This is a genomic window from Nonomuraea sp. NPDC023979 (assembly GCF_040639085.1).
Taxonomy (GTDB): Bacteria; Actinomycetota; Actinomycetes; order Streptosporangiales; family Streptosporangiaceae; genus Nonomuraea; species Nonomuraea ceibae.
On the sequence record NZ_JBEZZG010000006.1, the window covers coordinates 1 to 54,660 of the forward strand.

Sequence of the window (54,660 nt, forward strand, 5' to 3'; positions counted from 1 at the left end):
GCGGAACTGGGCGGCATCTGCGTCATCACCGGCGAACCGGGCCGGGGGACGCGGGTGGAGGTGATGCTGCCCCTGCCGACGACGGTCTCGGCGGGGGTGCCGGCCGGGGCGGCGGTGCGTGCAGAAAGTAGGAAAAGTAGGTAAAGTCATACCCATGACCGGAAAAATGATCGAAGGGCCGGACGGCCGGTACATCGTGGGCACCGTGAAGATCAGCGAGAAGGGTCAGATCGTCATCCCCAAGGACGCCCGTGACCTGCTCGGCATCGAGCCCGGCGACACGCTGCTCGTCCTCGTCGACCCCAAGCAGGGCATCGCGCTCGTCGACAACGAGAGGTTCCGGCAGTTCGCCACCGGAGTCCTCGCCGCGCAGAGCGAGCCGGAGCAGTGACCCCACCGGTGAACCCCTACCACGGCCTGCGCGAGCCGCTGCCCGCCGCGCTGTCCGGCTTCCGCCAGGAGTCCGCCGAGCTCGACGGCGTGCTGATCAACTACGTCCGCGGCCCCGAGTCGGGCCCCCCGCTCCTGCTGATCCCCGGCCAGATGAGCCTGTGGAGCAGCTACCGCAGCGTCATGCCCGAGCTCGCCCGCCGCTTCACCGTCTACGCCGTCGACGTCCGGGGCCACGGAGCCTCCTCGTGGACCCCGGGCGACTACTCGTGGGACTCCGCCGGCGGCGACCTGGCGCGATTCCTGCGCGACGTCATCGGCAGGCCCGCGATCGTCAGCGGCAACTCCTCAGGCGGCGTCCTCGCCCTGTGGTGCGCCGCCAACGTCCCCGACCTGGTCGCCGCCACCGTCCTGGAGGACCCGCCGATCTTCTCGGTCGAGATGCCGCGCTTCCGCGACCGCGACCGCTGGGTCTACGCCAGCCTCGTCCACACCGCCGAGGTCGCCGAGAACGGCCGCCCGGCCGACATCTTCCGCCAGGACATCCCGATCGCCGAGGACAAGAGCATCCGGATGCCCGACCGGTTCGTCGACCTGCTCGACCGCCTGGTCACCCGGCACGCCCGCCGTCACCCCGGCCGCCCCGCGAGCCTCGGCGTCCGCTGGCTGCCGCGCTCCCTGGACGAGACGATCCGGGCGGTCTCGATGTTCGACCCCGACTTCGCCAGGGCGTTCGTCGACGGCCGCTTCTACGGCGACTTCTCCCACGAGGCCGCCCTCCGGGCGGTGAGCGGCCCCGTCCTCCTCATGCACGCCAACTGGAACCGCTTCGTCAAGCACGGCCTCGTCGGCGCGATGGACGACGACGACGCCCGCCGCGTCCGCGACCTCGCCCCCCAGACCGTCTACCGCCGCATCGACGCCAGGCACGTCATCCACGACGACAAACCCCGCGCCTTTCTCGCGGCCCTGACGGACTTCGCCTCACACGCGCGGGTCTAGCACTCCCCGCGCCACGTCACCTTGGTCACCGTACGGATCGAGGCCGGCGGCGCCGAGATGTTCCCCTTGCCGTCCGGGTCACCGAAGTGCACGCACCGCGTCCCGACGAACGCGACCGTGAGGTTGACGTGGTCGTAGCCCTCCTGCGCGTAGGCGTTGTTGAAGTAGGACCGGGCGGACACGCTGCCGCTCCAGTTCTGGTTCGTCTTGTACGACATGCCCTCGCTCTGGTTGTAGCCGTAGTAGAAGCAGATGTAGCCCTTCGGGCAGCTCTCGGCGGCCTGCGCCGCCGACGGCACCACCGCCAGCCCCCCGAACGCGACGGCGGCGGCCAGTGCGGTGAAGACTCGATTACGCATGTGTCACCCTTCTCGGTAAGAACCCCGTGAGGTGATCTTCACGCGCCCCGCTTCCCCTGTGAACCTGTGTCCTTACAGGGGGATCACCCTGGGCAGGATCGGGGCGTCGAACCAGGTGGGCTTGTGCTTGCGCAGCAGGGCTTCGCCGTCGCGCTGCCAGGAGAAGCCGGGCTTGTTCAGCAGCTTGCGGAAGACCTGGTCGGCCTTGGCCGGGTCCGGGGCGGCCAGGCGGCGCAGGATGCCGGGGCCGGTGTCGGCGCCGCGCAGGTAGCCGCTGATCACGTCGCGGTACGGGCGGCGGACCAGGAGCGACGGGTCGGCGAACGCCGCCTGGGCGAGGTCGAAGCCCGGGAAGAAGCTGAGCCCCTCCTCCTCGTCGAAGACGACAGCGAGGCTGGGCACGCCGGACAGGCCGAGGTCGGGCAGCTCGGGCTCACGCCATGCGCCGGGCTCGCCGCCGTTGCGTTCGTGGTCGTGGCGATAGAAGGCCAGGATCGTCTCCTGGACCGCGTCGCCGGCGACGATCACCAGGTCGCTGCCGTACAGGTCGATGAAGGAGGCGCGCTGCCGCGCCTGGAGGGCGCGGGCCTGGGCGAGCTTGTCCGGGTTGCGGAAGACCATGCGGGGGTTCTGCAGCTGGAGGGTGCGCACGCCGGCGAGGACGGCGGCGACGTCGTCGGCGGAGTAGGCCGTCGCGGCGCCGCTGATCATCCAGTCGTCGCCGACGGGCACGAGGCCGCCGACCATGACGACGCCGGGCGTGAGCTGTTCGACGCCCTCGGCGCCCATGTTGGACCTGATCCGGTAGGTCAGCTCGTCGACGTGGTTGACGGCGATGACGCCGTCGTCGCCGTACGGCTCCTTGATCTCGAACACGCCCTGGACGTAGTCGGCCCACGACAGCAGCAGCGCCCGGTCCGCGCCGGTGAAGCGCTCGGCGAACGAGCCGAGGACGGTCTGGCCGCCTTCGAGGCGTTCGGTGAGGACGAAGGCGTCGAGAGCGGTCGAGAAGACCATCTCGTCACTGACCCCGTCGGGGAACGCGCGCTGGATCATGTTCCTGGTGGCCCGCTGGAACCTCGGCGACCTCGCGTACTCCGACAGCTCGCCCTTGAGCTCCCCGGCCCGCTGCATCAGATCCATGCGCCCAACCTAGCGCCGGGCCGTCGCCGAAGTCCGGGAAAAGATGACAGACGCTGTCGGGTATCGCGGTTACGTTCGGCTCATGCACAACACGTTGAAGGGCAAGGTCGCGCTGGTCGCCGGGGGGACGCGGGGCGCCGGTCGGGGCATCGCGACAGAACTCGGGGCGGCGGGGGCGACGGTGTACGTGACCGGCAGGACCACCGGCGAGAGCCGCTCGGAGTACGGCAGGCCGGAGACCATCGAGGAGACCGCCGCCCTGGTGACCGAGGCAGGCGGGGAGGGCATCCCCGTCCGGGTGGACCATCTCGAACGCGACGAGGTGCGCGCCCTCGTCGAGCGGATCGAACGCGAGCAGGGGAGGCTGGACATCCTGGTCAACGACATCTGGGGCGGCGAACTGCTGGCCGAATGGGACACGCCGCTGTGGGAGCACGACCTGGACAAGGGGCTGCGGCTGCTCCGCCTGGCCATCGACACGCACATCATCACCAGCCACTACGCGCTTCCGCTGCTGATCCGGCGGCCGGGCGGCCTCGTGGTCGAGATGACCGACGGGACGAAGGCGTACAACGACGACAACTACCGGGTGTCCTTCTTCTACGACCACGCCAAGAGCGCGGTGATCAGGCTCGGCTTCGCGCAGGCGCACGAGCTGCGGCAGCACGGCTGCGCGGCGGTGACGCTGACGCCGGGCTGGCTCAGGTCGGAGATGATGCTGGACCTGTTCGAGGTGACGGAGGACAACTGGCGCGACGCCACCGCCCGCGAACCGCACTTCGTGATCTCCGAGACGCCCCGCTACGTTGGCCGGGCCGTCGCCGCACTGGCGACGGACCCGGACGTGATGCGCTGGAGCGGCCAATCGCTGTCCAGTGGGCAGCTCGCCCGCGAGTACGGGTTCACCGACGTGGACGGCTCCCAGCCGGACTGCTGGCGCTACCTCGTCGAGGTGCAGGACCCGGGCCGCCCCGCCGACGCCACCGGCTACCGCTGAGCGGGCAGGGTCAGGATCACCAGCACGAGCGCCAGGGCGGTGATGCCCAGGCCGACCGTAAAGGCGGCTCCCATGCCGTCGGCGACGGCGACGGCGCTCCCCGTGCTTCCGGCGCTTCCCGTGTTCCCGGCGACCGAGGCGTACACGCTGGACAGGATCGCGATGCCGAGTGACGCGCCGGTGAGCATCGCGGTCTGGAGCACCCCGGCGGCCGCGCCCGTGTCGGCGGGGGCGACGGTGGACATGATCGCCAGGTTGAACGGCACGACGACGAGCCCGAGCCCGGCCCCCACCAGCAGCAGGGGGCCGGCGATGCCGGGGACGTACCCGGTCGTCGCGGAGATCGGGACCAGCCAGGCGACGCCCGCTCCGATCAGGGCCACGCCGGTGATCGCGACGGCCCTGGCGGTGAGCCGGGTGATCACCCTGGGCGCGCTCTGCGCGGTCAGCAGCATGCCGAGCGCCATGGGCAGGAACGCCAGGCCCGCTTGCAGCGCGTTGTGGCCGAGGACTTCCTGAAGGAACTGCACGATGAGGAACTGCGTGCTCATCGTCACCATGGGGAGCAGCAGGAGCCCGGCGAAGGCGCCGGCGCGGGCGCGGTCGGCGAACAGCCGCAGCGGCAGGATCGGCTGCCGCGCCCGCGCCTCGACCCGGACGAAGGCGGCCAGCAGCCCGGCGCCGCACGCCAGCGCGACGAGCGCGGCGGCGTCCCGCCAGCCGTGCTCGGCGGCGCGGGCCAGCGCGAAGGCCACCGCGCCGAGCCCGGCGACCGAGGTCAGCGCCCCTGCCACGTCGAAGCGCCCGGGCCGGCGCGGCGCCTCGGCGAGGACGCGCGGCGCCAGCGCGATCACGACCAGCCCGATCGGCACGTTGACGAACAGCACCCAGCGCCAGGACAGCGCCGTGGTGATGATCCCGCCCAGGACCAGCCCGAGCGTCATGGCCGACGCGGTGACCGACGAGTAGACGCCGAGCGCCTTCGCCCGGCCCTCACCCTGGAAGTTCGTGGTCAGCAGCGCGAGCGTGCTCGGCGCGGCCAGCGCGGCGCCGAGTCCTTGCAGGGCGCGGGCGGCGACGAGCCATCCGGGAGCGGTCGCCAGCCCGCCGGCCAGGGAGGCGACGGTGAACACCGACATGCCCGCGAGGAACATCCGGCGGTGGCCGAGGATGTCGCCCGCACGGCCACCCAGCAGCAGCAGACCGGCGTAGACGAGCAGGAAGGCGTTGCTGACCCACGACAGCCCGGCCGGGGTGAACCCGAGCCCGCCCCGGATCTCGGGCAGCGCGACGTTGACGATCGTCGCGTCGAGCATCAGCACCAGTTCGCAGGACACGATGACGGCCAGCGTCACCGCGCCGGCGCTGCGGACGGCGGTTCTTTCGCGCAGGCGGGACACATTCACTCCTCAATAGGGAACCAGGTGGTTCACTATAGGCCGAGGGTAGGGTGGGATCGCAAGGAGGAGGTGCTGATGGCCACCACGGCCGAACGGTCCGCCCGGCCCGAGCCCGCCGAGCCGCCCGAGCCGCCCGCGTCAAGGCGGCGCGGCGAGGAGCTCCGGCGAGTGATCTTCGATGCGGTCATCGAGCAGCTCGGGACCGTCGGCTACGCCAAGCTGAGCACCAACCGGATCGCCGCGGCGGCGGGCACCGGCAAGGCGGCCCTCTACCGGCGCTGGCGCAACAAGGACGAGCTCATCCGCGACGCGCTGCGCGAGCTGATCCCCGGCCCGCCCGAGGTCACCCCGGCCACGCCGCTGCGCGACGGCCTGGTGATGCTGCTCTCCTACCTGAACCGGGTGCTGTACGACTCCAACGGCGCGGCCTTCCAGGCGGTCGCCGCCGCGGGCGTGGCGCAGACCACGCAGCTACGCGCCCTCTTCCGCGAATCGGCCACGGAGCCGTGCGAGAGGCGCATCGCCGAGCTGATCGGCATGCACGGCGGCGCCGCCCCGGGCCGCAACGAGACGGCGATCGCCACGGCGGGGCCCGCGATGCTCCTCTACCACTGCCTCAGCGGTCAGCCCAGGAGCACCGACGAGCAGATCGAAGCGATCGTCGACGACCTGCTGCTGCCCCTCATCGGCGCCTGACGCCGCCGCCTCCGCTCAGTCGAAGTCGAAAATGGAGTGCTTGTCGTAGAAGTGGAGGATGTAGCGGCAGCGCATGCAGATCATCAGCGTCATCCGGTGGGAGGTCATCCCCCACCGGCTGTCGAGGCGGCCCTGCTCCTGCTGGAACTCGGTGCCCTGGCAGAGGGGACAGGCGAGCTGAGGTCTCGTCATGTCCGGTGAACGCGCGGCCTGGGCGCCCGGGTTCCGGGCCGCTTGGTGGCCCAGGCGATCCGCTCCTTGGCCGTCCCGCGCAACCCCGGCTTGGCCCGGCGCGCCACGTACTCGAGCTGGGCCAGCGCCGTGGCCGTGCCGATGTCGCCGAGCACGCCGGTGACGTCCTTGGAGATGTTCGCCGGGCCGTTCAGCGCCAGGCAGCCGAGCCGGCCGGTGACCTCGTCGTCGGCCAGCCAGATGAGCTGATCGACCACCCAGCGGTTGCCGGACGGCGCCCCGGCGGCCTCCCACGCCTCGTACACCGCCCAGCCGAACGCCGCCAGCGACGTGCGTTCGCACAGGTCGAGCACGTCCTGCAGGCCGGGATAGATCTCGGCCGGGGCGTTCCACTGGACGCCGGGCGACAGCGTGAGCGCGCCGACCAGGTTGCGCACCGCGTCGGCGGGCAGCGGCCGGCCGTCGCGCAGCCTGACCTCGGGCAGCGTGTCCACGTCGAGCCAGGAGAGGGCGCGCGGCCTGCTGGTCGGCGCGCCCCCGTCCAGGATCAGCGTGACAGCGTCCGCGACCTCGTCGCCGTAGGTCCTGGCGGCCGCCACCACGGCCGCCCTGCCGTGCCCGGAGACGATGTGGAACAGCGCCGCCCCCGCCTTGTCGCGTGCGGCCCGCCTGGTGCCGAGCGCGTCCGGCACCAGGTACGGCACCGCCGCCGTCCCGTGCCGGGCGAACCACTCCCGGGCATGGTGGCGCGTCGCCGCCCTGCCGAGCCAGGCGGCCATCAACCGGGCCACCTCGACGTCGCGGAACGGCATCAGCGCCCAGCCGGACCGGTGCGTCTTCGCGTTGGGGAACACCACGGGAAGGGCGTCGGCCTCGAACCGCACGGTGACGGTCCGCAGGATCGAGAAGTCGGACGAACGCCTGAGCTTCAGCTTCCAGCTCCCCAGCAGCGGCCGGACCAGCTCCTCCGGAGCCAGCTCGAACAGCGAGAACTGCGCCGATTCGCGGACGATCCGCCCGTTCACGAACTCCCGTACGACACCCTCCCACCCCTCCCGCTGGAGGACCTCCTTGAGCTCGGCCGTCAGATGGGAACGGCCGGGAAGTCCTTGCCTGAGCTCCTCGCGTTCCCCCGGTAACCAGTCGACCACCCGTCCCGCGGGAGGCAGCAGCCCCGGGATCACCGGGGGCTTCCGCTCCCACGGGGGAGTGACCAGAAGGGGAGGAAGCGCGTCGCGCATATGTCAGCCTTTCGAGCACAGGACTTCGGCGACGGCATTCCTACCGAAGCCCGGTATGTCGCGAGCATGTCGTCTCCGGGGCACGGCTCCACCGGTGGGGACGACCGCCTACAGAGGACAGGTGCCGCCGGCGTAGACACGAATACCGGAGATCTTGCGCGGCTGCGAGTAGGTTTCCGTCTCGCCCGGTTGCAGACAGCCGATGTTCACGCCCTCGGCGGGGACCAGACGCGCCGCGTACGGGCTGCTGTTACGCGCGGACGTGATCTCGCGCGCCAGCGGGATGTAGCCGGGCGACGGGGTGACGCAGACGGACTGGATGCCGGAGTAGAGGCAGATGGAACCGCTGGTGGCGGCGGCGGGTGCAGCCATCCCGATCGCGGCCAGGAGCGCGGCGGCGGCGATGCCCGCCGGCAGGTGTTTCCGTGCTCGCATTCTCGGACCCTCCTCATCGGATTCGTGGTCGTGAGAAACGATAGATCGGGCCGCTTTACTTTTGATTTCACCGCACTTTCGGCACCGGGTCGGCTCCCGCCTGCCGCCCGGGACCACTGGCTGAGGCGCTGGGAAGGCGCCTGCCCGCCACCGGGCTTCGGTGGCGGGCAGGCGGTCTCAGGTCACGTCGGGGACAAGGGGCCGATGACGCGGTCCGGGGTGTCGAGCCAGATCTTCTGCCCTTCGGCGGTGACCGTGACGCCGTAGCGGTCGCGGGCCGGCCGGCCCCATTCCACCCAGGTCAGGTACGCGTCGGCGACCTCGTCCCACAGCCGTCTAGTCCCATGGCTCGCCACGGCGAACCCGCGGCGGCCCTGTTGGTATCCGGTCGTCGCCCATGATCCGTCGCCGTCCCATACCCGTACCTCCATCGTGTCGTCACCTTCACTGGTCGTCGCGCTCACCACGCCGGGCACCAGGGCGGCTATGGCCACGTCGGCTCCGTAGTCGTCCCAGGCGACGTCTCGGGGGTCGATCGGCGTGGTGCGGTGTTCGGGGCGGGTGCCGAGGCGGCCGGGGACCGGGTGGCGCTGGGCGCGCATCATCATGTAGCCGGCCGATCCCACGAGCCGTCCGACCGCGCGGTCGCGGCCCACGGTGAGCCGCAGCAGGTGGCCGTACGCCCAGCCGGGTGACCACGGCGTCACGATGACGCCGCCGGGGCGGGTCTGCTCGACCCACGCCCACGGGACGCGCTGGACGCCGCAGGTCGCGTGCACGCGATCGTACGGAGCTCCGGCGGCGTGGCCGAGCGCGCCGTCGCCGACCACCAGGTGCGGGCTCCGGCCGCTGACGGCGAGGTTCTTGGCGGCCTGGTCGGCGACCGCCGGGTCCACCTCCACGGTGGTGACGTGGTCGTCCCCCAGCCGGGCCGACAGCAGGGCCGCCGTCCAGCCGGTGCCGGTGCCGACGTCCAGCACCCGCTGCCCGTCGTGGACGTACAGGTGGGCGAGCGAGGCGAACACGGCGCCTGGGGCCGAGAGCGACGACGTCCACGAGCCCTCGCCCGTCGCCGGGTCGCCCGCGCCGTCGTCGGCCTGGGTGATCAGGGAGGCGTCGGAGTAGACGCTCTCCCACCAGGCGTCGGGGTCGGTGTCGCGGTCGATCGCGTGGCCGGCGCCGCCGCCGTCGGGGACGGCCCAGCCGCGCGCCGGGGCGAACACGTGCCGGGGCGCGGCATCGTACGCCTTCCGCCACTCGGGCGGCAGGTCACCGGCCGCCTCGAGCCGCTCGGCCAGGAGCCCACGGAGCCCACGGAGCCCGGCCTCGATCATGTCGATCTCCCTCGCCTGGACGGACGCCCAGCGTGACCGTATGACTACCGCGGTGGTTGGGCAAGGCGTCCGTCAGGCTAGACATGCGTGGCCCTGCGGGAGGTTGTGCGGTCGAGGAGGATGAGCGGGATGAGGGCGGCGGCCAGGGCGGCGCCGATCCAGGGGACGGCGGTGAGGTCGGCGCCGGTGTTGAGCGCGGCGCCGGCGAGCACCGGGACGAGGCTGATGCCGAGCTGGAACGCGGACACCGTGGTCGCTCCGGCGAGCGTCGGCGCGGCCGAGGCGATGGCGAAGACGCGGGCGTAGATGGCCGGGTTCAGGATGAACCCGGCGATCCCGAGCAGCAGGACGAGGGGGACGACGGCGAGCGCGTACCGGGCGAGAAGGGCGAGCAGGACGGACACGACGAGGATCCCGATCGCCCCGGTCAGCAGCGCGTGGAAGGGGCGCCGGTCGGCGATCCTGCCGCCGGCGGACAGCCCGGCGAACGCGCCGATGCCGAACAGCGCGAGGACCGCGGGCACCCAGACGCCGGGCAGGCCGGTGACGCCGGTCAGCAGCGCCGCCAGGTAGTTGAACGAGATCATGTACGCGGCGGTGCTGAGGATGGTGGCGGCGAAGACCGTCCACAGCTGTGGGCGGCGCAGGGTGCGCAGCTCGCGGCGTACGCTCGGCTCCACGCCCGCGCTGGTGGCGGGCATCGCGACCAGGGCGGTGACCGCTCCGGCGACGGTCAGGGCGACGACGAGCCAGAAGCCGCCGCGCCAGCCCGCGAGGTGGCTGACCAGCGCGCCGGCCGGGCCGCCGGCGATCATCGCGAGGCTGAGCCCGCTGACGACGACGCCGGACGCGCGCGCGGTGCGGTCGGGTGTGACCAGGCCGACGGCGGTGACGGCGGCGACGGCCCAGTAGCCCGCGTAGGCGAGGCCGCTGGCGAAGCGGCTGGCCAGCAGCACCGGGTAGTCGTCGGTCACCAGCCCGATCGCCACCGAGGCGGCGAAGACGGCCTGGGTGGTCACCAGCGTGGTGCGTCGCGGCCAGCGCAGGCTCAGGATGGCGAAGGGCGGCCCGCCGACGACGACGCCGATGGCGAAGGCGGAGATCAGCGCGCCGGCGGCGGGCAGCGTGATGCGCAGGTCGTCGGCGACCGCGGGCAGCACCCCGGCCAGCAGGAACTCCGCGCTGCCCATCGCGAACAGGCTGAAGGCCAGCAGGTAGACGCCGAACGGCAGCCTTCCCCGCGGGGCCGGTGGGGGACCGTCGGCCTGCCGTGTGCTGTCGCCGCCCGGTTCCTCGGTTGTCTTGATCACGGTGATCACCTCCGCGCCGATGGTGCTGGGGACGCGGATCGGGCAGCAACTTACGTTGCCATTTCTGGGACGTCGGCGGTGGAATAGGTCTATGGACGAGCAATCCCCGGACCGGCCGCCGATCGCCGCGACGCTGGCCGAGGTCGGCCCCCGGCTCCGGCGCATCCGCGAGCGGCGCGAGGTCAGCCTGTCGGCGCTGGCCGAGGCCACCGGCATCTCCAGGAGCACGCTGTCCAGGCTGGAGACGGGCCAGCGCCGCCCCAGCCTGGAGCTCCTGCTGCCGATCGCGCTGGCCCACCAGGTGCCGCTGGACGAGCTGGTCGGCGCGCCGGCGGTCGGCGACCCGCGCGTCCACGTCAGGCCGCGGGTGCACAACGGCCGTACGGTGATCCCGCTGACCACCCAGCCGGGGCCGCTGCAGGCGTGGAAGTCGATCATTCCGGCCGACCAGAACCGGCCCGAGCTGGTCACGCACGAGGGTTACGAGTGGCTGTACGTGCTGTCCGGGCGCATGCGGCTCGTCGTGGGCGATCGCGACCTGGTCATGAAGGCGGGGGAGGCGGCCGAGTTCGACACCCGGCTGCCGCACTGGTTCGGGCCCGCGGGGGAGTCGCCGGTGGAGGTGATCAACCTGTTCGGCCGCCAGGGGGAGCGCATGCACGTCCGCGCGAGGCCGCGTTCACGGTGAGGGGTCCAGGGCGGCGGTGATCTGGCGGGCGGTCTGCGCGGCGACGCGCGGGCTGGTGGCGGCGTACGCGGTGTAGGCGTTGAGGCCCGTAGCCAGCGCCCAGCCGCGCCCGCGCAGCCAGGTGGCGTCGTCCACGCCGAGCGCCGCGCGGAAGACGGCCCGGCTGCCGGGCGACATCAGCGTGAAGGCGATCATCAGGTCGCAGGCCGGGTCGCCCACGGCGAGCCCGCCGAAGTCGATCACCGCGCTCAGCCGCCCGCCGTCGACCAGCAGGTTGCCGGTGTGGAAGTCGCCGTGCACCCACACCGGCGGACGGTCCCAGGCGGGTGCGGCCAGCGCCGCGTCCCACAGCGCGGTCATCGCGGCGGCGTCGAACACGCCGCCGGTCGCGGCGATCGCCGCCCGCGTGTCGCGGTCGCGGCCGGACAGCGGCTCGGTGCGCAGCCCGGCCCGCGGCGGCACGGGGGTGAGCCGTTGCAGCGCGGTCAGGAACGCCGCCAGCTCGACGGCGGCCTCGGCGGAGTCGCCCAGCGTCTCGACGGTCGCCACCTCGCCGGTCAGCCAGCGCGACACCGCCCACGGCCACGGGTAGCCGAAGGCGGGCTCGCCGACCGCGACCGGCGCCGGGACCGCGAGCGGCAGGTGCGGGGCCAGCCGGGGCAGCCACGCGGCCTCCTTCGCGGCCTGCCCGATGGCGCCGTCGTGGCGGGGCAGCCGTACGGACAGCTTCTCGCCCAGCCGGTAGATCACGTGGTCGGAGCCGGCCGGGTCGAGCAGCTCCAGCGGCAGCCCAGCCCACTGCGGGAACTGCGTGTCGACCAGGCGTCTGGCCAGCTTGTCGTCGATCAAGGGCACGTACGGCTCCTGCGGTCGGGACGGGTCCGGACCATCTCAGCCCGTACGCGGGCCCCTTGTCGACCGGATTTCGCCGCCGAAGAAGTCGGTCTCCGGGTTCTGCATGTACTCCATGGCCGCCGCGAACCCGGGGTCGCTCCAGCGGCGCTCCAGCTCCTCGGCCGTCACGTCCTCGATGCGGGTCTGGATCCACCACAGATTGCCGTACGGGTCGCGCACCCGGCCCACGAGGTCGCCGAAGGCCAGGTGGGTGACCTCGCTGACCACCACGCCGCCGGCCTTGACCGCCTGCCGCAGCACGGCCCGCGCGTCCTCGACGTACAGGCGCAGGAACGCGGGCGTCGGCGGCCAGCCGGGGGGCGAGTCGAACAGCATCACGATCGCGTCGCCGATCCGCACCTCGGCGTGGCCGATGACGCCGCTGTCGTCGACGACACGGCCCAGCTCCTCGGCGCCGAACGCCTCCGTCAGGTAGTCGATGAGGGCGGCGGTGTCGGGGGAGATGATCCACGGCGTCACCGTCGTGTAGCCCTCGGGCTTGAAGTTCGTCATGCCCTCGACCGTAGGAGCCGTATAGGTCAGTTTCTGTCCTGAGTGGCACGCAGGGTTCTGGCGGCCAGGGCGCGCAGGTGTTCGACCAGCTCGGGCGGCTCGTGCACGTCGAACTCGCAGCCGATCGCCAGCAGCCGGAACGCCAGCCAGTCCAGCGTGTCGCCGCGGCTGCGGATCAGGCAGCGGCGCTCGTCCAGGGGCTCCAGCTCGGTCGCGTCGCCGAGCCGCACCGCGACCTGCTCGATCGGCGCGTGCAGCGTGGCGACCGCCTGGTAGGTGGGCGCGAGCGCGTTCAGCCGGGAGGTGACGAAGTCGGCGGCGTCGTCGGCGGGGAGCTGCCGGGGCGTGGCGCGGGCGCCGGTCGGCCGGGGCTCCTCGACGCGGTCGACGCGGAACGTGCGCCAGTCGTCCCTGTCCAGGTCGTACGCCACCAGGTACCAGCGGCGGCCCACCGTGACCAGGCGGTGCGGCTCCACGTGACGCCTGCTCTCCCGCTCCGCCCGGTACAGGAAGCGCAGGCGCTCGCCGTGCGCGGCGGCCGTGGCGAGCACGGTCAGGAGCTCCGGGTCGATGCCCGGCCCGGAGAGCTGCGGCGCGGGCGCGGTGGCGGTGTTCAGCGCGCCGACGCGGTGGCGCAGCCGCGACGGCAGCACCTGTTGCAGCTTGGCCATAGCGCGGACCGACGCCTCGTCGATGCCGTCGACGGCGTGCCGGGTCACGGTGCGCAGGCCGACCGTGATGGCCACCGCCTCCTCGTCGTCGAGCAGCAGCGGCGGCATCGCGGTGCCCGCGACCAGGCGGTAGCCGCCGTCGCCGCCCCGGGTGGCCTCGACGGGGTAGCCGAGCCCGCGCAGCCGTTCGATGTCGCGGCGAATGGTGCGCCCGCTGACCCCCAGACGTTCGGCCAGCTCGCTGCCGGGCCATTCGCGCGGGGACTGCAGCAGGGACAGGAGCTTCAGCAGTCGTGCGGAAGTGCCGGACATGCTCCCCAGGATGCCACCGGGGTCAGGCGGCGCACATGCAGACGACGCCCTTCTCGATCCACTCGCGGCCCTCCCAGTCCGGACGCCGTTCGATCATCAGGGCCGTGATCTCGGCGACCATCGTCTCCTCGCTCATCGCGGAGTCGCGGCGCGCCCAGGTCTCGTCGCGCAGCAGCCGCAGGTAGTCGCGCACGTCGGCCAGCAGCTCCGGCCCGCCGCAGTCGCCGTGACCGGGCACCACCACCCGCGGGCGCGCGGCGATCAGCCGTTCCATCACGCCGATCCAGCCGAGACCGGACACGTCCGTGTCGTGCGGCGGGAACCACGGGAAGATCGCGAACTGCCCCGCCTCGACCAGGTCGCCGGTGAACATCACCCCGGCGTCCGGCACCGTCACCACCTGGTCGCCGCGGCTGTGCGCCCGCCCGGTGGCCTCCAGCCGCACCGTCCGCCCGCCCAGGTCGAGCTCGTACGAGCTGTCGTAGACCAGGTCGGGCACGGGCAGCTCGACGCCCTCCAGCTGCCGGGCCACCGGCTCGCCGAGCCCCCGGAACATCTCCAGGTAGCCCGCGCCCTTGGCGGCCAGGTCCTCAGCCTGGGCCCGGTTGATCAGGTACGTGGCCTCGCCCGCGAACGTCTGGGCGCCGAAGGCGTGCTCGGGGTGGAAGTGGGTGCTGGTCAGGTAGAGCCTGCGGCCCCTGGCGTACTCGGCGGCGAAGCCGAGCACGGTCTCGGCGTTGCGCGGGCCCATTCCGGTCTCGATCACCAGCACGGAGTGCGTACCGCCGACGAGGCCGACGTTGGGCACGAGCTGGACGCGCCGGTCCGGGATCACCACCAGGTCGCGGGCGAGTTCCCGCACGTCGGTGAGCTGCACGACGGGTTCGGTCATGGGGCCGGTCATGGAGTCGGTCATGGGTCCAGTGCAGCGCGCGGCGTGCGGCGGCGTCCAACACCGGTCGCGCAGCGCCGATACCGTCCGGGTATGGTCGCCGGTGATGGACCTGCGTTCGCTGCGCTACTTCGTGGCGGTGGCCGAAGAACGACACTTCGGGCGCGCCGCCGCGCGGCTGCACATGACCCAGCCGCCGCTGAGCCGGGCCGTCAAACGGCTGGAGGCCGATCTCGGCGCCGTCCTGCTGCACCGCACGCCCACCGGGGTCACGCTCACCGACGCCGGAGCCATCCTGTACGACGAGGCGCGGGCGCTGCTGGAACAGGCCGAGCGGCTGCGCGCCAGGGTCTCCACCGCCACGCTCACCATCGGCACGCTGGCCGACAGCGTCGAACAGGCGGGCGACCGGCTCGTCGCCGGGTTCCGGGCGCGGCACCCGGCGATCCGCATCCACATCCGCGAGGCCGACTTCACCGACCCGACCGCCGGGCTGCGGGCCGGGCTGGTCGACGTCGCGCTCACCCGGACCCCGTTCGACGAGACCGGCATCGCGGTGCGCGTGCTCCGGACCGACCCCGTCGGAGTGGTCCTGCGCGCCGACGACCCGCTCGCCGGGCGCGACAGCCTGCGCCTGCGCGATCTCGACGGGCGGCGCTGGTTCCGGCTGCCCGAGGGGACCGACCCCGTGTGGCGCACCTACTGGGTCCGCGGCGACGGCCCCGTGGTGCGCACCGCCCAGGAGTGCATGCAGGCCGTGCTGTGGAACGGCACGGTCGGGCTCACGCCGCTGGCCCACGAGCTGCCCGACGGGCTCACCTCCGTCCCGCTCACCGACCTGCCGCCCAGCCGCCTCGTCCTCGCCTGGCGGCGCGGCGACGCCAACCCGCTCGTCAGGTCCCTCGTCGCCTTGCCGGATTTTCTTCAGAGAAAAGCTCCCGGCCGTGTCAAGGACGCGCAAGCGGCTACGACCTCCTCATGAGAACGAGCCTCACGAGCTGAAGGAAAGACCATGAGCAAGGTGACCTGCGACCTGGCGATCTCCCTCGACGGCTACGCCGCCGGGCCGAACCAGACCCTGGAGAACCCGTTCGGCGACGGCGTCGGCGACAGCCTGCACGAGTGGATGTTCGCCGACCCCGAGGCCGAGGAGGTCAAGGCCATCACCACGGCCGGCGCGTACATCATGGGACGCAACATGTTCAGCCCCGGCCGCGGCGACTGGGACCTCGACTGGAAGGGCTGGTGGGGCGACGAGCCGCCCTACCACGCGCCGGTCTTCGTCCTCACCCACCACGGGCGCGAGCCGCTGGAGATGCTCGGCGGCACCACCTTCCACTTCGTCACCGACGGCATCGAATCTGCCCTCGACCAGGCACGCAAGGTCGCGGGCGCGGCCGACGTCGCCATCGCGGGCGGCGCCCGCACGGTGAACCAGTATCTGGCCGCCGGGCTGATCGACGAGCTGCGGCTGCACATCGCGCCCGTGGTCATCGGGGCGGGGGAGCGGCTGTTCGACGGGGTGGGGCCGATGACGCTCGAACCCGTCAAGGTCTCCGGCAACAGCATGGTCACCCACGTGACCTACCAGCGACCTGGGTCTACGGCCTGACATACCCAGGTCTACTTTCCGGTCGGCAGCGCTCGACCCGGGACTGATGAGGTACGCGCCCGAATTCGATGAACTTGGGCGCATGATCGAGCTCAGCAACCTCACCAAGGCCTACCGGGATGTGAAGGCGCTCGACGACGTGTCGTTCACCGTCGAGGCGGGCAGCGTGACCGGGTTCCTCGGGCCCAACGGCGCGGGCAAGTCGACCGCGCTGCGCATCCTGGCCGGTCTCGCGCGGCCCACCTCGGGCTCCGCCACCGTGCTCGGGCAGCCCTACGCCGCGCTGCCCAACCCGGCCGCCCAGGTCGGCATGCTGCTCGACGCCGGAGCCCAGCATCCTGGCCGCACCGGGCGGGAGGTGCTCACGCTCGGCGCGATGACGCTCGGGCTGCCCGGAAGGCGCGTCGAGGAGGTGCTCGACCTCGTCGGCCTGTCACGCAAGGAGAGCCGCCGCACCGTGGGCGGCTACTCTCTCGGCATGCGCCAGCGGCTCGGCATCGGCCACGCGCTGCTCGGCAGCCCCCGCGCGCTCATCCTCGACGAGCCCGCCAACGGCCTCGATCCGCAGGGCATCCAGTGGATGCGCGGGCTGCTGCGCGGCCTCGCCGACGCGGGCTGCGCCGTGCTGCTCAGCTCCCACCTGCTGCACGAGGTGGAGCAGGTCGCCGACGACCTCGTGCTGATCGGCCGGGGCCGCGTCCTCGCCCACGGCAGCCCCGCCCAGCTCAGCCAGGGCCGCACCCTCGAAGAGACCTTCCTCGACCTGACCTCCCACGCCGACCGGAGCCACGCATGACCGCCACCGCCGCGCCGATCCCGTTCCCCAGACTGCTGGCCGTCGAGACGCGCAAGCTCTTCGACACCCGCAGCGGCAAGGTCATGACCGCGATCCTGGCCGCCCTGACCGTCGCCGCCATCGCCGCCCGCGGCCTGGTCGCGGGCCCCGACTACCAGTTGCTCCTCGGCACCGCCGGGATCGGCTACGGCACGCTGCTGCCGGTGCTCGGGATCCTCACCGTCACCGGCGAGTGGAGCCACCGCACCGCGCTGACGACGTTCGCGCTCGAACCCCGGCGGTGGCGGGTGATGGCGGCCAAGTGCGTTCCGCCGCTGGTCACGGCCGTGGTCGCCGTCGCGTTCGCGATGCTGGTCGCGGTCCCGGTCACCGCCATGATCGCCGGGGTCGAGGGCGTGGCGGCCTCCTGGGAGATCGACGTGGCCGCCCTGCTCGGCTGGACCGTCAGCTGCGTGCTCGGCGTCGCCATGGGGCTGGCGCTCGGGCTGCTGCTGCTCAACGCGCCCGCCGCGATCGTCATCACCCTGACCTCGACCCTCGTGTGGAGCACTGTCCGCCTGCTCGGCGACGTCGGCGCGACGCTCGCCGAATGGCTCGACCTCAACACCGCCGCCACGCCTCTCATGGACGGTGAGCTGACCGGTGGTGACGCCCTGCGGCTCGCCGTGGCGGCGACGTTCTGGATCGTGCTGCCGGGGGTGGCCGGGATGATCCGGGTGGCTCGCAAGGAAGTGACCTGACATGGGGTGGCTTGAGGTGGTTACGATCACCGGATGTCCAAGAAGGCGCCGATCTCCCGCCGGGTGCTGCGGGTGATCGCTGCGGGGGTCAGCGTGTGCGCCCTGGTCGGGGTGGTCCGCCTCACCGTCCCGGCCACCGCAGGCACGTCGCCGGGCCCGGGGGTGGGGTCGGCGGCCGGTTCGGGGATGGGTTCGCCGGTGGGGGCCGGGGAGCCTGGTGGGGTGCGGCGGCAGCTCGCGTTCCTGCGGTCGGCGCTCGACGCCGGGGCGGGGGACGAGGCGCAACAGCTGTTCCCCGAGGGGTTCTTCTTCCTGCACGCGCTCTACGGCCTGGCCTGGGTCGAGCTGGGGATGCGCGAGCCGGCCGGCGCACGGTCGGACGCGCTGCGGGAGGCGCGGTGGGCGCTGGCCCGGCTCGACTCCCCCGCCGGGCGGGAGCCGTTCAGCCCCGACCTCGTCCCGTCCTACGGGGTCTTCTACCGGGGCTGGACCAACTGGCTGCGCGGCGGCGTGCTGGCGCTGCAGCCCGCCGCCGTGCGCGACGCGGGCGAGGTACGGCGCTTCGCCGACGACTCGGCCGCGCTCGGCGCCGCCTTCGACGCCTCCCTTGCCGCCTCCCGTGACGCCTCCGGCTCGCCTTATCTGGCCGCCTATCCGGGGCAGGCGTGGCCCGTCGACTCCACGGTGGCCGTGGCGTCGCTGCGGCTGCACGACGCCCTGCTGCCGCCCCGCTACGGCGGGACGGCGGAGCGGTGGCTGCGGGCGGTCCGGCAACGACTCGACCCGCGCACGGGCCTCCTCCCGCACCGGGCCGCCGTGGCGGAGGGTTCGGCGGGACTGCCCGGGGCCGGGGAGCCGGTGGAGGGGGCTCGGGGGAGCTCGCAGAGTGTGATCCAGCGGTTCCTGGTCGAGGTGGAGCCGGGATTCGCCCGGGAGCAGTACGTGCGCTTCCGGGAGCAGTTCGTCGTGTCGCCGCTCGGGCTGGGGCCGGCGACCCGCGAATACCCGGTCGGTCTGGACGGGCCGGGCGACGTCGACTCCGGGCCGCTGCCGCTCGGGGTGAGCCTGTCGGCGAGCGTCGTCACGCTCGGCGCCGCCCAGGTCCAGGGTGACGCCGCGCTCGCCGGGGCACTGGCCGACTACGGCGAGCTGGTCGGGTTGCCGGTCGGCACGCCGTGGACCAAGCGCTACGCGTTCGGGCTGATGCCCATCGGTGACGCCTTCCTGGCGTGGTCGAAGACGGCTCTGCCGTGGGTGACGCCGCCGCCGTCCCCGCCGGAGGCGACCGTCTCGCCCTGGTGGCGGGCGCCGTTGCTGGCGCTGCTGCTGGCGATCGGGGCCGCCCCCTGGCTCCCGGCCGTGATCCGCCGCCGCCGGGCGGCACGGGCGGTGCGCGCAGCCCGACGGTGAGCCCGCCGGCGGGGCTTCCGGAGCGGTGCGGATTCCCTGACCCGGGCCCGCCGGGGATGGGCGCTGGGCCTAGGGAAATGCGGCGTACCAGGCATTTCTGGGTGGAAAAGCGTTGGGATTCTGTCGGTGCCGAGTGGTAGAAAACAGGGTCGTTGTCCGCCATACCGCGGCCGGGGGGCTTGCACGTGACCACCAGCAGTTCGGAGTTCTCCGTCGACGGTCCCCGCTACAACCGGCGCGGCCCGGTGCGCTGGCTGTGGTCACACCTGCGCCGCCACCCGCTCCAGCTGCTCGGCTTCCTCGGCGGGTCGCTGGTCATGGTGGTGCTCAACGCCATGGTGCCTCAGTTCACCGGCGGGGCGTTCGACGCCGTGCTGGGGGAGCGGGCCGAGGCGATCCACGCGCTCGGGATGATCGCGCTCACACTGCTGGCCGTGGTGACCGTGCGGGGGCTGTTCGACCTGGTGGCGCGGCTGTCGAGCGAGGTGCTGGCCAAACGGCTGGAGCGCGACGCGCGTGACGAGCTCTACGTGAGCCTGCTGGGCAAGAGCCAGACCTACCACAACCGGCAGCGCGTCGGCGATCTCATGGCCCGGGCGGCCAACGACATCCGGCAGCTGTCCATCATGATCACGCCGGGGGTCGACCTGATCGTCGACTCCGGGCTCACCGGGCTGGTGCCGCTGTTCTTCATCGGCGCGATCGATCCGCGGCTGCTGCTGGTGCCGGGGGTGTTCGCGGTGCTGTTCGCGGGCGCGCTGTGGCACTACATGCGGCAGCTCAACCCGGTGGCCACGCGGATGCGGGAGGAGTTCGGCGACCTCAACGCCGGGCTCAACCAGGCCGTGCGCGGCATCGAGGTCATCAAGGTGACCGCGCAGGAGGGGCAGGAACGGCGCAGGTTCCAGGTGAACGCCCGCCGCTACCGCGACTCGTTCGTACGCAATGGGCTGGTGCAGGCCCGCTACCTGCCGACCCTGCTGTTCGCGTTCGCGATGGCCGGAGGGCTGTGGCACGGCCTCCACCTCCAGGGCACCGGCGTGATCACGCTGGGCGAGCTGGTGTCGTTCATGGGGCTGCTGGCCATGCTGGGATTCCCGACGCAGATGTCGATCTTCACGTTCTCGCTGGTGCAGCTCGGCATCGTGTCGTCCCGGCGCATCCTGAACGTCATCACCTCCGAGACCGAGCTGGAGCAGCGGGCCGACGCCCACAGCGCGCCGATCACCGGCGAGATCGCCTTCGAGAACGTGACCTTCGGGCACGACGAAGGCGACCCGGTGCTGCGCGGCGTGACGTTCACCGTGAAACCGGGCGAGACGGTGGCCATCGTCGGCGAGACCGGGTCCGGCAAGAGCACGCTGACGAAGCTGGTGCCCCGCATCTACGACGTCACCGAGGGGCGCATCCTCGTCGACGGGGTCGACGTGCGCGACTGGGACCTCGACTCGCTGCGTTCGCAGATCTCCACGATCGAGCAGGACATCGTGCTGTTCTCCCGCTCGGTCGCCGAGAACATCGCCTTCAGCCTCGGGCAGCGGGCCGACCGCGAGGCCGTCGTCCGGGCGGCCGAGGACGCGCAGGCGGCCGAGTTCATCGCCGAGCTCGACGACGGCTACGACACCGTCATCGGCGAGCGGGGCGTCACGCTGTCAGGCGGGCAACGGCAGCGGCTGGCGATCGCGCGGGCGCTGCTGACCGACCCGGCGATCCTCGTGCTCGACGACTCGACCAGCGCCATCGACTCCGCCACCGAGGACAAGATCCAGCAGGCGATCGGGCGCATCCTCGACGGGCGCACCACGCTGCTCATCACCCACCGGCTCTCGCAGATCCGATGGGCCGACAAGGTCCTGCTGCTCAGGCGCGGCGAGCTGGTCGACTACGGCACCCACGACGAGCTCATCGAGCGCAGCCGCCTCTACCGGCGGATCTTCTCCCACTACGACGAAGCCGGCGTGAACGACGCCCCCGTCCACGAGACGACGGAAGCGACCAATACGGCCTCCCCAACGGGAACGGCGGAAGCGGCCGGGACGGCCTCTTCGCCCGGAGCGGCCGGCACGGCCCGCTCAACCGGAGCGACCGAGACAGCCCGCTCGACCGGACCGGCCGAGGCGGCAGCAGCCGACGCGACCGGAGCGGCAGAAGCGGACGACGCGGCGGAAGCGGCTGATACGGGCTCCTCAACCGGAGCGGTCGGTGCCGCGCACTCGCCCGGAGCAGCCGGTACGGCCCGCTCGCCCGGAGCGGCCGGGATGGCGGAAGGCTCCGAGGCGGTCGGGGCCACCGAGGCGGTCGGCGCTGCCGAATCGGCCCATGCCGCTGGGATGACTGAGAACGTCCAGGGTGGGGCGTGGGGAGGGCAGCGCTGATGGGGTTCCTGATGGACGGCCTTGAGGCCGAGGACTACGACCGCACCTACAACGACCGCGATCTGCTTCGCCGCATCCTGTCCTACTTCCGCCCCAAGCTGGGCGCGATGTTCGTGGTCGCGACGATGATCGTGCTGACGTCGATGACGCAGGCGGCGATGCCACTGGTGGCGAGCTGGGCCGTCGACGCGATCAGCGACGGGACGATCGGCGAGGTGGGCTGGCAGCTCACGCTGGCCCTGCTGCTGGCGGGCGCGCTGGGCTGGGCGTTCAACTACGTACGGCAGCGCAACAGCTCCAGGGTCACCGGGGACGTGGTGCTGCGCCTGCGTGAGGACGCGTTCGATGCGGTGCTGGAGCGTGACCTGTCGTTCTATGACGAGACGCCGTCCGGCAAGATCGTCAGCCGGGTGACGTCCGACACCGACGATTTCGCGACGGTGTCGACGTTGACGATGGACCTGATCAGCCAGGTGCTGATGGTGGGGTTCGTCACGGTGCTGCTGTTCGTCCGGAGTGTGGAGCTGGCGCTGCTGACGCTGCTGGTGGTGCCGGTCGTGATGGGGCTGGCGCTGCTGTTCAGGCGGTTGGCGCGGGCCAGCACCCGTAAGGCGCAGCGGTCGCTGAGCCGGGTCAACGCCAATCTCCAGGAGACCATGGGCGGCATCGCCGTGGCCAAGAACTTCCGCCAGGAGCAGCAGGTCTACGACGAGTTCCGGCCGATCAACCGGCAGAGCTACCAGGTGACGCTGCGGCAGGGGTTCGTGTTCTCGGCGATCTTCCCGGTGCTGTTCCTGGTGGCGGGGCTGGCCTCGGTCGCGCTGGTGAAGTTCGGCGGTGACGCGGTGCTCGGCGGCGGGCTGACGGCCGGTGACTGGTACCTGTTCCTGCAGGGGGTGTCGCTCTTCTGGTTCCCGCTGACGTCGATCGCGGCGTTCTGGTCGCAGTTCCAGCAGGGGCTGTCGGCGTCGGAGCGGGTGTTCGCGCTGATCGACGCGCCGCCCCGGGTGGTGCAGACGGCGGCGGACGACCCGGGCAGGCTGGCGGGCCGGATCGAGTTCCGGAAGGTGACGTTCGGCTACGACGCCGCCCACCCGGTGCTGCGTGACTTCGACCTGGTGATCGAGGCCGGCGAGACGGTGGCGCTGGTGGGCCACACGGGCGCGGGCAAGTCGACGCTGAGCAAGCTGATCACCCGGTTCTACGAGTTCCAGGCGGGTGAGCTGCTGATCGACGGGCGGGACATCCGCAGCCTCGACCTGCCCGCCTACCGCAGGCAGATCGGTGCGGTCCCGCAGGCTCCGTTCCTGTTCAGCGGCACGGTGGCCGACAACATCCGCTATCCGAGGCCGGCGGCGACCGACGAGGAGGTGCTGGCCGCGGCGACGGCGGTGGGCGGCGGCGACTGGGTGGACGCGCTGCCGCACGGGCTGCGGACCGACGTGGGCGAGCACGGCAGCGCCCTGTCGATGGGCCAGCGCCAGCTCGTCGCCCTGGCCAGGCTGCTCGTGCAGGACCCGGCGATCGTGGTGCTCGACGAGGCCACGGCCAGCGTCGACCCGTTGACGGAGGCCCAGATCCAGGAGGGTCTCGATCTGGTGCTGGCGGGCCGTACGTCGATCGTGATCGCGCACAGGCTGTCGACGATCGAGCACGTGGACCGCATCATCGTGCTCGACCACGGCCGGATCGTCGAGGAGGGCGACCACGCGACGCTGCTGGCGCGGGGTGGCCGCTACTGCCAGGTGTACAACACGTACTTCCGTCACCAGTCGCCCAACTATCGGGCGGGCACCGGCTTCGTCCCCGTGGGAGCCCCAGTCGATTGAATGATTCATGTTTCCGTTCCGGTGTTTTCCCCCGGTCAGCGGAATTTCCGAAACATTCTGTAGTGGGATGATTACGGGGAATTTCAGGCTTGACAGGCGCTTTGTTGGGGCCGAAGCTTCATGAAGACGGCGCTGATCGAGCGTTTGTCAGCCGCCATTCGCAGCGTTCGCGGAATTTCCTGTGGCGTTCTGTTGGACGCTCGGTGGCTGGGGGGTGGAAGGGTGTTGCGGCGGCCTCTTCGGGGGTCGCCGCAACGCCTATAAATCGGAATAAATTCCCCCGATATAATCGCCGGGCGCCCTCTTTTACCCGGGGCATGCGTTTGCCGGGCGGACCCGTGGCAGAGAACAACGGGCATGAGAAGAATCGCAGCCGCGCTGCTCGCTGCCGCCTGCGCGGGGCCGGTATTCCTTCCCCCGCCCGCCGCCACCGCGCACACCGCGCACACCGTGAAACCGGAGCGCGCCGCATTCACCCAGCCGCCGGAGCCGAAACTCCGCGCCGACCGCGCGGGCCGCACCGGCCGCCACGACCACGCTGACCGCGCCGGTCGCCACGGCCGCTCCGATCGGCTGGATCGGTTGCGGCGGGCGATGGCCAAGTTCCGCGATCCCCCGGTCGCCGAGCGGTACGGCTATCGGCCCACGGACAACTGCGCGGAGCATCCGTACAAGGACGCGAGCGGCAGGCGGCTCGGCGGGATGGGCTATCACTACGTCAACCCCGCGCTGGCCGGGGACCAGGACATCGACCTGTACCGGCCGGAGGTGCTGGTCTACGTCCCGGACGGGCGCGGCGGGCGCAGGCTGGGGGCGGTCGAGTATTTCAAGAACGACCGTGACCAGCTCATCGCGACGGCCGACGACCGCCCCCGGCTGCTCGGCCGCCCGTTCCAGGGGCCGATGGAGCCGCACGAGGACGGCATGGCGATCCACTACGACCTGCACGTCTGGCTGTTCAAGCGCAATCCCAAGGGCCCGTTCGAGCCGTGGAACACGCGCGTGACCTGCCCGGCGCAGGACGTCCGGAGCTGACGAAGGCGGCCCGGTCAGCAGGCCGGGCTGTCGCCGGTGACCCTGCCGTCCAGGGCCTCCCGCAGCATGTCAGCCGACGACAGGAACGTGTCGCGTACCACCTGCTGCTCCCACACGCCGCGCGCGCACCGCCGGAACGACTCGCTGAACTGGGCGTAGTAGGGCGACTTGGGTCTCGGCTCGGCCCGCTCGACCGACTGCCTGGTTGCGGCGGCGAGCTGGGCGAGCTCCTGCGCGGTCGGTGCGATGATCTCCGCGCCGCCCTCGTACCGGCACGGCGCGCCGCGGCCCGCCTGGAAGCCGTCGTAGACCGAGGCCAGCACCGGCCCGTAGCCGCCGCAGGCGAACAGGTGGGACTGCACCTCGTCACCGGTGAGGTGCTCGATGAGGTGTTTGGCCGGTTGCAGCTTGTCCGGGGGGATGTGCGCGGAGATGGCCAGCACCGAGCCGCCGAGGACGCCGCCGCGCCCCGGCGGGGCGTGCACCTGGAAGCGCAGCTTGCCGTGCTCGTCGCGCATGCGCGGGTCGGCCGCGAGCTGGTGGTAGGCGATCGGCCAGTTGCGCATGTAGGAGACGGGCCGGACGCCGACCCAGCCGTCCTTGAACGCGGTGGTGCTCGCGTCCTCTTCCAGGTGGAGGGATTCGCGCAGCACGGGCACGTCGGCGCCGGTGCCGAACGCCTTGCGGGTGGGCGACTTCAGCGCTCCCCAGCTCGCCTCGTCGAGGACGACGCCGGTGCGCTCGGAGCCGTCGAGCACCCGCCCGCCGCCGAACTCGATCGCCTCCAGGAAGTTGATCGTGCCGGCCTCCTTGTCGTCGAGCTGCAGCAGGTAGCCGCCGGAGGTCACGTCGGTCCGGCGGTACTCCAGCGGCGCGTCGGCGGCGAACGGCACGCCGTACTGCTTCCCGTCGATCTGGGCCGCCCGCAGCGGGCCGGGCAGGAACGTGCCGGGGTCGTCCAGGTCGATCGGCCGGATGTAGCCGTGCCTGGCGAACTCGGCCACCCACGCCAGGTCGAGCACGAGCACGTGATACTGGCAGCTGCCGGCCTGGGCCAGCGCGGCCATCTGGGCGCGCCGCACGTCGGTGCTGCCGGACAGCTCCAGGAGCTTGGCGGGCGGATGGCCGGGCGGCTTCCTGACGCGGTTCCACTCGTCGAACTTCTCCCGCCGGACGCTGCCGGTGCTGATGTCGTCGCCGGTGGCCACGAGCAGGGCGCCCTCGTCGCCGCAGTCGGCGGGGGCCGTCGTCGGCACCGGGACCGGCGTGACGGGCGGCGTCGGCTTGGCGGCCGGCGGCGCGGCGCCCGAGGGCCAGAACACCCGCATCGTGAACGCCACCACGAGCGCGCACGCGAACAGCACCGCGAAGGGGCGCAGGTCCTCGCTTCTCATCGCCAGCTCCGAACCGTGATGATCGCCCGGGTGATCGTCTCCGTCACCCGGTCGCCCGCCAGCACGCAGTGGTACGGCTTGCCGGTGCCGATCAGCTCCGGCACCGCGCACCGGTTCTGTCCGAAGACGACCACGTACAGGCCGGAGACCGAGGAGGCGTCCTGGAGCGCCCTGCCGATGGCCAGGGCCGCGCCGTCGCCGTTCTCGTTGTCGAACAGGCGGCCGTCGGTGAGCAGCACGACGGGCGAGGCCGCCGACGTGCCCCGGTCACCGAGCCTGCGGAGCGCGGCGGAGACGGGCGCGTCCCAGCGGTCGAACGGGGTGTCCTCGATCATGGCGGACACGGCGCCGAGCTGTTTGCGCGTGCTCTGGGCGGCGATCGCGGTCACGTCCGCCCGGCCGCCGGCCTCCGGGCTGCCCAGCGCGAGCACCTCGACGTGGTCGCGCGGGCCGAGGATGCGGCTCTGGCCGCGCAGCGCCTCGGCGGCCTGGACCCGTACGGGCCGGTCCGCCGAGCCGGAGGTGTCGACGAGCAGCCGCAGGTCGAGCTCGGGCCGCAGGTGGTCGAGCAGCCGGGTCTCCAGCTGGGCGAGCCTGCCCTTGTCGGCCTTGACCGTGCCCGCCACCTGGGTGCCGGGGAAGAGCTGCCGCGCCTTGAGCCATTCGCCGAACTTCCTGACGAGCTCCTGCCGCCCCTTGGACGCCTGGCCGCGCAGGCTCACGCCGACGTAGTGGTATTCGAGCTTGCTGAACGCCGGGTGGTGGACCGCGATGAGCCGTTCGCCGCCGCCGGTGCCCGCGCAGCCGGGCACCCGGCCCGCGTTGTAGTCGTCGACGCTGTGGCTGGGGACGAGCAGGGCGATCTTCGGCCCGCCGGGCAGCTCCCGCGCGGCGGCGTTGGGCGCCGACAGCCGGCTGAACTCGCACAGCAGCGCGGTGACGGTGTCGGCGCCGAGCCCTTCGGCGACGAGCTCGTTCTCCAGCTTCTCGTACGCGCCGGGCGACAGCTTCAGCCCGCGGACCAGGTCGTCGGTGCCGATCAGCGCGCTCATCGAGGTCTCGGGGAACGGCCGGGCGATCGTCATGCCCATCTTGTCGCGCAGCGTCGCCCACACCTCGGACAGGGGATAGCGGTCGGGGTACTTCTGGTGGTCGAGCAGCTCCTCGCGGCGGCTCTCGGTCATCGCCAGGACCAGCTCGTCCTGGCCGACGACGAGGTCGGAGCCGCCGTCGCCGAGCCAGGGGACGCCGTCACCGCGCAGCTCGTCGGGGCCGGTCGAGGAGGTGGCCACCCAGGCGTCCGGCTGGAGGTCGTACAGGCGGGCGTACGGGCGGCCGCGCCGGTCCTCGACGCGCTCCCAGTTGTTGGCGAACGCGTCACGCAGGTGGATCGGGGGAGGCGCGGCGGCCACCGTCATGTGGACGGCCGGGCACCCCTCGGCGTCGCGGTTGTCGTGCACGTACTGCCTGGTGAGCCGGTCGAGCCCGGCCAGGTTCTCGGGGGCGGTGATCAGCCGCAGCTCGGTCGGGGCGGGGCAGGCGCGCTCGGGCTCCGGGCTGATCAGGAAGCCCGCCCACAGGCCGGTGAGCGCCACCAGCACGCCCGACGCGATGCGTGAATGCCGCCTGACGAATATCGGAATGACTCTAATGAGAGATATGGCAAGAAAAAAGAGCGCGACGCCGCCGATCGTCAACAGGGACACATAGGGCGGCAGCGTGTCGTAGAAATTGATGAGCGGCTGAAGAAGGAAGCCCAGGACGGTGCCCACGACGGCCGCGATCATCGGCTCTCCGATGCGCTCCCACCGTCTTCGGTTATCTGGCTGATTATCGCCAAAACGTGCCATATGAGGGGATGCCTTCATGTGATCCGGGATACAGCCGAGCCTAATCCCAAACGAGCACTCGCACGCCCCGGTTCGCCGACGGCTGTTTTCCCGATTTCCGGCGGGTGACCTTCGAAGCCTTTACAGTCCTCACCACCTGCACATGTCGAGGGCTCCACGGGGGCGGCGGTGGAACTGCAAGAGGTGCTGGCGGAGCTCGCGATCAGGGACCGCCTCCGGCGCGGCAGGATCCGGTACGGCAGGCGTACCGGCCCCCTGGTGCTCCAGATCGAGGGCGGCGAGGCCGAGACCCGGGCGTGGCTGGAGGAGTTCCACCGGTCCTACTCGGGCGTCGCGCCCGTCAACGAGCCGGCCGACGTGCCCGCCGCGCCCAAGCAGGTCGCCGACGAGCTGCTCGACATCGCCCAGGGCTGCGGCTACGACGGGCGGCCCGCCTACCACCTGCCGATCGTGTTCCCCCGGTTCGCCGTCGCCTACACGGTGCTCGTCGCCTGGGAGCCGGACGAGTCGCGGCGCACCAGGGCCGACCTCAACGCCGAGCTGGAGGAACGGGTCAAGCAGGCGATCGGCGAGGCCCGGCGTGACGTGCTGCGCCGGGTGCGCCAGCGCTTCGGCGGGCTGACCCGCGACCCGTACGTGGAACAGCAGCTCGGCGGGCTGGTGGGGTTCGTGCTGCGGGTGGCGGGGGCGTTCCGGTTCCCGCACTTCCGCACCGTGCGCTGGTATCGCACCAAGGGATTCGGCACCCGGCCGCTGCGCACCACCCGGGTGCTCATCCGCGAGCTGGCCACCTGGCGGAAGAAGGAGGCGCACGAGCAGGAGCTCCTGCTGGTCGACGCGATGCTGGCCGACATCGACGCCCACTACGGGCTCTTCCGCCGGCTCAACCGGGCGCGCCGGCCCGTCGTGCTGCTGCCGGCCGTGGACCGGGTGCCCGCCCGGCGCGTGATCAGGGACACGCTGCTCGCCGCCTACGACGGCAAGTCACGCGGCCTGCGCGTGCATCCCGTCGTCATCGCCACCTCCGCGCCCGGCGGGGCGCCGCCGCCGCGCGGCGACAACGAGCCCGTCGCGGCCGGCGCGCTGGCCGAGGCCGTTCCCGCGCTGTTCGCGCGGCGGTGCGAGGTCGCCGAGGAACGCAGCCGCGACCGCGACGTACCGCTGCCCAGCAGGCTGCTGCGGGTGACGCTCGGCGCCGGCGCCCCCGCCAGGAAGCAGCGCGTCGGACGCGTAGGCCCGGTCACCGCCGCGACCGTCGCGCTGGCCGGGGCGGGCCTGCTCGGCTACGCCGCGTTCGTCGTGTCCGGGCCCGAGAGCTGCGGCGAAGGGCTGGAGCTGATCGGCGCCGAGTGCGTGGGCGTCTCCGACGGCACCGACGTGTTCATGCCCGCCGTCAAGGGCATGCGCGAGGTGTTCGGCAGGATCGAGGCGGAGAACGAGCGGATCGCGACCGCCGAGCACGCGACCGTCGCGCTGATGATCCCGATGGAGTCCGGCATCCCGGCCGTACGGGAGCAGATCCTCAGCGAGGTGCAAGGCGCCTACCTGGCCCAGCTCCGCGTCAACGGCCCCGAATCCGCCAAGCCGCCCATCCGCCTCGTCCTGGCCAACCCGGGGAACGGCTACGCCCACTGGCGCGCCGCCGTGGACAAGCTCGTCACCCGCGAACCCCGGCTGCGCGTCGTCGCCGGGTTCAACCTGAGCCTCGGCGACACCCGTGCGGCGATGGCCCACCTCGCGCAGCAGGGCATCCCCGTCGTCGCCGGCCTCGTCACCTCCGGCGACTTCGCCAACCCCGAATCCCAGAACCGGGCGGCGGACCCGTTCCCCGGGCTGACCCGCGTCGTCTCGACCGCCCGGCAGCAGGCCGACGCCCTGCTCCGCGCCGACCCCGCCCCCGCCGGCGCCGGGACCGCGCTCGTCGCCGACACCCGGCCCGGCGACAACTACAACGCCTCCCTGCGCCAGGCGTTCACCGAAGCCAGGAAGGGCAGGACCGGCTCCGGGGTGCAGGACATGACCTTCGCCTCACCGGGGCTGGAGGAAGCCGGCATCACCCCGAACAAGTTCGCCGACTTCGCGCTCAACCTCTGCCAGTCCAACGCCCGATTCGTCTACTTCGCCGGCCGGGCCTTCCACCTGAAGCTCTTCATCAAGACCCTCGCCGGCACGTACTGCGCCGGCAAGAAGTCCTACACCGTGATCACCGGCTCCGACGCGACCACGCTCGCCAGCCGCCTCAGCGACGCCGAACGCGCCCTGCTCCGCGGCGACCCCGGCGTCGGCAGGCCCGCCGTCTCCGTCGAGTACGCCGCCCCCGCCCACCCCGACGCCTGGACCGCCCAGGGCCCCGGCCTGCCCCGCTACCTCGCCGAACCCCGCCAGGCCATGCTGGAGCTCCGCGAGTCCGCCGCCGCGCTCGGCAACGTGGACCTGACCGACGGCCGCGCCATCGTCACCCACGACGTCATCCTCACCGCCGCCCGCGAACTGGCCAAGGCCGTCGCCCTCTACGGCACCGAGCTCCCCACCACCGACCAGATCAAGGACGGCCTCCCCAGCCTGCACGCCGCCTACCGCATCCAGGGAGCCAGCGGCTGGATCTGCCTCACCAACGCCGGCAACCCGTACAACAAGGCGCTCCCGGTCGTCCGCCTCGACGCCGCCACCGGCCGCCCCCACCTCAAGACCGTGGCCTGGCCCCTGGGCACACCCCCCGAGAACAACTGCGTCGTCCCCCAGACCACCCCCTGACAGGCCGGCATCCGGTGGCGGAGATCGCACAGCTGGACCAGGAGTTCGCGGCTCAGACTCGATCGGCTGCTCGATCAGGGCGGGCAGCCGCCGCCGGAGCCCGGTAGGCCAGGCGGCGCAGCAGGATCTCGGCGGGGCCGCGGTGCCCGGCCCGGCGCATGAGCTCGGCGGCGGCGATCGACGCCACCCAGGTGGCGACCGCCACGCCCGAGGCGCCCGCGAGGCCGAGGTCGTCCTGGAGGCCGAGCCCGTACGGGAAGAAGACGGCGACGAACACGATCGACTGGAAGAGGTAGAAGCTCATCGACCGCTGGCCGAGCGCCTGGACGGCGGTGGACACGGCGTTGCCGGGCCGCAGGGCGACGAGGGCGATGATCGCGGCCATGCCGATGCCGCCCGCGTAGCCGGTGAGCGGCTGGGCGATCGCGGCGGCCCACAGGGCGGCGGCCGAGGGGCCGGCCCAGAGCCCGGTCTGCATGAGCGCGGCCGGGAGGGCTCCGGCGACGGACACGACCGTCGTCACCCAGGCGGCGCGGACGAGGAACGGCCGGTCGGGCTCCTCCAGCAGCCGCCGCCGGGCGGCCCAGACGCCGGCGAGCACCCCGGGCACCACCATGAAGACGCCCGCGACCAGCGCGAACGGCCAGGCCGTCAGCCGTTCCGCGAACAGCTCGGCGAACCCCTTGGTGCCGGCGGCGATGCTTCCGGCCTCGTACGTGGACCGGCCCTGCGACATGGGGAACCACATGGCGAGCGCGACCAGGGCGGTGCTGGGCACCAGGACGATCCCGGCGGTCACCAGGAGCGTCGAGTCCTTGGCCCGCACCAGGCCGGCGAGGAGCACGGACGTGATCCCGTACACGGCCAGGATGTCGAGCGGCACGAGCACCGCCACGTGCGCGAACCCGATCGCGACCAGCCACCACCCGCGCCGGCGCAGCAGCTTGCGCACGGCCGCCGGCTCGCCGCCCCGCGCCGCCTGCCGCTGCGACAACTGCACCAGCGCGTAGCCGAACAGGAACGCGAACAGCGGCCGGGCGTGGTTGTTGACGAAGAACTGGTGGAAGACGCCGACGACGTCGTTGAGCATGCCGGGCCCCCGGCCGACCGTCTCGACGTAGAGCGGGGCGTGCGCGAGCGCGATGGCCAGCAGCATGATCCCGCGAGCCAGGTCGGGCGCGGGCGCCCGTTCCGCCGATGATGTGGGAATGCCCTGCATGCCTTCGTCCTCCTCAGCCGGATACCCCTGGACGGTAACCGGCCAGGTCAGGAGGCCGGAATGCTGCTGGGCTCAGAATGGGGGTGCAGCTAGGTGCACTCCCGCTCTCGCCCGGGCACGCCCGGTGGTGCGACGATCGGCGCATGAGAGCACTGGTGGTCAGGGGCGGCTGGACAGGGCACGTGCCGGTCGAGGCGACGGAGCTGTTCATCCCCTTCCTGGAGAAGAACGGGTACGAGGTGCACCGGGCCGAGTCGCCGGCCGTTTATGCGGATTCGTCGTTCATGTCCGGCGTGGATCTCGTCGTGCAGTGCTACACGATGGGCACGATCGAGCCGGACGAACTGCGCGGGCTGGAAACCGCCGTCCGCGCCGGGACCGGGCTGGCGGGCTGGCACGGCGGCATCGCCGACTCCTTCCGCGCCTCCTCCGACTACCTGCACCTGATCGGCGGCCAGTTCGCCTGCCATCCCGGCAGGCACCCCGACGAGGAAGGCGCGGGCACCGAGGAGCACAACTTCGTCCCGTACACCGTGAACATGCTCCCCGAGGCCGCCGACCACCCCATCACGGCCGGGATCGCGGACTTCGACCTGGTCACCGAGCAGTACTGGGTGCTGACGGACGACTACGTCGACGTGCTCGCCACCACCACGCAGCGGGTCCGGCCGTGGGACCCGTGGCACCGGGAGGTCACCTCGCCGGCGATCTGGACGCGGCGGTGGGGCGACGGCCGCATCTTCGTGGCGACCCCCGGGCACAGCCTCGACGTGCTGCGGCACGACAGCGTCCGCACCGTCATCGAACGCGGCATGCTGTGGGCCGCCCGCTGATCACAGGTTGACCAGGCCGACGCCGACCAGGACGAGGCTCGCGAAGCACGCCACGGCCCGCACGGTGTTCCAGAGCACCCAGCGCGGCGAGTAGTCCTTCCACGGCAGCGTGCCCGCGTCGACGGCGTTGTTCATCGGCACGTTGATGCCCGCCGTGACCAGGAACGAGCCGACGAAGTTCACCCCGGCGGCGACGAAGAACCACATCGCCGCCGGGCCGTCCGCCAGCAGCCCCGCCACCAGCGTCACCAGCGGCGCCCCGATGAACGCGACATAGAGCCAGGGGTTGAGGATCTTGCGGTTGATGCTGCGCATCACCGTTTCGGCCTGCGCGGGCTCGACGGCGTTGAGCGCCGGCATGACGGACATGGAGAAGGCGTAGAAGAGGCCCGCGAGGGCGCCGTGCAGCACGAGAGCGAGGAGAGGCAGAACGAGCATGCTGGAATCATGACGCACCCGGGATGAGACGGTCCATGCACACCCCGCTCAATCCCATACGCGAGAGTCCACGGGATGACAGTTGTCATTCGCAGCCGGTGACAGCGTGATCTATTTCCAGGACTGCGCGCCGGGCGAGGATATGGGCATGACGAACAAGCAGACCACCTCCCCCAACTGGAAGCTCGGCATGGCGGCCGGCACGGCGATCGGCCTCGGCTTCGGCACCACCATCGGTGACCTCCTGCTCGGCGTGTCGCTGGCGCTCTGCTTCGGCGTCGCGCTCTCGTACGCCTTCGGAGCCAAGGACGCGCAGCGGGCCGAGCAGGCCGAACAGGGCTGACGGAGCCGGTGCCGCGCTCGCGGCGGGCTCTTGAACGGGTGCCCGAAGTGGTGGACTCTGGCGGCCTGATGGTCATTCCTGATCGGAGGCCGCATGAGTTCCGTCTACGAGGGCGATCCGCACGGCCGGCAGGCGCCGACGTCGGGACTCGCCACCGCCAGCCTCGTGTTCGGGATCATCGGGCTGATCGGCTGCGGGTGCCTGTTCGGCATCCCGTCGATCGTGGCCATCGTGCTGGGGCACGCGGCCACCGGCAAGACGAGGCCGGGGCTCAGGGGCGGGCACGGCCTGGCGGTGGCCGGGCTGATCCTCGGCTACGTGATGCTCGTGCCGGCGATCGTGGTGTCGGGCATCGTGGTGTACGCCTTGATCACCGAGCCGGCGATGGTCGCCAGCTGGGTCAACGACCTCTTCTCGGCACTGGGCGGATGATGGCTCCATGCTGATTGATCATTTCCCGCTTGTCGGGCTGCGGCTGACGACGCCGCGACTGGAGCTCCGGCTGCCCTCGCCGGAGGAGCTGGCCGAGCTGGCCGACGTGGCCGCCGAGGGCATCCATGACGCGGGCGACTCGCCGTTCCTCGTGCGCTGGACCGACGCGCCGCCGGCCGAGGCCGCCCGCAGCGTGATCCAGCGCCACTGGCGGCTGCTGGGCGCCTGGACGCCACGCGACTGGACGCTCAACCTGGTCGTGTTCCGTTCCGGCACGGTGGTCGGGCTGCAGGTGCTCGCGGCCCGCGAGCTGAGCGTGACGCGGCAGGTGCGGACCACGTCCTGGCTCGGCCGCCGCCACCAGGGGCAGGGGATCGGCACCGAGATGCGCGCGGCGGTGCTCCACCTGGCGTTCGCCGGCCTGGACGCAGAGGAGGCCCTGTCGGGCGCGCTCGCGCACAACGCCGCCTCGCTGGCCGTCTCCCGCAAGCTCGGCTACCGGCACGACGGCCACCAGCGGCACGCGCTCGACGGGCGGCTGGTCATGGAGGAACGGCTGCGCCTGACCCGGGACGACTGGGACCGCCACCGTACCGTCCCCGTCGGGGTGCACGGGCTGGCTCCCTGCCTGCCGCTTCTGGGCGGGCAAATGTAGATCATGTATGGTGAGCGCGGCATATCCACCAACGGCCTGGAGCCCGCCGTGCCGCACATGTCCCGCCGCCAGGTTCTCTCCCTGCTCCCCGCCGCCGGCCTCCTCTCCCTGACCTCTCCCGCGCGTGCCTCCGCCGTGTCCGCCCTCGCCGGTACGGATCACGCGCGGCTGCTGGCCAACACCGTGTCGATCTTCGCCGGCACCCCGGACGTCAACGCCCGCCCCGAGGTCGTAGGCAAGGTCGCCGCGATCGTCAGGACCGCCGCGCAGCGGCTGACCGCGATGGACCAGGCGGGCGACGGCGAGCTGTTCGCCGGTCTCGCGCTCGGCTCGAACGACGTCAACCTGCGGCAGGCGTACCAGTATCTGTACGAGATCGCGCTCGCGGCCCGCACCCCGGGCGGCGAGCTCGACGGGGACGCCACGGCGCAGCGCCGCGTCGCCGACGGCCTGCGCTGGTTGCACGAGCGCCACTTCGGCGACCAGGCGGCCGGCTACTACGGCAACTGGCACAACTGGGAGATCGGCATCCCCACCCACGTCACCCGGACGCTGGTGCTGCTGCCCGAAGCCGTGCGCGGCGACCTGACCGCCACCTACCTCCCGACGATGGACGCCTACCTGCGCAACGGCAAGAACGGCGACGTCGACCTCGACTCGCGCTTCCACACCGGCGCGAACCTGGCCGACATCACCGCCAACCGCATCCTCCAGGGCGCGCTCACCGGCGACGACGCCCGCGTCGGCAAGGCCGTCGCCGACCAGGCCACGGTCTTCGCCACGATCGACCCGTACGACCTCAAGCACGGCGTCACCGACGGCTACTACCGTGACGGCTCGTTCATCCAGCACCATTCGGTCGCGTACACCGGCTCCTACGGCCGCATCCTGCTCACCCGCGTGGTGCAGACGCTCAAGATGCTGGAGGGCGCGACCGGCGACGGCGGGGCCGGGCTGGCCCAGGTGGTGTACCGGTGGGTGGCCGACGGGTTCGCCCCGCTGATCTTCGAGGGCTGGATGATGGAGATCGTCAAGGGGCGGGCGGTGTCGCGCACCACCACCGGCTACACTGACGTCGGCGTGATCGTGGAGGCCATCGCCGACCTGACCGGCCACGTCGGGGCCGCCGAGGCGCTCGCGCTGAAGAAGTACGTCCGCCACCTCCCGGCCGCCGACACCGCCGCGTTCGTCTCGCCGGTCAGCCTGGCCCGTTACGCCGACATCCGCGCCGACACCGCCGTCCCGGCCGCCGACCTGAACGCGCCGGAGCGCTCGGTGGCGTTCAACGCCATGGACCGCGCCGTCCACCGCCGCCCCGGCTACGCGTTCGCGCTGGCGCGCAGCTCGGAGCGGATCAGCAAGTACGAGTACATGAACGGCGAGAACCTGATGCCCTGGTTCCAGGGCGACGGCGCCTACTACCTCTACCTCGCGGGCGAGGACCAGCGCGAGGTGTTCGGCGTCGACTACTACACGGCCGTCTCCCCGTACCGGCTGGCCGGCGTCACCGCGCCGGTGGAGGAGCGGCGGACGGTGCCCGACCTGTACGGGCGGTTCTGGTACGAGAACCCGGGGCACCCGCTCGGCTTCACCTCGTCGTCGGAGTCGCAGAACACCTACGTGTACTTCCCGCGCGGCGGCAACGCGTTCTCCGGCGGGGCCACGCTGGGGGCGTACGGCGTGGCGGGCATGGTGCAGTCGGACGACGTGGCCTACACCGCCAAGCAGGAGGGCGTGCTGCCCGGCGACTTCGTCGCCTACCGCAACGCGCGGGCGACCAAGTCGTGGTTCATGCTGGACGACGAGGTCGTGGTGCTGGTGGCGGGCGTCTCGGGCCAGGGCAGGCGCGACGCGGTGACCACGGTCGACAGCCGCATCGCCGCCCCGGGCGACACCGTCGCGCTCACCGGCGAGGGCTGGGACGGCGGCGCCTGGCAGCCGGGCGCCGCGACGCCGCCGCGCTGGCTGCGTTACGCCAACGCCGCCCGGGGCACCGCGATCGGCTACGCCTTCCTCACCAGGCAGCCGGTCGCCGCCGGGCTGGAGACGGTGACGCGCAGCCGCCGGGTCGTCCGCGCGTCCAACCCGGACACGGCGGTGACCAAGAACGTGTTCACCGCCTCGATCACCCATCCCGCCGACGGCGGCGTCCCGGCCGTCGCGTACGCGCTGGTGCCGAACGTGACCGAGGCCCGCATGCGCGGTTACGCGCCTCCGGAGGTGCTGGCCAACGACCGGCACGTGCAGGCGGTCAAGCACGAAGGGCTCGGCCTCGTCGCGGCCAACGTGTTCGCCGACGGCCCTCGCCACGTCGAACGGCTGGTCGTGGACGGCCCCGCGTCCGTGATCGTCCGGCGTGGCAGCCGTACGACGGTCGCCCTGTCGGACCCGACGATGAAGCGCGACAGCGTCTCCGTCGTCATCCACGGCCGGCCGCTGCGGCTGGTCACCGCCGACGAGGGCGTCACGGTGCGGCGGGTGCCCGGCGGCACGCTCGTGCGGGCGGCCACCCGCCACGCGTACGGCCGCACGTTCACCGCCACCCTCCGCTGACCTCCGGACCTGTCCGCGGCGCCCGCTACGGTGGACGCCATGACCGACGCCACGACCGATGCCACCGCCGGCCCGCCGTGGGAGCCGCCCCTCGCCGGCACCGAGGCCGAGCACCTCGTCGGCGCGCTCGACCGGCTGCGCACCACCTTCCGCTGGAAGGCCGACGGCCTCGACGCCGCCGGCCTGCGGGCCCGCGTCGGCGCGTCCTCGCTGACGATCGGCGGCCTGCTCAAGCACCTCGCCGTCGTGGAGGACTACACGTTCACCCGAAAGCTGCGCGGCGAGCCGTTCGACACCGGCGAGTGGGACAGCCCCGAGTGGCCGTTCACCTCGGCCGCCCGTGACACCCCCGCCGAGCTCTACGCCCGGTGGGACGCCGCGGTCGAGCGCTCGCGCGAGCGGCTGGCCGCCGCCCTGGCCGACGGCGGCCTCGACCAGCTCGCCCACGTCTCCACCCCCGACGGCCGGCACGCCAGCCTCCGCCGCCTCCTCTGCGACCTCATCGAGGAGTACGGCCGCCACACCGGCCACGCCGACCTGCTCCGCGAGTCCGTCGACGGCCTGGTCGGCGAGGACCCGCCGGAGGGGTGGAAGCCGATCAGCTGACCGGTCTCACGGCTCCAGCGCGAAGATCACCCACGACTCGCCCGGGGCCAGGCCGGCCAGCTCGCGCCCGCACTCGCGCAGCACCTGGGGGCCCGAGGTGATGTGCGCCGTGCCGGCGTGGACGTCCCTGAACAGCCGCTGGACCAGCCCGTCGCGCAGCGCCGAGGTGCCGCCCGACGCGTAGACGAACCGGGCCACCTCGGCGACCGTCGAGGTGACGTGGTTGAGCGCGAGCCGCACCATCGTCTCCTGGCGCACGTCGAGCGTCCCGCCCGAGTCCAGCGTGCGTTCGGCGTCGGCCCACGTCTCGTGCACCAGCGCCTTCGCCGCCCGGTACGCGGCCTCGGTCCTGGCGAAGTCGGCGTGGAAGGCGTCGCTGCCCGCGATCTGGCCGGGCCGCCCGGCCCGCGCCCCGGCGTAGCCGATCAGCTCGTCCAGCAGGCGGCGGCCGACGCCGAGCGCCCAGCCCGAATGGCAGATCAGCGCCTGGTCGAGCAGGCCCAGCCGATAGAGGGCGCCGCCGCGCAGCGGCTCGCTCTGCGTGAAGAGGTGCGTCTGCGACTCCGGCACGAAGGCGCCGTCGATGGCGTAGTCGATGCTGCCCGTCGCGCGCAGCCCCAGCACGTCCCAGTTGCCGAGTTGCTCGGCGTCCTCGATCGGCGTGATGAAGATGCGCACCTCGTCGGTGCCCTCGACGGCGCCCAGGCTGTGCACGTACTGGGCGTGCCGCATGCCCGAGGCGAAGCTCCACCGGCCGCTCAGCCGGAACCCGCCGTCCTCGCGCACGGCCGCGCCCGGCCGGGTGCCCTGGCCTGCGAAGAGCGGCATCCGGGGGCCCTTGAAGATCCGCTCCACGGCCTCGTCGCCCAGGTAGGCGCCCGCCGTGCCGTTCTCCAGCGTGGTGGCCATGACGACCCAGCCCGTCGACGGGTCGGCGTAGGAGAGCTCGGCGAACACGTCGAGCAGCTCGCGGGGTGACAGTTCCGCGCCGCCGAGCGGGACGGGCACCCAGATCCCGAAAAGTCCTGCTTCGTGGAGGGCGTCCACGACCGGCTCCGTGAGCTTCCCCTGCGCCTCGGCCGCGGCGGCGTCACGCTCGATCAGCGGGCGCAACGCGCGCGCCCGGTCCAGTACGTCGGTTCCGGCGGTGTGCAGTCGCGGCGTGTCGCTCATGTCCAGGTGCTCCTGTTCGTGATCGTCGGCCTCTCCCTCCGTCAGATCACGTAACGCCCCCCTTGTCCAGAGCCCGCCCTACGTGAGCTCCAGCACGAGCGCCACCAGCAGCACGATCACCAGGGCGGCGGCGCCCATGGCCACCTCGGCCTTCCTCAGCGCCCGTCGCACCGCGCGTTTGTGCCGCGTCGCCCGTCGCACGGCGCGCCGTCCGCGAAGCCTCGCGATCTCCTGCCGGTCCATGCTGTCGATTCTGCGGCATCGGCTGACCAGGTCATATGATCCGTTGGTGGAATATTTCATATATTGCCGGGACCGGACCGGTTCGATGCCTCGGCGGATGGAACTGGTCGAGGCGCACTGGTCGTTCATGGACCCGTACGGCGACGCGATGATCGCGCGCGGGCCGACGCTGTTGGATGACGAGACGGCGACCGGCAGCATGCACGTCGTCGACCTGCCGGACGCCGCCGCCGCGCGGGCGTTCGCGTTCGACGAGCCGAACTACCGGGCGGGCGTGTACGGCGACGTGCTGATGCGCCGCTGGCGGACGATCGCCGGCGGCCGGATGTGGGACTACACCGGCGGCGTCGACGGCTACGAGCGCTTCCTCGTCATCGGTCACGCCAGGCTGGGCCAGGGCGCCGCCCGCGAGAGCCTGGACGACGACTACCGCCGCTACCTGACCGGCCCCGGCCTGGGGGATCGGGTGATCGTCGCGGGCACGCTGCTGTCGGAGGACGGCGCCGAATGGATGGGCACCGCTCTCATGGTCGAGCTGCCGGACCGCGAGGCCGCCGAGGCCGTGCTGCCGCAGGGCCCCGGCGGGCGGGCCGGGCTGTACGAGAGCGTGGAGGTGCACAGCTGGGAGTTCGGCGGCAGGCGCTAGGCGGGCGCCGGTCAAGTTCGGGTCGCTAGCCGGTGGTCCAGGGGCGGAGCTTCTCCGGGTTCCGGACCGCCCAGATGTGCTTGATCCGGTCGCCGACGACCTCGAACGCCACGACCACCACGATGACGCCGTCCAGCTCCGCCACCAGCCCCGGCTGCCCGTTGACCGTGCGCTCCAGGACCGACAGGCCGCGGTTGGCGAGCCTGGCGAACGTGTGCGCGATCTGCTCGTTGCCGTGGATCGGCCGGAGGATGGCGCTGGCGAGGCCGCCGCCGTCGGCGATGCCCGTGGCGTCCGGGTCGAGGAGCCCGATGAGCGCGTCGATGTCCTGGCGCTCCCACGCCTCCTTGAACTTCCTGACCACGTCGGCCTGCCGGGCGGGCGGGGTCGGCGGGTCGGCGGGGGAGCGGGCCGCGCGGACGCGCCGCCGCGCCGACGAGGCGAGCTGGCGGCAGGCCGCGGGCGTGCGGCCGACGATCTCGGCCACCTCCGCGAACGGGTAGCGGAACACGTCGTGCAGGATGAACGCCACCCGTTCGGCCGGCGTCATCGAGTCGAGCACGACGAGGAAGGCCATGTTGACCGATTCGTCCAGCGTCACCCGGTCGGCCGGGTCGCCTCCGGCGGGGGTGCTGGTCCACTCGCTGCTGTCGGGCAGCGGCTCGGGAATCCACTCGCCCACGTACCGCTCCCGCCTGGCCCGCGCCGACCTGAGCAGGTCGAGGCAGATGCGGCTGGCCACCTTCGTCAGCCACCCGCCGGGGTTGCCGACCTCCTCCTGCTGCTCGCGCGACATGGCGTACCAGCGGGCGTACGTCTCCTGCACGACGTCCTCGGCGTCGGCCAGCGAGCCCAGGAGCCGGTAGGCGAGGTTGATCAGCTGACGCCGCTCGCTCATGATCGCGCTGAGGCCCGGGTCGGGCGGGCTGGTCATCCTGGCTCCCTCGGTCGCTACTGCCCTCCCTACCCCGACGCGGCAGCGGGCCCGAATGTGAGGTGCTTTGCGGAGAACGTCACATCAGTAGCATGTGCCCCATGCATCCCCCCGCACCGCACCAACAGTGGACCCAGCCGGGGCAGGCGCACCTGGCCCTCGACATCAAGGCGCACGCGCTCGGGTTCATGCTCAAGATGATCTCCCCGGTGATCGTCCTCAACGGCCACCGGATGCTGGGGCGGTGGGGGCGCAACGTGATCCCGCTCCCGCCCGGCCAGTATCACCTGCACGTCCACCTGCCGTACCTGATGCCGGCGCAGATCGGGCCGGCGGACGTGTCGATCTGGCTGCAGCCGGGCGGGACGCTGGACGTGGAGTACCGCGCGCCCCTGTTCGCCTACTCCAAGGGCGCCCTCGGCCCCGCGCCCCAGCCGTGGAACGGCCTGGGATGCATGATCGGCCTGCTGGCCGTCGCGGGTGGCCTGCTGCTGGTGCTCGTGCTGGTGATCATCTCGGCTGTCGTGTTCTCCTGAGCCGCCGTCATCGGTGCTGCAGCCACCAGACCGCCAGCCCGACCAGCGCCGACCCGGCCGCGGCGGCGAGCCCGCGTACGAGGGCGAACAGGGCGGTGCGGCTGAGCCTGGCGACGGTCGCGCGCTTGCCGGCCATGGGGTTCTCCTTGCTCTCGTCCGGAAGTGGATGAAGCGCAACAATGGATCAGGAACGCGGCGGCGCACCGGGAATGGGGGCGATGAGGGCAGAAGACGTGACGCGGCTGGTCGGAGGCCCGCCCGCGGCGCCCGCAGCGGGCGCCGGGCAGCGGCTGCGTGACGAGCTGGCGGCGCTGGAGGAGCGGGCGCGGCGGGCCCGCAAGGCCGACGGCGAGCCGGCCTCGCGCAAGGCGGCCGTCCGCGAGGTGCGCCGCCGCACCGGGGCCATCCTGCACGACCAGCGCATCGCCTCGTGGCTGCACCCCGACCCGGCCAGGAGGCGCGTGCCCGGCGACTCCGACCGCGTCTGGGACCTCATCGAGATCTGGAGCGAGTGGGCCCGGGTGCGGCCGAACCGGCAGCGGTGGAACGACCTCGTCGAAGCCGCCCAGGACGAGCGCCGTCCCGTCGCGACCGCGGCCGCGCCGCCGGGCAGGCCGCTGTCCCGGGTGGCGGACCCGTTCGCGCTGGGCGTGCACCAGGCCGTCGAGGTCAGCGGCCACGGCGGCCTCCCGGAGCTGCCGCCGTACCTGCCCCGCGAGCACGACCAGCGGCTGGGCGAGGTCGCGCGGCGCGCGGCCGGAGGCAGGAGCGGGCTGGCCGTCCTGGTCGGCGAGTCCTCGGTGGGCAAGACCCGCGCCTGCTGGGAGTGCCTCAGGGCGCTGCCCGCGAGCTGGCGGCTGTGGGCGCCGGAGTCCGCGGAGGCGCTCCTGGCCGAGCTGGACGCGGTCGCGCCGCGTACCGTCGTGTGGCTGAACGAGTCGCAGCGGTTCCTGCTCAAGTCCGACCACGTCGCCGGCCGGCTGCGCGAGCTGCTGCACGACCCCGACCGGGCGCCGGTCCTGGTGCTGGGGACGCTGTGGCCGCAGCACTGGGACACGCTCACCACGCCGCCGCCGCAGCCCGAGGCCGAGGACCCGTACGAGCGCAGCCGCCGCCTGCTGATCGGCGGCGCGATCCGGGTGCGCCCGGCCTTCTCCACCGCCGAGCTGTCCGCGGTCCGGGCCGCCGCCGACGCCGGCCCCCAGCTCCGGCAGGCCCTCGACGGGGCCGAGCGGGGGCGGATCACCCAGTATCTGGCGGGCGTCCCGGTGCTCATGGAGCGCTACGACAACGCCCCCGCGGCGGCCCGCGCGCTGATCCACGCGGCCATGGACGCCCGCCGCCTCGGGGCCGGGGTCGCGCTGCCGCTGGGGCTGCTCCGCGACGCCGCCCCCGGCTACCTCACCGACCAGGAGTGGAACGAGGCCGGCGACGACTGGCTGGAGCGCGCGCTGGCCTACACGTCGGCGCCGTGCCGGGGTGTGGCCGGGCCGCTCACCCTCAACCGCCCACGTCCGGACGAACCCGCCGGAACGCCGAGCTGCCGGCTGGCCGACTACCTCGAACAGCACGGCAGGCAGAGCCGCCGGTTCGCGGTGGCGCCCGAGGCGTTCTGGCGGGCGGCGGCCCGGCACGTCACCTCGGCGGACGACCTCCACGCCCTGGCCACCGCCGCCCTGGAGCGGCTGCGCTACCGCCAGGCGGCCCTGATCGCCGGCCGGGCCGCGTCCGCGGGACGGTTCGACGCGCTGTACAGGGTCGCGCTGGAGCTGGAGACCGGCGGCAACCGGGACGGCGCGGAACGGCTCTACCGGATCGGGGCGGAGGCCGGGGACCCCAGCGGCTTCTACGGGCTCGCCATGCTCCGCGAGGAGGAGGGCGACCTGGCCGAGGCCCAGCGGATCGTCCTCGCGGCCGGTGACGAGCTGGTGGAACGGTACGTCGAGGCCCACTGGCGGTTCGGGAACACCGCCCACGCCGAGCGGTTCGCCGTCCGGGCCTACGGTCTCGGGCATCGGCGCGGGCTCTGGGCGGTCGCCGCCCGCATTCCGATCGGTGATCGGGAAGGTCAGCGCCGGTTGTACCAGGTCGCCGCCGACGCGGGGGAGACGGACGCGTTGGCGCTGCTGGCGGCGGTGACGGACGATCCGGCCGAGGCGGAGCGGCTCTACCGGGCCGCCGCCGACGCGGGCGTCGTCGCCGCGATGTGGGAGATGGCCTGGCGCTCGGACGCGGAGTGCGAGCATTACGTCACGCTGGCCCTGGCCGCCGGCGACCTGATCCCGCGCCACGCGCACGCCGAGAGCCTGGTGGTCAGGCGCGAGCAGGCAGGCGACCGGCAGGGCGCCGAGCGGCTGAACGCCGTCTTCGCGGCGGCCGGGCTCAGCGCGCTCGACCGGATCGCCGAGCTGCGGATGGACGCCGGGGACGACGCGGCCGTCATGCCGCTGGCGCCGGAGCTGGCCGCCGGGGGATTCACGGGGCCCCTGGGACGGCTGGCGCTGCGCCGCGCCGACGCGGGCGACGCACCCGGCGCGGAACGGGTCGCGCTCCTGGCCCGCGACGCCGGTGACGTACGGCCGCTGCGCACGCTGGCCCGGCGGGCCGGGTCCGGGCGGGAGGCGGAACGCCTCTGCCTCCTGGCCGGGGACCACGCCGGGCTCCGGGCGATCGCCAGGTGGCACGAACGGCGCGGGGATCCCGGCGAGGCGGCGCGCGTCCACCAGGCGGGCGCGGACGCGGGCGACCTGCTCGCCCTGCAGGCGCTGGCCCGCCTGCGCGAGGCCGCGGGGCACCCCGACGAGGCCGAACGCCTGGCCGCCAGGGCCGCGGCGATGGGCGACCCGCGGGCCCTGCGCACGCTCGCCTGGATGCGGGAGCGGCGCGGCGACGGCCGGGCGGCCGAACGGCTCGCCGCCGAGGCCGCGGCACGCGGGAGCACGGCCGCCCTGCGCTCCCTGGCCGTCCTGCGCGAGCGTGCGGGCGACCACGCCGCCGCAGAGTCGCTCGCGCACCGCGCGGCCCGTCACGGGGACGGCCCCGCGCTGGCGGTGCTGGCACGCCTGCGGCGGCGAGCCGGCGCCCGCGAGCAGGCGGCCCGGCTGGCGGAGAGCGCGGCGGCGGCGAAGCCGGCCGCGCCCACGCCCCGCCGGGCGGTGGCCGAGCCCGCCCCACGGCGGAAGGTGGCGCTGCCACCCCGCGACCCCTTCGCCGACGAGGTCAACTCGCTCCTGGACCTGGCCTGGCGCAGCCCCGAGGCCGAGGCCGAGGAGCTGATCCGCCGGGCCGCCGACGCCGGCCACGGTCACCCGCTGCTGCGCCTGGCCGCGGAGCAGGGGTGGGACCTGCTGCCGCGCTACGGCCTCGACGCCGACGGGCGGACCGCCGAGCCCTGGTGAGCCCGGGGCCGTGCCCGGCGGCTCCTAGTCCTCCTCGGCGAACACCACCTCGCGGCGCTTGCGGATCGCCGGCAGCACGGCGACCACCAGCGCCGCTGCCGCCAGGGCCAGCAGCACCGCCGAGATCGGCCGCGTCAGGAACACCGTCGCGTCGCCGCGCTCGATGATGAGCGCCCGCCGCAGGTTCTCCTCCAGCAGCGGCCCGAGCACGAAGCCGAGCAGCAGCGGCGCCGGCTCGCACCCGCACTTGATCAGCACGTATCCGAGCAGCCCGAAGAACACGATCGCGTACACGTCGTAGGCGTTGAACCCGAGCGAGTACGTCCCGATCGCCGCGAACAGGATGATCATCGGGAACAGCACCTGGTACGGGATCCGCAGCATCCGCACCCAGAGCCCGATCAGCGGCAGGTTCAGCAGCACGAGCAGCACGTTGCCGATCCACATCGACGCGATCAGGCCCCAGAACAGCGCGGGCTCCTCGGTGATGACGTTCGGCCCGGGGGTGATGCCGTGGACGATGAACGCGCCGATCATCAGCGCCATCACGGGATGGGCGGGCAGCCCCAGCGTCAGCAGCGGGATGAACGACGTCTGCGCGGCGGCGTTGTTGGCCGACTCGGGCCCGGCGACGCCTTCGATGGCGCCGTGCCCGAACTCCTCGGGCCGCTTGGAGACGCGCTTCTCGACGGCGTAGGAGGTGAACGAGGCCAGCACGTGACCGCCGCCGGGCAGGACGCCGAGCGCGGCGCCGAGCCCGGTGCCGCGCAGGATCGGGCCGACGATCCGGCGCCGGTCCTCGCGGGTCGGCCACAGGTTCTTGACCTTGCTGACGATCGCGGTGCGGGTCTGCTCGTTCTCCAGGTTGCGCAGGATCTCGGCCACGCCGAACATGCCGACGGCGACGGACACGAAGTCGATCCCGCCGTACAGCTCGCGCTGGCCGAACGTGAACCGGGGCGTACCGGTGTAGATGTCCTGGCCGACGGTGCCGAGCAGGACGCCCAGGAAGATCATGGCCAGGGCCTTGAGCGCCGAGCCGCGCGCCAGCGCGATCGACACGATCAGGCCGAGCAGCACCAGCGAGAAGTACTCCGCCGGGCCGAACTGCAACGCGACCCTGGCCAGCGGCGGGGCCGCGACCGCGAGTACGACGGTGGCCACGGTCCCGGCGATGAACGAGCCGACCGCGGCCGTGGCCAGCGCGGCGCCGGCCCGTCCCTGCCGGGCCATCTCGTGCCCGTCGAGCGCGGTGACGGCCGCCGACGACTCGCCGGGCAGGTTGATCAGGATGGCGGTCGTCGAGCCGCCGTACTGCGCGCCGTAGTAGATGCCCGCCAGCATGATCAGCGCCGTGACGGGCTCGAAGCTGAACGTGATCGGCAGCAGCATCGCCACCGTCGCCGTCGGCCCGATGCCGGGCAGCACGCCGACAGCCGTCCCGAGCAGCACACCCACGAAGCAGTAGAGGACGTTCTGGACGAGCAGGGCGGTCGAGAGGCCCAGCGCGAGGTTGTCGAGTAGTTCCATGCCTCAATCCGGATTCCGCGTCAGAATCCCAGCCACGGGCCCCAGAGCGGGAGCCGCAGTTGCAGTCCGACGACGAAGATGAGCGTGGCCGCGACGGTCAGCCCGGCGGCCACCGCCACGGCCATGAGCGGCCGTACGCGCTTGCTGGCCACCGTGGTGAGCAGGGCGGTCACCAGCGACGCCGGGACGAACCCGAGCCCCCGTACGGTGAAGCCGAAGAACACCAGCGCGAGCACGATGACGCCGACCGCCCGCCACGGGATCGGCCCGAACGCGATCACCTCGCCGGCCACCAGGCCCTTGACCACGATGGCCAGGCCCAGGGCCGCCACGACCGCGCCGACCAGCAGCGGGAAGGCGCCGGGGCCCATCCGCAGCGGGGTGCCCAGCTCGTAACCGAGCGACCCTGCCACGAACGCGCCACCGATCAGGATGAACACGACCCCGGCGAGTACGTCCGGGAAGGACCGGCGACGCTCCACGTCAGGACGCCTTGATCCCGGCGTCGGCGATGACCTTGCCCCAGGTGGTGAGCTGCTCCTCCAGTTTGGCGCGGTGCGCCTGCGGGGTCGCCGCCTCGGCCGCGACCGGCGCGGTGCCGAGCTTGGCCATCTGGTCGATGACCTTCTGGTCGGCCAGCGCGGACTTCAGCGCCTCGGACAGCTTCTGGACGACGTCCTGCGGCGTGCCCTTCGGGGCGTACAGGCCGTGCCACACGCTGACCTTGAGCCCGGGCAGTCCGGCCTCGGTGGTCGTGGGCACGTCGGGCAGGCTCTTGACCCGCTCGGGCGTGGTGACCGCGTACGCCTTGACCTCTCCGGCGGAGATCTGGCCGCTGGTGTTGGTCGTCTGGTCGCACATGAAGTCGACCTGGCCGCCGACGAGGTCGGTCAGCGCGGGCCCGGTGCCCTCGTACGGGACCTCCTGGAGCTTGACCCCGGTGGCCGTCTGGAACAGCAGGCCGCACAGGTGGGAGGCGGCGCCGATGCCGGCGTTGGCCATGGTGACCTTGTCGGCGTTGGACTTCACGTGCGCCACGAGGTCCTGGAGCGTCGCGGGGGCGAAGTCCTTGCGGGCGACGACCGTCATCGGCACCTCGGTGACGAGCCCGACCGTCTCGAAGCTCTCCAGCGGCTGGTAGCCGAGGTCCTGGTAGAGGGCGGGCGCGGTGGACATGCCGATGTGGTGCATGAGCACGGTGTAGCCGTCGGGCTCGCCGCGGGCGACCTCGCCGGCGCCGATGGTGCCGCCCGCGCCCTCGACGTTCTGGACGACGATCTTCGCGCCGAGCTTGGCGGCCATCGGCTCGGCGATCATGCGGGTGACGGTGTCGGTCGGGCCGCCCGCGCTGAACGGCACGACGAACGTGATGTTCTGGCTGGGGTAGGCGCCGCCCTCGCCGCCTCCGCCGGTCGCGCCGCTCCCGCCGCCGTTGCCGGAACAGGCGGCGGCGAGCGAGACGACGCCGATCATGGCGATCATCCGGGCGGCGGCTGGATACCTGCTGGTCGTTCTCATATCGGGGCTCCTCGTCAGTGCGCGGCCTCAGTCTGGGGTGACAAGGGCGCGCATGGTGTCAGAGGAATCCCAAGGAATGCGGTGAATGTCAGAGAAATCCCAAGAAACGGCATGGCCCGGCCGCTGACCCCGGCCGTACAATCCGGTATGCGGATCACCATCATCGAGGATGACGACCGCGTGGCGCGGGGTCTGGCGACCGTCCTGGCCCAGGCGGGCTTCGAGGTGCACCGCCTCGCCACGGCGGCCGAGGCCGTGCGCGCGGCCCCGTCCGACGTCGTCCTCGTCGACCTGGGCCTGCCCGACGGCGACGGCCTCGACGTGATCCGCAAGCTGCGCGACCGCCCCGAGACCGCCGTCATCGCCGTGACCGCCCGCTCCGAGGAGCACGAGCGCGTCCGCGGGCTGCGCGCCGGGGCCGACGACTACATCGTCAAGCCGTTCGGCGTCCCCGAGCTGCTGGCCAGGATCGACGCCGTCCTGCGGCGCACCCGGGTCGCCCGCGCGATGAGCCACCCCGACGGGCCCCTCGTCGTCGGCCCGATGCGCATCGGCGTCGGCACCCGCGAGGTCACCGTCGACGACGTCCCGGTGACGCTGACCCGCAAGGAGTTCGAGCTGCTCCTGCTGCTGGCCCGCCGGGCGCCCAACGTCGTCAGCCGCGACGTCATCCTCGACCAGATCTGGGGCGCCACCTGGGAGTCGTCGAGCCGCACCCTCGACACCCACATCGCCGCGCTCCGCCACAAACTGGGGCCCGCCACGCTGATCCGCACCATCCACGGGGTCGGCTACCGGCTGACGGCGGAGCCGGACGGCTGACGTCCCGTGCACCGCCGCCTGCTCGTCGTCCTGGTGCCCCTCGCGGTCCTGCTCGTCGCGGCCCTCGGGGTCCCGCTCGGCGTCACCGTCGCCGAGCGCGAGATGCAGGAGACGTACGTGGACCGGCTCAACGACGTCGGCAGGTTCGCGTCGCTGGCCGAGACCGCGCTGTCCACCGGGCGCACCGAGGCCCTCCAGCAGGAGCTGGCCCGCTACCACGAGCTGTACGGCATCCCCGTCGCCGTGATCGACAAATCGGGCGCCGTGCTGCTCGGCCCGGCGGACGCGTACCGGCAGGCGGCGCGGGCCGAGCCGGCCCTGCCCCGGATCGTCACCGCCGCGCTCGCCGGGGCCAGGCCCGAACCGTCCGGGCAGTGGGCGCCCTGGGACGACTCCGCCTTCGTCGTCGCCGAGCCGGTCGGCCGCGACAGCGAGGTCGTCGGCGCCGTCGTGACGATCTCCGACCTGGCCAGGACGCGCTCGCGCATCCTGCTGCGCTGGGCCCAGCTCGCCGGCCTCGGGCTGCTGCCGCTGATCGCGCTCGTCGCCGTCGCCTGGCCGGTCTCGGCGTGGGTGCTGCGGCCCGTACGCGAACTCGACGCGGCCAGCTCGCGCATCTCCCAGGGCGACCTCACGATCCGCGCCGACGCCGAGGCCGGGCCGCCCGAGCTGCGGCGGCTGGCCGGGTCGTTCAACACGATGATGGACGCGGTCGAGAACGCCGTGCAGCGCCAGCGCGCGTTCGTGTCGGACGCCTCCCACCAGTTGCGCAACCCGCTGACCAGCCTGCGGCTGGCCGTGGAGAGCCTGGAGCCGCACCTGCGGGCGGGTGACGACGGGCGGCAGGCGTACGACGTCGCGGTCGACGAGCTCAAGGCGATGCAGCGGATGCTGAACTCGCTGCAGGCCAGCGCCCGGATGGAGAGCATCCGCACGGCCTCGCCGGTGGACCTCGACGCGGTGCTGGCCACCCGCGTCGACCGGTGGCGGGCGCTGACGGCGACCGCCGGGCAGAGGCTGGCGGTGGAGGTGCCGCCGGGGCTGCGGCTGCTTGAGCCGTCCGGCGGGCTGGGCAGCATCCTGGACGAGCTGATCAGCAACGCGCTGCGGCTGTCGGACGCGCGGGTGGTGCGGGTGAGCGCCGCCGAGGCGGGCGGCGTCGTCGCGATCGCCGTCCGCGACGACGGCCAGGGCATCGAGCCGGCCGAGCGCGAGCAGGCGCTGCGCCGGTTCTGGCGCGCGCCCAAGCACCAGAACGTCACCGGCACCGGCCTGGGGCTGGCCATCTGCGCCGACCTCGTCGGCGCGGCCGGGGGCGAGCTGCGGCTGGAGGACGGCCTGCCGCGCCCCGACGGCACCGGCCACGGCTTCGCCGCCGTGGTCGCGCTGCCCCTCGTGCCCGGCTGACCTGTCCCCGGCCGCACCGCTCAGCGCTTGCGGTCGCGGAACCAGGCCGCCGCCCCCGGATGCAGCGGCGCCGTCGCCGTGGAGATCCCGGTGCGCACGTTGATGTGCCACGCCTCGGGCACCGCCGCGGGCCCGGCGCGGGTGAAGATCGTGTCGGTGATGGCGTGCACCAGCTCGTCCGGCAGGTCGTTGCGGACGAGCAGCACGTTCGGCACCGCGACCGTGCGCGCCGCGGGCACCCCCGCGTAGGCCGTCGACGGGATCATGGCAGGCGTGTACGGGCCCGGGAACGCCGTGATGAGCGCCCCCGCCTGGGCGGCCAGCGGGATCAGCCGGATCGCGTGCTTCTGCGCCAGCTCCGTGATCGCCGGCGTCGGGACGCCCGTCAGCGAGAACATCGCGTCGATCCGGCCGTCACGCAACGCCGCCGCCGACTCCGCCTGGCTCAGGTACAGCCACTCCAGCTCCAGCCGGGCCAGCTCCAGCGCCCGCCGCGAGGTGAACTCCGTGCCCGAATCGCGGGCCCCCAGCGACACCCGCCTGCCCGCCAGGTCCGCGAACTCGCCGATCGGCGACCCGGCCATGACCACCAGGTGCAGATGGCTGTCGTACAGGCGGCAGATCGCCGAGACGCCGTCCGGCGCGCGGCCGTCGGTCGTGATCAGCGCGTCCAGGCTCGTCAGCCCGAGCTGCGCCTCACCGGCCCGCAGCATCCGGATGTTGTCGGTCGACGCCCCGCTCGGCACCGTCGTCACCGTCACGCCCGGCACCTGCTCGGAGACTCGCCCGGCCAGCACGCCGCCGATCCGCCGGTACACCGCTCCCTCCGGGCCCGTGGCCAGCCGCAGCCGCGCCGGCTCCACCTCCGGCCGCCGCGCGCAACCGGCGGCCAGCCCTCCGGCGGCGAGCAGCACCGCCCGCCGGCTGAACGTCGGCTGCACCATGCCGAGATGATGGTGGGCCCGCCCGGCGTGATGCAATATGCCCCGTGAAGCAGATGAGACGGCTGACCGGCGAAATGCTTCTCTACTGCTTCGCCGTCGTCCTGGCCACCGGCGCCTACCTCGCCTGGTTCCGGCCCGACGGCGGCACGGTCGTGTACGACGGCCCCTACGAGCCGTTGCGCGGCGTCGAGCTGAGCTCCGCCTACGCGGCCGCGCTGGACACGGGGCTCGCCACACCGGGCGGCCTGGCGATCCGCCACCTGCATCACAGCTCCTCGATGCTGCTGGCGGCGGGCGTCGCGGTCTGGGTGCTGCTCGGCCTGTTCCGCTACGTGCCGGCCCGCACGGCGCGGGCGCCGGCGTACGTGCTGCTGGTCGCCGCGCTCGCCGTGTCGGTCGTCCTCTGGCAGGGCTGGTGAGCGTCAGGGGCGTTCGACGCGGGTGGGGTTGCCGCGGACGAGCTCGTCGTGGACACGGTGCCGGGCGGCGATGAGGGCGCGGCCGGCCGCCTCGTCGTCGCGTTCGAGGCGCTCGCGCAGCAGGCGCATGGCGATGCGGCGGTTGAGGCTGAACTGGCGCTCGGTGTCGACCACGACGACGATCCCGGTGGGCCGGTGGGTGGCCCGCACGGCGGTGCTGGCCTTGTTGCGGTGCTGGCCGCCGGGGCCGCCGGTGCGGCAGGGCACGACGTCGACGTCGTCCTCGGCGAAGGCCGTGCGCGGGGCATCGACCTGGCACGGCCGGGCGGTCACGTACCAGTTCTTGCGCCCGGCGGAGGCCCGGTAGGGGCTGGGGGCCTGCCAGCACAGGGTCCCGGTCCAGGAGGCGGCGAACGTCTCGGCGTCCGCGCCGGTGATCCTGACCAGCACCGACCGGTACGTGCCGGGCCGCTCGCCGGGGACGGTCTCGGCGCGGTGGGTCTCCAGCTCGTGCCGGGCGGCGTCGGCTTCGAGCCGGCGCAGCAGCCGGGCGAGCGCCCACGCGCACTCCTGCGGGCCGCGCCCGGCCGACAGGAGCAGGTGGACGGTCACGACCGGCCCCGCTTGCGGCGGCGCTCGGGCGCGGAGCCGAGATCGGCCGTCTTGTACGTGACCAGCGGGACCGTCGTGGCGATCGGGGTGGCCAGGTCGTGCTCGACCAGGTCGGAGATCACCTGCTCGATGCGCTTGTAGGCGGTCGGCGCCTCCTCGAACAGAAGCTGGCGGTCGCCGCAGACCACCAGCGAGCCGAGCGGTGTGCGGCGCAGCTCCTCGACGGTGTGCTTGGCCCGGCCCCGGCGCAGCGCGTCGGCGCGCGACATCTTGCGGCCCGCGCCGTGCGCGACGGAGTGGCCGGCGTCCGGTCCCGAGTGGGCGGCCACCAGGTAGGAGTGGGTGCCTCGGGTGCCGGCGATGAGCACGTCGCGGCCGTCGCCCGGCGCGGCCCCCTTGCGGTGCAGGTAGAGGCCGTCGCGGACCTCGACGAGGTTGTGGCACTGGTCGACGACCGGCTCGGCGGGCCGGGCCCCCAGGGCGTGGGCGACCCGGGCGGCCAGCAGCCGCCGGTTGAGCGATCCCCAGCGCACGGCCTCGTCGTGCATGGCCAGGTAGGCGTCGGGGTCGGGGGCCGGGCCCGCGCCGTGGACCTCGGTGTGCGCCCGCAGGATTCGCTCGCCCAGCCCCCGCGAGCCGCTGTGGACGATGAGCACCAGGTCGCCGGCGGCGAGCCCGAGGCGGTCGGCGTGGTCGGGCTCGAAGACGGTGCCGATCCGCGCCAGCTCGACGAAGTGGTTGCCCCGGCCGACCGTGCCGAGGCCCTCGTGGTGACCGGCGGGGATCTCGCCGTCGAGCACGTCCCAGGCCGGGTCGTCGGCGTCGCGTACGGGATCGAGCGGGCGGTCGAGGTCGGGGAAGCGGGCGGCGAGCTTCTCGGGCACGGCGCGCTTGAGCCTGAAGGGGAAGACGGCGATGCCGCAGCCGATGTCGGAGCCCACCAGGAACGGGTAGAGCACGCTCGACGTCATCGCCGCGCCGATCGGGGCGCCCTTGCCGGGGTGCAGATCGGGCATCGCGGCGACGTGCCTCATGCCGTCGAGGGCGGCCACCTGGTGACACTGGGTGAGGGCGTCGGACTCGATCCAGCTTGCGGGGGAGGCGAACACGGAGACCGTGGCCGGGTGGTGGTGCGACAAAGACGCTCTCTTCGCTGAACGGGTGCTGGCATTTCGGAATGGCAGCACCACGGTCGCCGAGCCGTGCCGCGAGAGGCAAACGATTTTCCGCCAGGCACGCAGGAGCCCCCTGGCTCAAAGAGCCGGGGGGCGCCCAGGTCTCAGCGTGTCACGCGTAGAGGAAGTAGTAGTGATACTGGCTCTTCCACTCGCATCTATACCCGTTCCACCAGCCCTGCTCGTCGCCGTAGTCGCCGTATCGCTGGCATTCCGAGTGCTCCCGGTAGATGCCGTTGAGCGTTTCGGCCTGCGCCGGAGTGGCGCCGAGCGATAACGACAATCCGAGGGCCAGAACGGCCGGGACGAGAACTGCGCGAACCTTGCGCATCAATCCTCCTAAGACGGGGTGGATCACGGCGGTCAAGATATCACTGACCGTGTGCCAGGAAAAATGTCATTCTGTGCTGCGTTGTCGCCGTGTAATACGGCCTTCTGGGCCCTTCTTCATGTTTTGTTCCCGTCTAATGCCGGATGAGCTGTTTCGCCCATCGGTAGGGGTGCAAGTCACCAGGATCGAAACGGTTCGCCGAAAACTTTGACCACCGTCACGTACGTGTCATATCGTCGCCTCGCCCACATCGAGGCGAGGCCAAGCCGGCGGGGAAAACGGCGATCATCCGAACACCGGAGGCTCACCTATGCATGCTCGAATCCGCCCGGCCGCCGTCCTCGGCATGGTCCTCACCATGCTGGCGACCTTCGGTGTCTCACTCGCGCTCTCACCACCGGCCCAGGCCGCCCAGGTGATCGCCGACATCCCGTACGCCTCCGAGGACCCCGTCGGCTCCCGGGGGCACCTGCTGGACCTCTACCTGCCGACCGGCGGCCTCACCCCCAGGCCGCTGCTGATCTGGCACAAGGGCTCGGCCTGGTCGAGCGACGAGGGCAAGAGCGGCGCCGCCGACATCGCCGCCGTCTTCAACGCCAAGGGCTGGGCGGTGGCCGGCGTCAGCGTCCGCTCCAGCACCCAGGCGGTCTTCCCGGCGCAGGTGCACGACATCAAGGCGGCCATCCGCTGGCTGCGCCACAACGCCCCCGCCTACCAGCTCGACCCGAACCGCTTCGCCATGATGGGCGACTCCTCGGGCGGCTGGCTGACGGAGATGGCCACGTTCACCGGCGGCGTGGCGGCGCTGGAGGGCACCGTCGGCGCGACCGGCGTCTCCAGCTCCGTGCAGGCCGGGCTCGCCTTCTTCAGCCCGACCGACTTCCTCCAGATGAACGCCCAGAACCTGCCCGGCGGCGGGCTGGACCACAACTCGCCGATCTCGCCCGAATCCCTCCTGGTCGGCTGCGCCATCCAGACCTGCCCCGCCACGGTGGCGCAGGCCAACCCGATCAACTACGTCGACGCCAACGACCCGCCGGTGCTGTTCCTGCACGGCCAGGCCGACTTCCTGGTGCCCCACGGGCAGAGCGTGCTGCTCTACAACAAGATCAAGTCGGTCTGCGGCAACGGCCAGTTCATCTCCATCCCCGGCGCCGACCACGGCCGGGCCGACGTCATGGACCCCGCCCGGTTCGGCACCCAGACCAGCTACGCCACCACCAACTGCGGCGAGGCCATCCTGGCGGGCGGGGGCGCCCCCAACCCGACCTGGGACACCTTCGAGATGTTCCTGCGCGGCGCGCTCAAGATGGGCACCTCGTGCCAGGTCACCTGGCAGGCCAGCAACTGGAGCGGCGGCTTCAACGGCACCGTGACCATCAAGAACACCGGCACCACGCCCATCAGCGGCTGGCGCCTGTCGTGGAACTGGGCCGGCAACCAGCAGGTGACCGCCTTCTGGAACACCAACCTGACCCAGACCGGCACCCAGGTGGTCGCTCGCGACGCCGGCCACAACGCCAACATCGGCCCGAGCTCCAGCGTCAGTTTCGGGTACGAGGCCAGCGTCACCGGCACGAACGCCCCGCCCGCCGAGTTCAGGCTCAACGGCATCCCCTGCGCCCGCGT

General features: G+C 72.6%; 55 protein-coding genes (1 of these 55 only partly in view). 28 read left to right on the plus strand and 27 right to left on the minus strand.

Annotated features, from left to right (window positions below; translation table 11 throughout):
- The first annotated feature begins 154 nt into the window (after window positions 1-154).
- Entirely contained in the window at window positions 155-391 is a 237-nt protein-coding gene (locus AB0G11_RS13565) for an AbrB/MazE/SpoVT family DNA-binding domain-containing protein (protein WP_231619066.1), read from the plus strand.
- On the plus strand, window positions 388-1,392 hold the full coding sequence (locus AB0G11_RS13570) for an alpha/beta fold hydrolase (protein WP_357585969.1): 1,005 nt from the start codon (window positions 388-390) through the stop codon (window positions 1,390-1,392). The genes AB0G11_RS13565 and AB0G11_RS13570 overlap by 4 nt, the downstream gene beginning before the upstream one ends.
- On the opposite strand, the gene AB0G11_RS13575 is transcribed toward AB0G11_RS13570, so the two are convergent.
- Entirely contained in the window at window positions 1,389-1,751 is a 363-nt protein-coding gene (locus AB0G11_RS13575; protein WP_357585971.1) for a peptidase inhibitor family I36 protein, read from the minus strand. The genes AB0G11_RS13570 and AB0G11_RS13575 overlap by 4 nt on opposite strands.
- Before the next feature lie 72 nt (window positions 1,752-1,823).
- Entirely contained in the window at window positions 1,824-2,894 is a 1,071-nt protein-coding gene (locus tag AB0G11_RS13580) for a hypothetical protein (protein ID WP_219499997.1), read from the minus strand.
- Between the two features lie 82 nt (window positions 2,895-2,976).
- Here AB0G11_RS13580 and AB0G11_RS13585 point away from each other — a divergent pair, with 82 nt between their 5' ends.
- A complete protein-coding gene (locus tag AB0G11_RS13585; RefSeq protein ID WP_219499999.1) occupies window positions 2,977-3,891 on the plus strand; it encodes an SDR family oxidoreductase in 915 nt (304 codons plus the stop codon).
- On the opposite strand, the gene AB0G11_RS13590 is transcribed toward AB0G11_RS13585, so the two are convergent.
- On the minus strand, window positions 3,882-5,291 hold the full coding sequence (locus AB0G11_RS13590; protein ID WP_219500001.1) for an MFS transporter: 1,410 nt from the start codon (window positions 5,289-5,291) through the stop codon (window positions 3,882-3,884). The two genes, AB0G11_RS13585 and AB0G11_RS13590, sit on opposite strands and share 10 nt — an antisense overlap.
- Before the next feature lie 75 nt (window positions 5,292-5,366).
- On the opposite strand from AB0G11_RS13590, the gene AB0G11_RS13595 reads away from it, so the two are divergent.
- On the plus strand, window positions 5,367-5,987 hold the full coding sequence (locus AB0G11_RS13595; protein ID WP_357585973.1) for a TetR family transcriptional regulator: 621 nt from the start codon (window positions 5,367-5,369) through the stop codon (window positions 5,985-5,987).
- Window positions 5,988-6,002: 15 nt separating this feature from the next.
- Here the strand turns inward: AB0G11_RS13595 and AB0G11_RS13600 are convergent, their stop codons facing one another.
- From AB0G11_RS13600 to AB0G11_RS13620, 5 genes are all read right to left on the minus strand, one after another.
- Window positions 6,003-6,179, minus strand: a complete 177-nt coding sequence (locus tag AB0G11_RS13600) for a hypothetical protein (protein ID WP_357585975.1) — start codon at window positions 6,177-6,179, stop codon at window positions 6,003-6,005.
- Window positions 6,176-7,420, minus strand: a complete 1,245-nt coding sequence (locus AB0G11_RS13605; RefSeq protein ID WP_219500006.1) for a hypothetical protein — start codon at window positions 7,418-7,420, stop codon at window positions 6,176-6,178. Before AB0G11_RS13605 ends, AB0G11_RS13600 begins: the two co-directional genes overlap by 4 nt.
- A gap of 108 nt (window positions 7,421-7,528) precedes the next feature.
- Entirely contained in the window at window positions 7,529-7,855 is a 327-nt protein-coding gene (locus AB0G11_RS13610; RefSeq protein WP_357585977.1) for a hypothetical protein, read from the minus strand.
- 182 nt (window positions 7,856-8,037) lie between these two features.
- Window positions 8,038-9,189: a methyltransferase domain-containing protein gene (locus tag AB0G11_RS13615; protein WP_357585978.1), complete on the minus strand. Its 1,152-nt coding sequence runs from the start codon at window positions 9,187-9,189 to the stop codon at window positions 8,038-8,040.
- Window positions 9,190-9,266: 77 nt separating this feature from the next.
- Window positions 9,267-10,499 (minus strand): MFS transporter, encoded by a 1,233-nt coding sequence (locus AB0G11_RS13620; RefSeq protein WP_357585980.1) that lies wholly within the window; start codon window positions 10,497-10,499, stop codon window positions 9,267-9,269.
- Window positions 10,500-10,590: 91 nt separating this feature from the next.
- Here AB0G11_RS13620 and AB0G11_RS13625 point away from each other — a divergent pair, with 91 nt between their 5' ends.
- Window positions 10,591-11,187: an XRE family transcriptional regulator gene (locus tag AB0G11_RS13625; protein WP_219500014.1), complete on the plus strand. Its 597-nt coding sequence runs from the start codon at window positions 10,591-10,593 to the stop codon at window positions 11,185-11,187.
- On the opposite strand, the gene AB0G11_RS13630 is transcribed toward AB0G11_RS13625, so the two are convergent.
- From AB0G11_RS13630 to AB0G11_RS13645, 4 genes are read right to left on the minus strand one after another with little or no spacing between them, the layout of a single operon-like run.
- Window positions 11,179-12,042: an aminoglycoside phosphotransferase family protein gene (locus AB0G11_RS13630; RefSeq protein ID WP_219500016.1), complete on the minus strand. Its 864-nt coding sequence runs from the start codon at window positions 12,040-12,042 to the stop codon at window positions 11,179-11,181. The genes AB0G11_RS13625 and AB0G11_RS13630 overlap by 9 nt on opposite strands.
- A 36-nt stretch (window positions 12,043-12,078) precedes the next feature.
- Window positions 12,079-12,594: a VOC family protein gene (locus AB0G11_RS13635; protein ID WP_357585982.1), complete on the minus strand. Its 516-nt coding sequence runs from the start codon at window positions 12,592-12,594 to the stop codon at window positions 12,079-12,081.
- A 26-nt stretch (window positions 12,595-12,620) separates the two neighbouring features.
- A complete protein-coding gene (locus AB0G11_RS13640; protein ID WP_357585984.1) occupies window positions 12,621-13,577 on the minus strand; it encodes a YafY family protein in 957 nt (318 codons plus the stop codon).
- Between the two features lie 22 nt (window positions 13,578-13,599).
- Complete coding sequence (locus tag AB0G11_RS13645) at window positions 13,600-14,493, minus strand: MBL fold metallo-hydrolase (RefSeq protein ID WP_357585986.1); 894 nt, start codon at window positions 14,491-14,493, stop codon at window positions 13,600-13,602.
- An 82-nt stretch (window positions 14,494-14,575) separates the two neighbouring features.
- On the opposite strand from AB0G11_RS13645, the gene AB0G11_RS13650 reads away from it, so the two are divergent.
- The 8 genes from AB0G11_RS13650 (at window position 14,576) to AB0G11_RS13685 (ending at window position 24,266) form a co-directional block, all read left to right on the plus strand.
- The gene (locus AB0G11_RS13650; RefSeq protein WP_357585988.1) at window positions 14,576-15,451 is read left to right on the plus strand and encodes a LysR substrate-binding domain-containing protein; all 876 of its coding nucleotides are present in this window, start codon (window positions 14,576-14,578) and stop codon (window positions 15,449-15,451) included.
- A gap of 30 nt (window positions 15,452-15,481) precedes the next feature.
- Window positions 15,482-16,081, plus strand: a complete 600-nt coding sequence (locus tag AB0G11_RS13655; protein ID WP_357585990.1) for a dihydrofolate reductase family protein — start codon at window positions 15,482-15,484, stop codon at window positions 16,079-16,081.
- A gap of 82 nt (window positions 16,082-16,163) precedes the next feature.
- Window positions 16,164-16,877, plus strand: a complete 714-nt coding sequence (locus tag AB0G11_RS13660; RefSeq protein WP_219500027.1) for an ATP-binding cassette domain-containing protein — start codon at window positions 16,164-16,166, stop codon at window positions 16,875-16,877.
- A complete protein-coding gene (locus AB0G11_RS13665; RefSeq protein WP_357585991.1) occupies window positions 16,874-17,617 on the plus strand; it encodes an ABC transporter permease in 744 nt (247 codons plus the stop codon). Before AB0G11_RS13660 ends, AB0G11_RS13665 begins: the two co-directional genes overlap by 4 nt.
- A gap of 33 nt (window positions 17,618-17,650) precedes the next feature.
- Complete coding sequence (locus tag AB0G11_RS13670) at window positions 17,651-19,027, plus strand: hypothetical protein (protein WP_357585993.1); 1,377 nt, start codon at window positions 17,651-17,653, stop codon at window positions 19,025-19,027.
- Between the two features lie 185 nt (window positions 19,028-19,212).
- Window positions 19,213-21,402 carry an ABC transporter ATP-binding protein gene (locus AB0G11_RS13675; RefSeq protein WP_357585995.1) on the plus strand — a complete coding sequence of 730 codons (2,190 nt, stop codon included), beginning with the start codon at window positions 19,213-19,215 and terminating at the stop codon, window positions 21,400-21,402.
- 11 nt (window positions 21,403-21,413) lie between these two features.
- Window positions 21,414-23,231: an ABC transporter ATP-binding protein gene (locus AB0G11_RS13680; protein WP_357585997.1), complete on the plus strand. Its 1,818-nt coding sequence runs from the start codon at window positions 21,414-21,416 to the stop codon at window positions 23,229-23,231.
- Window positions 23,232-23,588: 357 nt separating this feature from the next.
- The gene (locus tag AB0G11_RS13685) at window positions 23,589-24,266 is read left to right on the plus strand and encodes a hypothetical protein (RefSeq protein ID WP_357585999.1); all 678 of its coding nucleotides are present in this window, start codon (window positions 23,589-23,591) and stop codon (window positions 24,264-24,266) included.
- Window positions 24,267-24,280: 14 nt separating this feature from the next.
- Here AB0G11_RS13685 and AB0G11_RS13690 read toward each other — a convergent pair whose 3' ends face one another.
- Window positions 24,281-25,660, minus strand: coding sequence for a hypothetical protein (locus AB0G11_RS13690; protein WP_357586001.1), 1,380 nt, complete (start codon window positions 25,658-25,660; stop codon window positions 24,281-24,283).
- Entirely contained in the window at window positions 25,657-27,261 is a 1,605-nt protein-coding gene (locus AB0G11_RS13695) for a hypothetical protein (RefSeq protein ID WP_219500037.1), read from the minus strand. Before AB0G11_RS13695 ends, AB0G11_RS13690 begins: the two co-directional genes overlap by 4 nt.
- An 18-nt stretch (window positions 27,262-27,279) precedes the next feature.
- Between AB0G11_RS13695 and AB0G11_RS13700 the strand changes: the two genes are divergently transcribed.
- Window positions 27,280-27,618 carry a hypothetical protein gene (locus AB0G11_RS13700; protein WP_357586003.1) on the plus strand — a complete coding sequence of 113 codons (339 nt, stop codon included), beginning with the start codon at window positions 27,280-27,282 and terminating at the stop codon, window positions 27,616-27,618.
- 60 nt (window positions 27,619-27,678) lie between these two features.
- Window positions 27,679-30,264 (plus strand): hypothetical protein, encoded by a 2,586-nt coding sequence (locus tag AB0G11_RS13705; protein ID WP_357586005.1) that lies wholly within the window; start codon window positions 27,679-27,681, stop codon window positions 30,262-30,264.
- Between the two features lie 52 nt (window positions 30,265-30,316).
- Here the strand turns inward: AB0G11_RS13705 and AB0G11_RS13710 are convergent, their stop codons facing one another.
- Window positions 30,317-31,483, minus strand: a complete 1,167-nt coding sequence (locus AB0G11_RS13710) for a DUF418 domain-containing protein (protein ID WP_357586007.1) — start codon at window positions 31,481-31,483, stop codon at window positions 30,317-30,319.
- A 143-nt stretch (window positions 31,484-31,626) separates the two neighbouring features.
- On the opposite strand from AB0G11_RS13710, the gene AB0G11_RS13715 reads away from it, so the two are divergent.
- On the plus strand, window positions 31,627-32,316 hold the full coding sequence (locus tag AB0G11_RS13715) for a ThuA domain-containing protein (RefSeq protein WP_246643891.1): 690 nt from the start codon (window positions 31,627-31,629) through the stop codon (window positions 32,314-32,316).
- Here AB0G11_RS13715 and AB0G11_RS13720 read toward each other — a convergent pair whose 3' ends face one another.
- Window positions 32,317-32,754 (minus strand): anthrone oxygenase family protein, encoded by a 438-nt coding sequence (locus AB0G11_RS13720; protein ID WP_219500044.1) that lies wholly within the window; start codon window positions 32,752-32,754, stop codon window positions 32,317-32,319.
- A 148-nt stretch (window positions 32,755-32,902) separates the two neighbouring features.
- On the opposite strand from AB0G11_RS13720, the gene AB0G11_RS13725 reads away from it, so the two are divergent.
- The 5 genes from AB0G11_RS13725 to AB0G11_RS13745 all read left to right on the plus strand — a co-directional run bounded on the left by AB0G11_RS13725 (window position 32,903) and on the right by AB0G11_RS13745 (window position 37,343).
- Window positions 32,903-33,097 (plus strand): hypothetical protein, encoded by a 195-nt coding sequence (locus tag AB0G11_RS13725; protein ID WP_357586009.1) that lies wholly within the window; start codon window positions 32,903-32,905, stop codon window positions 33,095-33,097.
- A 93-nt stretch (window positions 33,098-33,190) separates the two neighbouring features.
- Window positions 33,191-33,529, plus strand: coding sequence for a DUF4190 domain-containing protein (locus tag AB0G11_RS13730; RefSeq protein ID WP_357586011.1), 339 nt, complete (start codon window positions 33,191-33,193; stop codon window positions 33,527-33,529).
- A 7-nt stretch (window positions 33,530-33,536) separates the two neighbouring features.
- Entirely contained in the window at window positions 33,537-34,184 is a 648-nt protein-coding gene (locus AB0G11_RS13735; RefSeq protein ID WP_357586013.1) for a GNAT family N-acetyltransferase, read from the plus strand.
- A 3-nt stretch (window positions 34,185-34,187) separates the two neighbouring features.
- The gene (locus tag AB0G11_RS13740; RefSeq protein WP_357586015.1) at window positions 34,188-36,737 is read left to right on the plus strand and encodes a polysaccharide lyase family 8 super-sandwich domain-containing protein; all 2,550 of its coding nucleotides are present in this window, start codon (window positions 34,188-34,190) and stop codon (window positions 36,735-36,737) included.
- Window positions 36,738-36,776: 39 nt separating this feature from the next.
- Window positions 36,777-37,343, plus strand: coding sequence for a DinB family protein (locus AB0G11_RS13745; protein WP_219500053.1), 567 nt, complete (start codon window positions 36,777-36,779; stop codon window positions 37,341-37,343).
- A gap of 6 nt (window positions 37,344-37,349) precedes the next feature.
- On the opposite strand, the gene AB0G11_RS13750 is transcribed toward AB0G11_RS13745, so the two are convergent.
- Window positions 37,350-38,516: an acyl-CoA dehydrogenase family protein gene (locus tag AB0G11_RS13750; protein WP_219500055.1), complete on the minus strand. Its 1,167-nt coding sequence runs from the start codon at window positions 38,514-38,516 to the stop codon at window positions 37,350-37,352.
- A 78-nt stretch (window positions 38,517-38,594) separates the two neighbouring features.
- Window positions 38,595-38,759, minus strand: coding sequence for a hypothetical protein (locus AB0G11_RS13755; protein WP_357586017.1), 165 nt, complete (start codon window positions 38,757-38,759; stop codon window positions 38,595-38,597).
- On the opposite strand from AB0G11_RS13755, the gene AB0G11_RS13760 reads away from it, so the two are divergent.
- Window positions 38,758-39,405: a YciI family protein gene (locus tag AB0G11_RS13760; protein WP_357586019.1), complete on the plus strand. Its 648-nt coding sequence runs from the start codon at window positions 38,758-38,760 to the stop codon at window positions 39,403-39,405. The genes AB0G11_RS13755 and AB0G11_RS13760 overlap by 2 nt on opposite strands.
- Window positions 39,406-39,430: 25 nt before the next feature.
- Here AB0G11_RS13760 and sigJ read toward each other — a convergent pair whose 3' ends face one another.
- Window positions 39,431-40,339: an RNA polymerase sigma factor SigJ gene (gene sigJ, locus AB0G11_RS13765; RefSeq protein ID WP_357586021.1), complete on the minus strand. Its 909-nt coding sequence runs from the start codon at window positions 40,337-40,339 to the stop codon at window positions 39,431-39,433.
- 101 nt (window positions 40,340-40,440) lie between these two features.
- On the opposite strand from sigJ, the gene AB0G11_RS13770 reads away from it, so the two are divergent.
- Window positions 40,441-40,875 (plus strand): hypothetical protein, encoded by a 435-nt coding sequence (locus AB0G11_RS13770; protein WP_219500061.1) that lies wholly within the window; start codon window positions 40,441-40,443, stop codon window positions 40,873-40,875.
- A 7-nt stretch (window positions 40,876-40,882) separates the two neighbouring features.
- Here the strand turns inward: AB0G11_RS13770 and AB0G11_RS13775 are convergent, their stop codons facing one another.
- Window positions 40,883-41,011: a hypothetical protein gene (locus AB0G11_RS13775; RefSeq protein ID WP_357586023.1), complete on the minus strand. Its 129-nt coding sequence runs from the start codon at window positions 41,009-41,011 to the stop codon at window positions 40,883-40,885.
- Window positions 41,012-41,093: 82 nt separating this feature from the next.
- On the opposite strand from AB0G11_RS13775, the gene AB0G11_RS13780 reads away from it, so the two are divergent.
- A complete protein-coding gene (locus AB0G11_RS13780; RefSeq protein WP_357586025.1) occupies window positions 41,094-44,273 on the plus strand; it encodes a hypothetical protein in 3,180 nt (1,059 codons plus the stop codon).
- Window positions 44,274-44,297: 24 nt separating this feature from the next.
- Here AB0G11_RS13780 and AB0G11_RS13785 read toward each other — a convergent pair whose 3' ends face one another.
- Genes AB0G11_RS13785 through AB0G11_RS13795 form a run of 3 tightly spaced genes read right to left on the minus strand, consistent with a single transcriptional unit; the run spans window position 44,298 to window position 47,321 of the window.
- A complete protein-coding gene (locus AB0G11_RS13785; protein ID WP_219500065.1) occupies window positions 44,298-45,803 on the minus strand; it encodes a tripartite tricarboxylate transporter permease in 1,506 nt (501 codons plus the stop codon).
- A 20-nt stretch (window positions 45,804-45,823) separates the two neighbouring features.
- Window positions 45,824-46,285 carry a tripartite tricarboxylate transporter TctB family protein gene (locus AB0G11_RS13790; protein ID WP_357586027.1) on the minus strand — a complete coding sequence of 154 codons (462 nt, stop codon included), beginning with the start codon at window positions 46,283-46,285 and terminating at the stop codon, window positions 45,824-45,826.
- Between the two features lies 1 nt (window position 46,286).
- Entirely contained in the window at window positions 46,287-47,321 is a 1,035-nt protein-coding gene (locus AB0G11_RS13795; protein WP_357586029.1) for a tripartite tricarboxylate transporter substrate-binding protein, read from the minus strand.
- Between the two features lie 147 nt (window positions 47,322-47,468).
- Between AB0G11_RS13795 and AB0G11_RS13800 the strand changes: the two genes are divergently transcribed.
- Window positions 47,469-48,143, plus strand: a complete 675-nt coding sequence (locus tag AB0G11_RS13800; RefSeq protein WP_219500071.1) for a response regulator transcription factor — start codon at window positions 47,469-47,471, stop codon at window positions 48,141-48,143.
- A gap of 6 nt (window positions 48,144-48,149) precedes the next feature.
- The gene (locus tag AB0G11_RS13805; RefSeq protein ID WP_357586030.1) at window positions 48,150-49,550 is read left to right on the plus strand and encodes a HAMP domain-containing sensor histidine kinase; all 1,401 of its coding nucleotides are present in this window, start codon (window positions 48,150-48,152) and stop codon (window positions 49,548-49,550) included.
- A gap of 20 nt (window positions 49,551-49,570) precedes the next feature.
- Here AB0G11_RS13805 and AB0G11_RS13810 read toward each other — a convergent pair whose 3' ends face one another.
- Entirely contained in the window at window positions 49,571-50,494 is a 924-nt protein-coding gene (locus tag AB0G11_RS13810) for a TAXI family TRAP transporter solute-binding subunit (RefSeq protein WP_219500077.1), read from the minus strand.
- A 44-nt stretch (window positions 50,495-50,538) separates the two neighbouring features.
- On the opposite strand from AB0G11_RS13810, the gene AB0G11_RS13815 reads away from it, so the two are divergent.
- Window positions 50,539-50,913 (plus strand): hypothetical protein, encoded by a 375-nt coding sequence (locus AB0G11_RS13815; protein WP_357586032.1) that lies wholly within the window; start codon window positions 50,539-50,541, stop codon window positions 50,911-50,913.
- 3 nt (window positions 50,914-50,916) lie between these two features.
- Here the strand turns inward: AB0G11_RS13815 and prfH are convergent, their stop codons facing one another.
- The 3 genes from prfH to AB0G11_RS13830 all read right to left on the minus strand — a co-directional run bounded on the left by prfH (window position 50,917) and on the right by AB0G11_RS13830 (window position 53,031).
- A complete protein-coding gene (prfH, locus tag AB0G11_RS13820) occupies window positions 50,917-51,525 on the minus strand; it encodes a peptide chain release factor H (protein ID WP_357586034.1) in 609 nt (202 codons plus the stop codon).
- The gene (locus AB0G11_RS13825) at window positions 51,522-52,664 is read right to left on the minus strand and encodes an RNA ligase RtcB family protein (RefSeq protein WP_357586036.1); all 1,143 of its coding nucleotides are present in this window, start codon (window positions 52,662-52,664) and stop codon (window positions 51,522-51,524) included. Before AB0G11_RS13825 ends, prfH begins: the two co-directional genes overlap by 4 nt.
- A 148-nt stretch (window positions 52,665-52,812) precedes the next feature.
- Complete coding sequence (locus AB0G11_RS13830; protein WP_219500086.1) at window positions 52,813-53,031, minus strand: hypothetical protein; 219 nt, start codon at window positions 53,029-53,031, stop codon at window positions 52,813-52,815.
- A gap of 310 nt (window positions 53,032-53,341) precedes the next feature.
- On the opposite strand from AB0G11_RS13830, the gene AB0G11_RS13835 reads away from it, so the two are divergent.
- Window positions 53,342-54,660: the 5' portion of a cellulose binding domain-containing protein gene (locus tag AB0G11_RS13835; RefSeq protein WP_219500088.1), read on the plus strand. 10 nt of this gene lie beyond the right edge of the window; the window shows 1,319 of its 1,329 coding nt (coding positions 1-1,319); it begins with the start codon at window positions 53,342-53,344; its stop codon lies beyond the right edge, outside the window.

What these genes read in the sequence shown, in the direction of transcription:
- AB0G11_RS13685 (WP_357585999.1), top strand. Translation starts at nt 23,589, where the DNA reads ATGAGAAGAATCGCAGCCGCGCTGCTCGCTGCCGCCTGCGCGGGGCCG.
- AB0G11_RS13785 (WP_219500065.1), bottom strand. Translation starts at nt 45,803, where the DNA reads ATGGAACTACTCGACAACCTCGCGCTGGGCCTCTCGACCGCCCTGCTC.
- AB0G11_RS13595 (WP_357585973.1), top strand. Translation starts at nt 5,367, where the DNA reads ATGGCCACCACGGCCGAACGGTCCGCCCGGCCCGAGCCCGCCGAGCCG.
- AB0G11_RS13715 (WP_246643891.1), top strand. Translation starts at nt 31,627, where the DNA reads ATGAGAGCACTGGTGGTCAGGGGCGGCTGGACAGGGCACGTGCCGGTC.
- AB0G11_RS13605 (WP_219500006.1), bottom strand. Translation starts at nt 7,420, where the DNA reads ATGCGCGACGCGCTTCCTCCCCTTCTGGTCACTCCCCCGTGGGAGCGG.
- AB0G11_RS13635 (WP_357585982.1), bottom strand. Translation starts at nt 12,594, where the DNA reads ATGACGAACTTCAAGCCCGAGGGCTACACGACGGTGACGCCGTGGATC.
- AB0G11_RS13775 (WP_357586023.1), bottom strand. Translation starts at nt 41,011, where the DNA reads ATGGCCGGCAAGCGCGCGACCGTCGCCAGGCTCAGCCGCACCGCCCTG.
- AB0G11_RS13745 (WP_219500053.1), top strand. Translation starts at nt 36,777, where the DNA reads ATGACCGACGCCACGACCGATGCCACCGCCGGCCCGCCGTGGGAGCCG.
- AB0G11_RS13770 (WP_219500061.1), top strand. Translation starts at nt 40,441, where the DNA reads ATGCATCCCCCCGCACCGCACCAACAGTGGACCCAGCCGGGGCAGGCG.
- AB0G11_RS13650 (WP_357585988.1), top strand. Translation starts at nt 14,576, where the DNA reads ATGGACCTGCGTTCGCTGCGCTACTTCGTGGCGGTGGCCGAAGAACGA.
- AB0G11_RS13565 (WP_231619066.1), top strand. Translation starts at nt 155, where the DNA reads ATGACCGGAAAAATGATCGAAGGGCCGGACGGCCGGTACATCGTGGGC.
- AB0G11_RS13610 (WP_357585977.1), bottom strand. Translation starts at nt 7,855, where the DNA reads ATGCGAGCACGGAAACACCTGCCGGCGGGCATCGCCGCCGCCGCGCTC.
- AB0G11_RS13670 (WP_357585993.1), top strand. Translation starts at nt 17,651, where the DNA reads ATGTCCAAGAAGGCGCCGATCTCCCGCCGGGTGCTGCGGGTGATCGCT.
- AB0G11_RS13680 (WP_357585997.1), top strand. Translation starts at nt 21,414, where the DNA reads ATGGACGGCCTTGAGGCCGAGGACTACGACCGCACCTACAACGACCGC.
- AB0G11_RS13615 (WP_357585978.1), bottom strand. Translation starts at nt 9,189, where the DNA reads ATGATCGAGGCCGGGCTCCGTGGGCTCCGTGGGCTCCTGGCCGAGCGG.
- AB0G11_RS13725 (WP_357586009.1), top strand. Translation starts at nt 32,903, where the DNA reads ATGACGAACAAGCAGACCACCTCCCCCAACTGGAAGCTCGGCATGGCG.
- AB0G11_RS13740 (WP_357586015.1), top strand. Translation starts at nt 34,188, where the DNA reads ATGTATGGTGAGCGCGGCATATCCACCAACGGCCTGGAGCCCGCCGTG.
- AB0G11_RS13795 (WP_357586029.1), bottom strand. Translation starts at nt 47,321, where the DNA reads ATGAGAACGACCAGCAGGTATCCAGCCGCCGCCCGGATGATCGCCATG.
- AB0G11_RS13580 (WP_219499997.1), bottom strand. Translation starts at nt 2,894, where the DNA reads ATGGATCTGATGCAGCGGGCCGGGGAGCTCAAGGGCGAGCTGTCGGAG.
- AB0G11_RS13575 (WP_357585971.1), bottom strand. Translation starts at nt 1,751, where the DNA reads ATGCGTAATCGAGTCTTCACCGCACTGGCCGCCGCCGTCGCGTTCGGG.
- AB0G11_RS13600 (WP_357585975.1), bottom strand. Translation starts at nt 6,179, where the DNA reads ATGACGAGACCTCAGCTCGCCTGTCCCCTCTGCCAGGGCACCGAGTTC.
- AB0G11_RS13780 (WP_357586025.1), top strand. Translation starts at nt 41,094, where the DNA reads ATGAGGGCAGAAGACGTGACGCGGCTGGTCGGAGGCCCGCCCGCGGCG.
- AB0G11_RS13645 (WP_357585986.1), bottom strand. Translation starts at nt 14,493, where the DNA reads ATGACCGACTCCATGACCGGCCCCATGACCGAACCCGTCGTGCAGCTC.
- AB0G11_RS13810 (WP_219500077.1), bottom strand. Translation starts at nt 50,494, where the DNA reads ATGGTGCAGCCGACGTTCAGCCGGCGGGCGGTGCTGCTCGCCGCCGGA.
- AB0G11_RS13720 (WP_219500044.1), bottom strand. Translation starts at nt 32,754, where the DNA reads ATGCTCGTTCTGCCTCTCCTCGCTCTCGTGCTGCACGGCGCCCTCGCG.
- AB0G11_RS13760 (WP_357586019.1), top strand. Translation starts at nt 38,758, where the DNA reads ATGCTGTCGATTCTGCGGCATCGGCTGACCAGGTCATATGATCCGTTG.
- AB0G11_RS13655 (WP_357585990.1), top strand. Translation starts at nt 15,482, where the DNA reads ATGAGCAAGGTGACCTGCGACCTGGCGATCTCCCTCGACGGCTACGCC.
- AB0G11_RS13690 (WP_357586001.1), bottom strand. Translation starts at nt 25,660, where the DNA reads ATGAGAAGCGAGGACCTGCGCCCCTTCGCGGTGCTGTTCGCGTGCGCG.
- AB0G11_RS13660 (WP_219500027.1), top strand. Translation starts at nt 16,164, where the DNA reads ATGATCGAGCTCAGCAACCTCACCAAGGCCTACCGGGATGTGAAGGCG.
- AB0G11_RS13755 (WP_357586017.1), bottom strand. Translation starts at nt 38,759, where the DNA reads ATGGACCGGCAGGAGATCGCGAGGCTTCGCGGACGGCGCGCCGTGCGA.
- AB0G11_RS13665 (WP_357585991.1), top strand. Translation starts at nt 16,874, where the DNA reads ATGACCGCCACCGCCGCGCCGATCCCGTTCCCCAGACTGCTGGCCGTC.
- sigJ (WP_357586021.1), bottom strand. Translation starts at nt 40,339, where the DNA reads ATGACCAGCCCGCCCGACCCGGGCCTCAGCGCGATCATGAGCGAGCGG.
- AB0G11_RS13800 (WP_219500071.1), top strand. Translation starts at nt 47,469, where the DNA reads ATGCGGATCACCATCATCGAGGATGACGACCGCGTGGCGCGGGGTCTG.
- AB0G11_RS13710 (WP_357586007.1), bottom strand. Translation starts at nt 31,483, where the DNA reads ATGCAGGGCATTCCCACATCATCGGCGGAACGGGCGCCCGCGCCCGAC.
- AB0G11_RS13750 (WP_219500055.1), bottom strand. Translation starts at nt 38,516, where the DNA reads ATGAGCGACACGCCGCGACTGCACACCGCCGGAACCGACGTACTGGAC.
- AB0G11_RS13625 (WP_219500014.1), top strand. Translation starts at nt 10,591, where the DNA reads ATGGACGAGCAATCCCCGGACCGGCCGCCGATCGCCGCGACGCTGGCC.
- AB0G11_RS13585 (WP_219499999.1), top strand. Translation starts at nt 2,977, where the DNA reads ATGCACAACACGTTGAAGGGCAAGGTCGCGCTGGTCGCCGGGGGGACG.
- AB0G11_RS13700 (WP_357586003.1), top strand. Translation starts at nt 27,280, where the DNA reads ATGCCGCCTGACGAATATCGGAATGACTCTAATGAGAGATATGGCAAG.
- AB0G11_RS13730 (WP_357586011.1), top strand. Translation starts at nt 33,191, where the DNA reads ATGAGTTCCGTCTACGAGGGCGATCCGCACGGCCGGCAGGCGCCGACG.
- AB0G11_RS13735 (WP_357586013.1), top strand. Translation starts at nt 33,537, where the DNA reads ATGCTGATTGATCATTTCCCGCTTGTCGGGCTGCGGCTGACGACGCCG.
- AB0G11_RS13640 (WP_357585984.1), bottom strand. Translation starts at nt 13,577, where the DNA reads ATGTCCGGCACTTCCGCACGACTGCTGAAGCTCCTGTCCCTGCTGCAG.
- AB0G11_RS13830 (WP_219500086.1), bottom strand. Translation starts at nt 53,031, where the DNA reads ATGCGCAAGGTTCGCGCAGTTCTCGTCCCGGCCGTTCTGGCCCTCGGA.